Below are 57,671 nucleotides of genomic sequence, written 5' to 3'. Positions count from 1 at the left end.
GTCCTCGGCGATCCACACGGGGTCGTCGGTGGTGATCAGTGTCGTGGCGATGGACAGGATCAGCTTCTCGGTGCGGGCGGCGACACAGCCGAGCGTCGTGGTCGGGGACGACGGTACGAACGGCGGGTTGTTGTGCTCGCCGGTCGCGAAGACGTCCAGGCCCACCTCCTCCGCCTTGAGCGCGATGGCGACCATCGCCTTGATGCGCTCGTGCTCCGACTGCGTGCGGCCTGGGGTCGGATCGGGCGTCACGTCCCCGACCGTGAAGATGCCGAACTGCATGGGTCTCTCTTCCTTCCGGCAATCGTGTGAGGAGGAGAACGCCAGGCGTCGGCCGCACGAGCGTCATGACTGTGCGCGCACGGGGTCGAGTCCTCCAGCGCCCGTCTCGGGCGAGTCTGCGTCATGCGCTGCCGTGCGTGACGGATGGTTACCGTCGGGGCCGGCTTCGGATCCGATGCCCCGTTGCAGAAAAGGGAGTTCATCCATGGTGCATGAGCAGATCCTGGTGCTTGCCGCGACGGGCGGGCAGGGCGGTGCCGTGACCGACGCGCTGCTCGTCCGCGGGGCCCGGATCAGGGCGCTGGTCCGCGACCCCGGCCGGAGTGCCGCGCGGCAACTGGCCGACCGGGGTGTCGAGGTGGTTGCGGGTTCCCTGAGCGATCCCGGGTCGCTCGCCGCGGCCATGAAGGGGGTGGCCGGTGTCTTCGCGTTCACCACCCCCTTCGAGGCCGGTGTCGAGGCGGAGGTGGACCAGGGGCGGGCGATTCTCGCCGCAGCGGCGCAGGAGCGCGTTCCACATCTCGTGTTCAGCTCGGTCGCCGGGGCCGACCAGGACAGCGGGGTACCGCATTTCGAGAGCAAGGCGCGCATCGAGGCGGAACTGGCCGCGGGCGATGTGCCGTACACGATCCTGGGGCCGACGTACTTCTTCGACAACGCGCTCGGCGGAGCGCGGCGCATCCTCGACGGCGTGCTCGATCTGCCGCTGCCGCCCGATCGGCCGTTGCAGCAACTCGCCCGGCCCGACCTCGGCGCGTTTGCCGCGGACGTGCTGCTCGACCCCGCTCGGTACGTCGGGCAGCGCATCGAACTGGCCGGCGACGCACCCACTCCCACACAGATGGCGGCCGCGCTCGGCACGGCGCTGGGACGGGAGGTCCGCCACGAGTACGTCCCGCTGACGGCCATCGGCAATCCGGACATGCACGCGATGTGGACGTTCCTGAACGGACCCGGCTACCGTGTCGACATCCCCGCCCTTCATGCCGCCCACCCGGAGATCCACTGGACCGGCTTCGCCGACTGGGCGCGCCGCACCTGGGCCACCGGGGGCTGAACCGGCCGGCCGGCTCGCCGGGCCGCGCGCACGAGCACGCCCGGCGAGCCCCGCCGCCCCCGGATCTCACGCATTCACGCGATGTGGCGAAAACGCCCCACCGGCACGGTGTGTCCGGAAAACGCACTGGCCCAAGGGTGGAGATCACGTCGCCGGATTCACCGCTGCCGGAACCCCTCGGGCACCCCCTACACCACGGACGCGGCGCCCGCCCACCGACGCCGGTCGTACTGGCGCGAGGCCTTGTCCCGGACGTTCGGCGCGGTGGACATGGGCGTTCCCGACGAAGTCGGCCGCGGCCCGATCCGTACGTCACTGCTGGGTCCGATGCAGGTCGTCATGGTGGACGGCGACCCGCTGCGGGCCCTGCGCACACGGCGGCTCATCGCGGGGAGCGACAACGACGACTACGTGGTGGTGAAGCTGCTGAGCAGAGGTGTCGCGGAACGTCCGACTGAAGTGGGAGGGGTTGGTGAAACCCCAGCGTGCGGCCACCGCCGCGATCGACCGGTGGGCCGCGCCGGCCTGGGCGAGTTCCTCGCGTACCACCTCCAACCGGCGCGTCCGTACCCAGGCGTTGACGGTGGTGCCCTGCATCTGGAAGAGCCGGTGCAGATAGCGCAGGGAGATGCCGTGCTGGTCGGCGATGTCCTGGGGGGGTGAGTCCGGGCTCCTGCAACCGGTCCTGGACGGATGCCGTGATCCGCTCCTACAGCGCCGGCGCGGGCCGACTGCCGGCCTGTTCCAAGGCCAGCGTGCCCAGGATCTCCGCGGCAAGTCGGGCGAGTTCGCCGCGTCGGGTCGCACAGGCCCGGACGGCCTCGTCGACGAGCCCGCACAGCAGCGGCAGCAGCAGGGCCGCCGCGCCCTCCCCGGCGTCGTCCACCGCGGTGGCTGTCAGGGCGGCCAGCTGCCCTTCCTCCAGCCGGAGCAGGGCCCGGGGCATCATGAGGATCCGGGCCCGCTGCCGCCTCGGCAGCACGATCCGGTACGGGCACCGCGCGTCGTGCAACGCCAGGCTGCCGGGCCGGAGTTCGGCGGTGCGGCCGTCCTGCAACAGCAGTGCGGTGCCCTCCAGCCGGGATCTCCCACCGCATGCGCTGCCACCAGAGCCTCGGCCAGACGGCGTGAGCGCTCCCGCCGCTGCGGGCTGAGCCGGGCCGCCTGCTCCAGAGCGCGCGGTGCCCACGACGTCCCCGTGCCGCCACGCGGAGTCCTCGAGCAGGGCGGCCACGGACTCGTCAGTCCGCAGGGTGGCGGTGGCCAGGTGGTGAGCCCTGCTCTCCGGTCGCGCGACGGTCTCGGCGAGGTCCTGCTGGACCTGCTGCTGCCGCTCGCCCGCGGGATGCCGCGAGAACGCGGCCGCCCGCGCCAGCGGACGCCGGAAGACGAGACGGTCCTCGACCAGCGAGACCAGACCGGCCGCCTCCGCCGGGGCCCACACGGCGAGGTCGTCGGTGTCCAGAGCGGCCATGAGGGTGGCGACGCTCTCCCCCGGTCGCGCGGCAGCGGCGTACAGCAGGGCCCGTCCTGTCGCGGGGGCAGCGCGTCGAGTCGTGCCGCGAAGGCGTGTGCCGTCAGCGGGCGCCCCGCCGGTGCGCCGCCGACGCCTCCGGCTCGGAAGGCCGTGGGCACCCGGCGGCTCAGTTCCACCAGGGCCGCGGGATTGCCTTCGGCTTCCTCCAGGATCTCCAGCCTGCGCCGGCCGGTGGGCGCCGCCGGCTGGCGGTCCAGCAGCGCCGCGGCCGAGGGGGCGCTCAGCGGGCCCAGATGCAGGCTCTCCATGACGGGGGGCAGGCCGGGCGGGGCGCCTCACCGCGCGCGGAGAGCAGAACCCTGAGCGGGCGGCCGGTCAGAAGCCGGATCCCCGCGCAGAGCGCGTCGAGGAAGGCACGGTCACAGGCGTGAATGTCGTCGACGCACACCCCGCCCCAGTGGACGCGACGACGCCGAGCCGCAGGACGATCGACGGGCGGCTTCGTCGCCGACCACCGACCGGGATGGAGGGACCTTCATGCGTGTACTCCGGACCTGCTCGGCTGCCCACGGCTGTGGACCTGTTCCCTGGCCGAGTCCATCGTCGGGAGAACGAGATCACGGCGCTTCTGTCATATGACCAGTCGTCCGCCGCCTCCGGTGCCGGCCGGCACCGGGGCCGCGGGCGGCGGCCGTACGGTGGGCCACGGGCGGTCGGCCGTACCGCGGCTCGCGCACGTCCGGAGGTTCCCGGCTGGCAGGATGACCGGGGCATGATCACCGGCTGGAGGAGAACGACCGTGGTGCACATTGGTCCCGATTACCCCGCCGATCCGGGCATCCTCGGCAGGACCGCCGAGCTGTCCCGCATCGAGGTGCTGCTCGGGGCGGTGGACGGCACCGGCCCGCAGGTGCTGGCGCTGGTCGGGGAGCCGGGGGCGGGCAAGAGCACCCTCGTCGACTGGGCGGCCGAGCAGGGCCGGGCCCGGGGTCTGCGGCCCCTGCGGGTGCGCGGCAGCGAGGGCGAGGCCGGGCTGGGGCTCTAGGGTGTCCACCAGCTCCTGCATCCGCTGCTTCCGGGTGGCACACTGCCCGCCCAGCAGCGGGAGGCTCTCGACCGCGCCTTCGGGATGACGGCGGCTCACCACGAGGCGGCTCTCGACCAGATGTCGCTGTGCGTCGGCGTGCTCGCCCTCATCGGCGACGCCGCCACGCACCAACCACTGCTCCTGCTCGTGGACGACGTCCAGTGGCTCGACCTCGGCTCGGTGGACGTGCTGGGCTTCCTCGCCCGGCGCCTGGAGGGCAAACCGGTGGTGATGCTGCTCGCCGCCCGCGAGGAGGGCGTGCCGGCCCGCTTCGACCGGTACTTCCCCCAGGTGACTGTGGGCCCGCTGAGCAGGGCGGCGGCGGGTCTGCTGCTGGACGCCCAGCCGAACCCGCCCCGCGGCAGGGCCCGCACCCAGATCCTCCAGCAGGCCGCCGGCAACCCGCTGGCCCTGATCGAGCTGCCGCGGGCCCTCGCCCGGGGCCGGACCGGCACGGGCCAGGACGGCGGTGCCGCCCTGCCGCTCACCGCACGCCTGGAGAACCTGTTTGCCGCCGGCCTCCCCGGCCTGCCCGAGCCCACGCGTCAGGCGCTGCTCCTGGTCGCGGCCGCCGGCACCGGGCAACTCGCCGATCTCCTGCGCGCCGCCCCGTCGTTGGACGCCGTCGAGCCACTGGACCCCGCGGAGCGCGTCGGACTGGTGCGGATCGAGGACGGCCAGGTGCTGCTGCGCCATCCGCTGGTGCGTTCGGCCGTCTACCAGGCGGCTTCCTTCGCCGAGCGCCGGCAAGCCCATCTCGCGCTGGCCGCCGCTCTCGCCAAGGAACCGGACCGCCGGGCGTGGCACCTGGCCGCCGCCGCGACGGGCCAGGACGCAGACGTCGCCGACGCCGACGCCCTGGCGGAGAGTGCCGAACGGGCGCGTGCCCGGGGCGGGTACGCGGCGGCCGCGGCGGCGCTGGAACGCGCCGCCGATCTGACCCCGGCGCCGCACCTGCGCGCCCGGCGCCTGCTGATGGCCGCGCAGGCGGCCATGTTCGCCGGCCATCCACAGTGGGTCGGCGAGATCAGCGGCCGGGTCGGCGACCTGACCGAGGACGCGCGGCTGCGCGCCGAGGCCTCGCTCCTGGGCGGGCGGGCCCTGGGCGTCACGCTCCGCCACGAGGAGGCGCTGGCGCTGCTGCTGGGCGGCGCCGAAGCCACCGCCGCCTCGATCCCGGACCTGGCGCTCGGGACCCTGGGCACCGCCGCGACGTCCGTGTACAACTCCGGGACGCCGTTCCACCGGGCCCGAACTGCGGCGGATCGGCGCCCTCCTCGACGACGCCGGCAATCCGGCCGCGCTCGCCTGGTCCCAGGCGGTCATCGACCCGCACCGCCAACGGGCCCGGCTCCTGGGCCTTTTGAAGGACGCGCTGGCCGCCATGTCACAGGACTCCCTGGCGGACCTCACGGCGCTCGGCGGCACCACCTGGATCCTGGACGAGACCGAGCAGGCCGTACACATTCTCGGGCGGACCATGGACGTCATACGGCGGGCCGGCAGCGCGGGCACGAACGCGACCGTCACGCAGGCGCTCGCCCTCGCCCTGTTCGAAAGCGGTTCGTGGACGGCAGCCCAGGACGCGGCGGACGAGGCGTTCTGGACGGCGACCGAGGCGGGAGCCGACAACGTGACCCTGGGCTCCTGCGTCCTCCAGGCCACCCTGCGCGCGCTGCGGGGCGACCACGCGACCGCGCGGACGCAGGCCCTGGAAGCCGTACGAGGCGTCGACCTGCGCAGATCCCTGAGCCTCCAGGTCCGGCACCGGCACGCACTGGGCATGGCCGCGTTCGTCGCCGGGGACCACGCCGACGCCTACGAACAGTTGCGCGCCACCTTCACCCGCGACTTCCGCCCGGCGCCCGTCCACTACCATGCCTCCGTCTACTATCTGGGCGACCTGGCCGCCGCGGCGGTCCGTGCCGGGCGGCGGGAGGACGCGCGCACGGTGGTCGAGGCCGTCGAGCACAGCCTGGAACCCGACAGGTCGCCCCGAATGGCCGCCGTCCTCCACAGGGCCGCAGCCCTGCTGAGCGACACCGAGGACGCCGAGCGGCACTTTCGCGCCGCCCTGGCCGCCCTCGCCACCGACTGCTGGCCCTTCGAAAAGGCACTCACGCACCTCGACTTCGGCGAGTGGCTGTGTCGACGGCGACGCAGCGCCGAGGCACGCCCGCACCTCGGCGCGGCACTGGAGTGCTTCCAGCGGCTCGATGCCCGGCCCTGGACCGCCCGCACCGCCGCGGAGCTGCGGGCGGCGGGAGCCCCGACGGCGGCGGCGACGACCACGCGTGCCGCGGGCGGACTCACCGCGCAGGAACGGCAGATAGCCGAACTGGGGGCGCAGGGCCTCACCAACCGCGACATCGCGGCCCGGCTATACCTGTCACCCCGCACCGTCGGCTACCACCTGCACAAGATCTTCCCCAAGCTGGGAATCCGCGCAAGGGCACAACTCCGCGACGCCCTTGAGCAGAATCCGCCGCAGTGACCGGATGCCGGGCGGAAGTGGATCACCGCGACAACGCGACGAGGGCCTGGTCATGGCCCATGTCGTGACCGTGGCTGCGGCCTGCGGACCGTACAACCGGCACGTACGCTGCTGGACGCGTCACCCCGCAGAGTGTGAGGCTCAGCAATCCGAGCGTTCCATCTGCGCATCCACCTGGAGTCCCACCAAACCGGCCGAGCACCTGATCAAGCAGAACGTGGTCCCGACGGTCAGCCGCGAGACGCTGCGGCGGAAGCTGCGCGAGGGCAACTGATCTCCTATCCGAATGAGTCTGCGTCAAGGGGCAGAAGCTGGACCAGGCCCACCGAGGTGTCGTCGTTCGGGGAAGCGTGGACGGCGCGGACTGTCCAGCGGCCTGGTCGTATCGGGACGGGGGCCTGCTCCGGCAGTCCTCCGCCGTTTGGGTACTCGACGTCCAATTCGGCTCCGACGGTGACAGAGTCCATGAGCACCGCCGGGCCATCCGTCTCCCAGGCACCGCACTTCTCCCACTGGGTGGTGGGGTCGGTGAGTACAGCCTTGGCTGCGGCGATCAGGCCGGCCTCGGAGTCGGCGCCGAGCCAGCGGACGAAGGCTTGCTGTTCCGGCAGGTAGCAGGTGGTTGCGGGTTGGTCCGCCAGGACAAGTCCCTTCGCGCCCTCCTCGTCGACAGCAATCACGCCGGCCAGTTCGTCCACCTCGCAAGCGCGGTCGTAGTCGTCCGGGACGTCCCCGTCGCCAATGACCATCCCCGACTCCGTGCAGCCACGCCATTTATCCAATACGGAAACTGGTACGGCGATCAGAGGGCCGCCCATCGACTCGACCCAGGTGAGGGAAGGTTCGGCTGAACTGGCTGCGGTCGAGGAAAACGTCTTCATCGCGCCAGTATCACCCCGGCCGCTGACAATGCTTTCCTCCGGCTGCGGAGCAGCCTTACTGACACCTTGCCGCAGACCGGCCCACCCTCGATGACATCGGAGCGGAGCGAGTGAGGCTGGGCACCTGCCCCTCCCCCACCACGACCGGTGGATTGACATCGAGACGTCTCCGTAGGCAAGGAGGTTGTCGGGGTCGTGGGCAGTTCAAGCAGCTCGTCAGCCGGCTGCGGTTGCCGGAGACCTCACAAGAGCGTGACGCCATCCGGACGAATAGTCGTACCGGGCAGGGAGGTCAACTGTCCGCGCACGAGGATCTCACCCGCACGGAACTCTCACAGCCCTGAAGCGTGTCAGGGGCCAAGAAGGGGTGCAGGAAGCACCCACCTCTCGACCCTTCCCGCACCGGGGATTCCGTACTCCCCTACCCCGGCATCATGGCGGGTTCGCTCGCTACCAGCCGGCCTTCACCCCGTTGTAGGACTGGCGGCAGGTGGCGTTGGACGCCTCGACGGAGAGCTTCTGCATGGCGTTCTTCCAGACCTTCTTGGCCACGCTCTCCAGACCCCGGGTCTCGGCGGGGACGTTCGGCGCGTACTTCTTGATCGTCCCGATGGCCGCGGTTGCGAACTGGCTGCACACCGGTCCGGTGGTGTTCTGGTACCGGGTGTCCAGGTCCCTGGCTACGGCTTTGCCGTTCGTGGTGGCCCAGCCGTTCCACGCCGCGCACGCAGTCTGCGTGAACGCCGCCTGGTCGGCCTCGCTCAGCTTCGCGACCTCGTTCAGCAGGGCTTCCTGGACCTTGTCGGGCACCGTGAAGTACACGACGGGGAACTTGTCGAAGGTCTGGAGAAGAGACTCCTGGCACGCAGGGGGCAGCGGGGCCGCTTGCGCGAACGAGGGTGCGGTCAGGACGGAGGCGGACAGGACAGCCGCGGTGAGAACGGTCCGCTGGACGGTACGGCAGAGAGTCATGACGGCTGGTACTCCTTGAAAGAGAGGGTGTTCCGATCAGGGCGCGAAACAGCGGCCCAGCTACAGAACGATCACTGGTCGGTGCAGGACACGGTCGAAACCGAGCCCTTCGGAAGCGGCGGTGATCGGCCCAGCACGCGACGGTCGGGCAAGTCATGTGGGTCGTACGGGCTTCGAGGGTGTGCCGGGCTCCCCCGCGTGTGCGCCCGCGTTCATGTCCGGCTCGGACCGGTCGGGCATCGCTCTCGTTCAGATGGGAGCGCGTTGCGGGTGCGTCTGCGGAAGACGAGGAAGCCGGCGAACGCTGCCACGGTGAGCCAGAGAAGCTGGATGGCGAGGCCCTGGGACACCGATGTGGTTGAGAATGCTGCGGACATACTGGCCTGCACCGCCCCGTACGACGGCAGGAAGCGCATGACGGCGCTGTCCGATCCCGAGTTCGAGAGGGGGTTCTGCAGGGCCACGTCGATGATGCTGATCATCAGGATGGCGAACATGCCCTCCACCTCGCGGCCCAGCACTGACCCGAAGACCACTCCGAGCGCGCCGTAGGTCATGGCTGCGCAGAACAGCGCGGCGGCGAGCATGAGGGGTTGCCTGGGGGACCAGGCAACGCCGGTGACGGCCGTGGCGTATGCGGCGATGGCGGCACAGACCAGGGTGAGCGCGGAGAGCTTGGCGAGTACCAGGTGGAAGCGTGGGTAGCCCGCCATTGCCAGGCGCCGGTCGAAGGCACCGCCCGTAAACGTGGCGGCGAACATCATGAATCCGGCGATCAGCGTGACGGCGTTCAACGCACCGGTGATCTGAGTGAGGTGGTTGCCGGCCGGGGACAAGACCTGACCCGTGGCCCGCAGCCGGAACGGCGCCGGACGTTCGGGAATGGTCACGTAGGCCAGGGCGATCCAGATCGGGATGTACAGGACCACCAGCAGCATGGCGAACCGGTTGCGGGCGTGCCCGATCAGTGCGTACCGGGAGGCGGTGACGAACAGGGACCAGTGCTTTCTCATGTCGTCGCCTCCGTCCGGGAGTCCTGGCGGTGGAGGCGGCCGCAGTCCAGGCGCCACAGCTCGTCCAGCCGCCCGATGTCGTACGCCAGGTGCGAGACCACCAACACCGAGCGCCCGGCGTCGCGCAGCCTCATCGCCAGCTCCCAGAAGCGCAGGTAGGTCTCCCAGTCGAAGCCTTGGTACGGCTCGTCCAGCAGGAGAACCTCCGGATCGTGCATGAGCGCCAACGTCAGGTTCAGCTTCTGCCGGGAGCCGCCGCTCAGCAGGCCCGCGCGTTGGTCGAGGTACTCGGTGAAGGCCAGCGTCTCCATCACCTCCTCGGCTCGCCGCAGGTCCGCGAGCCCGAAGGCGCTCTTGAAGAAGTCCAGGTGCTGGCGGACCGTGAAGGAGTCGTCGAGGACCACGGCCTGCGGGCAGTAGCCGAACCTGCCACTGTGGCGGACCGATCCGCGGTCGGGCCGGAGCTCGCCGGAGAAGGTCTTCAGCAACGTCGTCTTACCGGCACCGTTCTCCCCCACGATCCCGGCAAGGACCCCGGGACGCAGAGTGAGGTCGACGCCTCGCAGGACGGCGTGGTGCCGATAGGAATGGTGCACATCTCTGACTTCCATCGCGCTGCTCCGTCGTGCCAGGTCTTCCGGATAGCGGCGAACCCGATCCGCCCGTGCCCAACGATCCGACGGCTCAACGGAAACGGCGCCAGGGCCAGTACTGATCCTCGACGTCAACCTGGTCACGCAGTGTCATACGTACGGCGGAATCCGCGCGGAAGGACCGGTCCCAGGGGCAGCAGGGGCGGCTAGGGTGGCGCGTGCCGGCGAGCTCCTCAGCACCTCCGAGCCCTGGCGGCTTGTCGGTGCTTCGTGTCCGGGCACCCCGGACGGGGCTGGAGTCATGACGCCGGCGGAAGCCCTCGCCCCTTCGACCCCGATCACGTACGTACGAGTGAAAGTCAGTCATGCGGAGAACGTGCGTGATCGGAGCTGGCCCGTCAGGGCTGGCCGCGTCCAAGGTCCTTGCGTCGCGGAACATTCCGTTCGACTGCTACGAAGCCGGATCGGGCCTCGGCGGACTGTGGCGATTCGCCAACGACAACGGCTTGTCCGGCATCTACGCGTCGCTGCACGCGAACATCTCGAAGGAGAGCATGTCCTTCGCTTCCATGGCCATGCCGGAGAACTACCCGGTCTTTCCGCATCACAGCCAGGTCCTGTCCTACCTGGAGGACTACGCCACGTCGTTCGATCTGCACCGTCACATCGACGTCGGCGCGGAAGTGACGGCGGCTCGGCCGCAGCGTGACGGCAGCTGGGAGGTCGCGTATCGGCGCCGTGGCGATCCGGCCGAGAAGTCGCGGCGCTACTCGGAGGTACTGGTTGCCAACGGACACCACTGGGACCCGCGCTTCCCGGACCCTGCCGTTCCGGGGGCCGAACACTTCGAGGGAACCACAATCCACTCGCACGAGTACCGCGCTCCCCACGCGTACGCCGGTCAGCGTGTACTGGTGATCGGCATGGGCAACTCCGCGTGCGAGATCGCCGCTGAGATCTCCCGCACGGCGGCGCGGACCGTTCTCTCCACGCGCAGCGGTGCACATGTGTTCCCCAAGATGCTCCTCGGCCGCCCGGCCGACCATCTGGTGTCGAGCCCGCTGTCCGATTTCCCGCTGTTCCTGAAGCGTCCCGCCCTGCGGCTCCTCCTGTGGCTCGCCCGCGGCAGTCCGGCTCGCTACGGGCTTCCCGAACCGGACCGTGAACTCCTCACCACCCACCCCTCCACCTCGGACGAACTCCTTGTGCAGCTGGCCCGGGGGGCGGTTACCGCGAGGCCCGGCGTCAGCGGCTTCGGTCCCGACACCGCGGTCTTCACTGACGGGACCTGTGAGCGGGTGGATGCCGTGGTGTACGCAACGGGCTACAAGATCTCCTTCCCCTTTCTGGAACCCTCCGTGTTCGCTGCCCAGGACGGCCGCACGGAGCTCTACCTGCGCACCGTTCCTCCTGGACTCTCCGGGCTCTACTTCATGGGTCTCGCGCAACCATCCGGTGCGGCCTTCCCTCTGCTCGAGTCACAAGCGGAATGGATCGCCGACCTGATCGACGGCTCGGCCGCTCTGCCGTCGGCGTCGGACATGACGCGAGCGATCCGGCGCGAGTGGCGCCGGCACCGGAAGACCTACGCCCCCACCTACCGCCACGGGATCGAAATTGACTTCCGCTCCTACCGAAGGGCCCTCGGCCGTGAACGTCGAGCAGGCCGGCGTCGAGCACGGAGCACAGCCCCGAACCTCCCCACCATGGTTGACCTCGCTCCGAGGGCCGACGCGCTGTGACCCGCTCAGCCAGGTATTCCACCGGATGGCCGGCGAGCACCAACTGGCCGTGGGATGGGCCGTACGGTTCCGCGGAGAGCCCCCCACACCGGACGAACTGCGCCGTCACCTGTGGGAGAGGCTGGCCGAACTACCGACGCTGACCCACTGCATCCAGGACTTCCCGGGGCCGCGGTTCGTGCCCGCGTCGGACCTCGACCCCCGAAGGCATGTGCGAGGTCTGACCGCGACAGCTCCCCTGAAGCGGTGGCAGGACTGTGTTCAGGAGGTGCTCGGACGGCCGCTGCCGACCGCTCCCCATCCCCCCTGGGACCTCTGGCTGATCCACGGATACACCGAAACGCCCGAGTACGTTCTCGTGTTCCGCATTCACCACGCGATGGAGGACGGCGCGGGGCACCACTACGTATTGCAGACGTTGTTCACCCCGCGAAGGCCGGCCGGATCCGGGGACGGGCATCCGCCGCGCCATGCCGCGGGACGCGTCTCCCTTCGGGGCGTGCTCGGCATCGTGAACGACATCGCGCACAGTTTCCGGGGCGCCGGCACCTGGTGCGTGCTGCGCAGGCCCCCGACGGGGAAGCTCTCCGCGGCCTTCTGCACGGTCGAGACACGACGGCTGCTCACCGTTTCCAGAGCTCTCGACACCGACGTCAGCGCGGTCTTCCTGACCGCCCTGACCGGAGCCATGCGCGCCGTCGCCCTGGCCGAGGGGGAGCCTTTGGCACCGCTTCCGCTCTCTTGGCCCCTCTCGACCCGGACGGGCAGCGAGAGGGGAGCCGTGGGCAACTTCCTCACCATGCTGCGCGTCGAGTTGCCATGTGACGAACCCTGCCCCCTTCGCCGCCTCTCCCGTATCACCCGCCAGCTGTCACCCGGGAACACCGAGCGGAGAATCCGGACCTCCCTCGCCCTCATGCGGCGCGCACCGCGTCCCGTGACCCATTGGACGCTTCGGCGGCTCATGAGCCCACGCCACGTCCCTGTCGTCGGAACCTACTTCCCCACGGCCATGCCGCAGCCGTCCTTCGGGGACGCCCGGCTGGACGGTGCGCTCGGGCTGGGTGCCCCTCTGCCGGGTCAGCTCTGCCACCTGACGCTGCTCAGACGCCGAACCGAGTGTGAGCTGTCCGTCGTCCACGACGGAGCTCTCCCCCAGGGCCGCGACATCCCGCAGCTGTGGCTGGCCGCTCTCCAGGAGCTCGAAGCACGGATCTGACCGAGCGGCCGGCCCGCTCATGCCGTCACTCGGTTCGCACCGGCGCCGAGGCCTCCTCCAACTCGCCCACGGCCTGCTCCCACAGGCTCGGCAGCAGTTCCGCCAGCGGAAGGCCGCGGTCGGTCACGAAGGACACCTCGGCCCAGGTGCCGAAGAACGACAGACCCACCCCGAAGAGGTGGCCGGGGAGGAGCAGGGGGAGCAGGGCGGTACCAGTCACCTGGGTGGCGCCCAGACTGCCCTCGTTGGCCAGCGGCATGGACGTGGCCAAGATGTCGGTCACGCGGGGCGAGAACACGCCCCGCATATACCACTCGGTTGGACGGTCAGGCATAAATCTGACCAAATCCTGGATGGCCTGCCGCCACGGCTCGCTCCTCAGCCTCGCGGTCGTCGCCATGACGCACCCCAGCCGCCGCAGGGGCAAGTCGTCGTCCGAAGAACCCCCAGGGCGCCCAGGGGCGGGGTTCACGGGCAGTTCCATCGGCAGGGCGAAGCAGCGGTTGCCCCACGTCTGTTCTTCGTCCCGGCGCCGGGCGTCGACGGGCACCAGCGCCGAGATCCGCGGCAGCGATACGCCGGACCGTGCCGACCAGGCGGACAACGCCCCGGCAAGAGCGGCGAGATGGGCGTCGTGAGCCGATCCGCCCTGCGCCGTGCCGATCCGCCGGAGACTGTCCAGCGGTACGCGGCCCCGCCACAGCCGCCTGTCGCCCGTCGGCGCGAAGGGCGCAGCCGGTCCGCGGCTGCGGGTGGCGAGGGCGGCGAGGGCGGCAAACCCGAACTTCACGGCCAGGCCGAGCGCCAGTCCCGCCCTCCGCGGCAGGTCGGCGCGGCGGCCTGCCCGGAGCACGGGTCGGGCGGAAGGCTCCCCTTCGCCCAGAATGGCGCGAAAGGTCTGTGCTGCGGCCGAGCCGTCCTGGCAGGCGTGGTGAAACCGGTAGCACACGGCGTACTCGTCGGGCACGTGGCCGTGGACGAGCCAGATCCCCCAGCGTGCGCCGGGCGGAAACGGCGCGTTGAGCGCCGTGTCCATGGCGGACTCCCACTCCGCCGGACCGTCCGCGACCGCCTCGTGGACATGCCGCTCAACGGTGAAGTCCGCGTCCGGTCGCCACCTGGAGCGTCGTGTCTCGCCGTCCACGCGGGTCGTGAACATGGGGAGCCGGGCCAGGCGCATGCCCACGTACGTGCGAAGGTCGGCCAGGCTCGGAGGCGGACCGCTCAGATAGGCGACGCCGCCGGCGTCCCAACGGACGTTGGGATGAATCCTTTCCAGATTGAGGAACGCGCGGTCCACGGAGTGAGTGCGGTGGTGGGCGGACTGAACGGACACGGTCATGAGGGCTCCAGTTCTCGTCGGCCGACGGGCGCGCAGACGGACGGGCGGACAGCCGATCGGGCGGACCCGCGCGGCACCGATTCGTCGCCCCGCTCGTATGACCACGGTTTATATCGCGCAGCCGCACGCCCGGAACCCGGTCTCGCGCGCTGCCCGCGCGGATTTGTCGGTCGCGTCGCGCAGAGCTACGTGCCGTGCTCCGCCTGCCGGCCGCGCCACCGAGCCGCCTGGACCGGCTCCCGGAAGCCGGCCGCGAAGTCACCCGAAATGATGACAAGGTCGCGGACTGCCCGGGCGGGTGACAGCGTGTCCCATCGAGCCTGCGCAACGGGGCTGTTGGCGTACCGCAGGGGGCACAGGATGTCTCCCGTCCCCGCGCCCTGATACTCCGTTCGGGTGAGCTGGCAGACCGGGGGCCCCGCTGCCGCTCACCATCTGTCACTGTTCCTCTTGCATCGGTGGTCGCCGAGTTGGAGGAGGCCCGGAGACCGAGGGTCGGCGAGCTCGCGCCGCACGGGCGGGACGAGCCGGGACGGACCCCGTCAGCCGCCGGTCGTCCGCACCACCGCGTGCATTCCTGTCCCTTTCGAAGCTCTTGGAGTCATGGTCGTGCACGTCGCCCTCACCGGCGCCACCGGATTCCTCGGGCTCCGCCTCTTACGCCGACTGCTCACCACGCACGCGTCGTTGACGGTATTGATCCATGCGAGGTCGGGTGACGCGTTGCACCGCATCACCCGGTTCTTCGAGCTGTCCGGCGCTCCGGACACGCTGATCGCGGCACTCCCCAGCCGGCTGCGAGTGGTGGAGACCGAGCTGGAGCGGCCGCGGCTGGGGCTTTCCGGAAACGACTTCCAGAAGCTGGCCGACGGACTCGACGCGATCTGGCACAGCGCGGGAAGCATCAACCTCGAGGACGACCTCGCACGGCTGCGCCGCATCAACGTCGAAGGCACGCGGCACGTACTTGAGTTGGCCGCCGCCGGACGCAGGAACCCCGTGGTCCACCACGTGAGCACCGCCTTCGTGGCCGGGGCACGGCGCGAAGGTGTGGCGTACGAGGACGAGCTGGACGACACGTACGGCTTCGAGAACGCCTACGAGCGCTCCAAGTACGAGGCGGAGGTCCTGGTCCGTGCGTGGTCTCGGGCACACGACCGCCCAGTCCTGGTGCTGCGGCCGAGCATCCTGGTCACGGACCTGCCGCCGCACCCGGACCTGCCCTCGCACCCCCTTCAGGTCATCGAACGGATCCTGCAGGACTCGCTGCGCACCGCCGGTCTCGACGTCCCCGGAACCCCCGGGCCCCGCCGTCCGGAGATACGGCTGGTGGGCCACCCGCACGGCCATCTGAACCTGATGCCGGTGGAGGACGCGGCCGAGGTCATGGTGCGGTTGGCCGGCCGGCCGTCCTCGGGGGGAGTCGACACGTACAACGTCGTCCACGGCCACGACGTCCCCATCCCCACCATCGTCGCGCTCCTGGAACGGCTCGTGCACCTGAACCTCGACGTTGTCGCCAGGAAGCCCGACGACACGTCCGCGCTGGAATCCCTGCTGGACTTCTACCCGGGCTTCACGGCCTATCTCAGTCACCGTCGCCGCTTCGACGACACCCGCGTCCGGACCCTGTTCGGGCCGTCGACAACCAGGTTCCGGGTGGACCTGGACTACCTGTGGTCCGGTCTGGGTCCGAGGCGGGCGACGGCGGGCTGACCGTCGCCCGCACCCGACCACGCACCCTCTCCCCCGATCGCGACCACGACTGCGTTCCCGACCCCCCGGGTACGCCTGACCCGCACACGCCCATCCCCGCTGGAGCCCGCCCTTGTCCGTCCTCGCTGGTCCCGACCTCGCCGCCGCGTCCCCGCCGGTCCTCTCCGCCGAAGGGATCGCCGCCCGAGCCCGGCGGATCCGGGAACACGTGCACATCGTCACCGACCCGACCGGCCGTGAGCTGGGCCTTGCCACCGGCCCCCGGCCCAGCGGCCCGGTGCTCGGTACGCTGCCCCCGCTGTATCCCGAGTGGCTCGGCGGGCGCACCTTCTGCGAGGCGCACGACGTCCGTTTCCCCTACGTGGCGGGCGAGATGGCGAACGGCATCGCCACCACCCGGATGGTGACCGCGATGGCCCGGGCGGAGATGCTCGGGTTCTTCGGCGCGGGCGGCCTCGGATACGCCGACGTCGAGCGGGCCGTGCGCACGTTGGCCGACGAGCTGCCGGACAGCCCGAACTGGGGCGTGAACCTCATCCATTCACCGGCCGAGCCCGCGCTGGAGTTCCGCGTGGCCAAGCTGTTGCTGCGACACGGCGTACCCCGGATCTCGGCCTCGGCGTTCATGGAACTGACCCCTGCCGTCGTGCTGTGCTCGGCCCTGGGACTGCGCCGGGGTGCCGACGGCCGGATCATCCGGCGTTCCCGGATGCTCGCCAAGGTCTCCCGCCCCGAGGTGGCCCGGCAGTTCCTTTCGCCCGCACCGTCCGGGCTGCTGCGCCGGCTCGTCGCCCAGGGAGAACTGACCTCCGAGGAAGCCGACCTGGCCGCACGGGTGCCGGTGGCCGAGGACATCACCGTGGAGGCCGACAGCGGCGGGCACACCGACAACCGCCCACTGGCGGCACTGCTGCCGCGAATCGTCCTCCTGCGTGACGAACTCACCCGGCGGTTCGGCTACCACCAACCGGTCAGGATCGGCGCGGCCGGCGGGCTGGGCACGCCGAGCGCGGTGGCCGCCGCGTTCGCGCTCGGCGCCTCCTACGTGGTCATCGGATCGGTGAACCAGACCGCCACGGAGGCGGGTCTGTCCGACGAGGCCAAGAAGATGCTCTCCGAGGCGGACATCGCGGACGTGACCATGGCACCGGCGGCCGACATGTTCGAGTTGGGCGTCAAGCTGCAAGTACTCGCCCGCGGGACCATGTTCGCCCGGCGAGCCGCCCGGCTCCACGCGGCGTACCAGGAGCACGGCTCGCTGGAGGAACTCCCGCAGCCGTTGCGCGCCACCATCGAACGGGACGTGCTGCGCGCCCCCATCGACGAGGTCTGGCAGCGCACACGCGAGTTCTGGCACCAGCGCGACCCGTCGGAGATCACTCGCGCGGAGGCCGACCCCAAACACCGTATGGCGTTGGTCTTCCGCTGGTACCTCGGGAACTCCAGCCGATGGGCGATCACCGGGGAACCGGCACGGCGTACCGACTACCAGATCTGGTGCGGGCCCGCGATGGGCGCGTTCAACCGGTGGGCAGCGGGCACCTTCCTGGCCGAACCGGGGAACCGGTCCGTGGTGCAGATCGCGCTCAACCTCCTCGAAGGCGCGGCCGTGCTTACCCGCGCTCACCAACTGCGCACCTACGGCGTCCCGCTGCCGGCATCGGCGTTCGCCTACACACCGTGCAGGCTCGCATGACCGGCCCCGGTGCCCCGGAGACATCAGCAGCATTCGTTCCACACCAGGGAGAGCCAGTGTCCGGCACCCACCGCCAGGTACCCGTCGCCGTGGTCGGCATCGGCGCGCTGGTTCCCGGCGCGACGGACGCGGCAGGCTATTGGCGGATCGTGGTCGGCGGCCAGGACCTGATCACCGAAGTCCCCGCCTCCCGCTGGCTCGTGGAGGACCACTACGATCCCGATCCGGCCGCCCCCGACAAGACGTACGCCCGCAGGGGCGCGTTCCTGCCGGAGGTGGACTTCGATCCGCTGGCCTACGGCGTGCCGCCCGCCAACCTGCCGGCGACGGACACCGCCCAGTTGCTCGCCCTGATGGTCGCCGACCAGGTGCTCGCCGACGCCGGCGGTCTGGCGCGCATGGACCGGGACCGGGTCGGCGTCGTCCTCGGCGCGGCCGCCCTGCAACTGCTTCCGCACATGTACGGGCGCGCCCACCGCCCGGTATGGCTCAAGGCGTTGCGGGAGAGCGGCCTTGCGGAGGCCGAAGCGCAGGCCGCGTGCGACCGCATCACGGGGCACTTCACACCCTGGCAGGAATCGACCTTCCCCGGACTGCTCGGCAATGTCGTGGCGGGCCGGATCGCCAACCGGTTCGACCTGCACGGCACCAACCACACCACCGACGCGGCCTGCGCCAGCTCCTTGGCGGCACTGTCCACGGCGGTCGGTGAGCTGGCGCTGGGCCGGTCCGACCTGGTGATCAGCGGAGGCGTCGACACCGGGAACGACATCGGCATGTTCCTGTGCTTCTCCAAGACGCCCGCGCTGTCCCCCACCGGTGACTGCCGGCCGTTCTCCGAAGCGGCGGACGGCACGATGCTCGGCGAGGCCGTCGTCATGTACGCCCTCAAGCGGCTGTCCGACGCGGAACGGGACGGCGACCGGATCCATGCGGTGATCCGCGGTATCGGCACCTCGTCCGACGGCAGGAGCACCGCGATCTACGCGCCCCTGCCCGACGGACAGGCGCGGGCTCTGCGGCGCGCCTACGAGGAGGCAGGCTACGGCCCGGACACCGTCGAGCTGGTCGAGGCGCACGGCACCGGAACCAAGGCCGGAGACACTGCCGAACTGACCTCGCTGCGCACTGTGTTCGGGGCATCGAGGCGCACGGACCAGCAGTGGTGCGCGATCGGCTCTGTCAAGTCGCAGATCGGCCACACGAAATGCGCGGCGGGCGCGGCAGGGCTGCTCAAGGCGGTCATGTCCCTGCACCACAAGGTGCTGCCTCCGACCATCAAGGTCGACCGGCCCAGCCCTGTGACCACTGCCTCGGACAGCCCGTTCTACGTCAACACCGAGGCGCGCCCGTGGGTGCGCTCACCCGACCACCCCCGCCGGGCGTCGGTGTCGAGCTTCGGCTTCGGGGGCAGCAACTTCCACGTCACGCTGGAGGAGTACGTGCCGTCGGATGCATCGGGCGGTACGGCGTGGCGCCACCGCTCCGCTCCGACCGAACTCGTCCTGTTCAGCGCCTCTTCGCCGTCCGCTCTGCAGGCATCGGCTTTCGACGGCGACCGTCCGCTGGCCGCGATCGCACGGGAGAGCCACAGCACGTTCTCGCCCACCGACCCGGTGCGGCTGGCCGTCGTCGCCACCGACACCGAGGACCTGGCCGAGAAGTTCGCCGCTGCGACCGCGCTGATCCGGCAGCGGCCGGACACCGCGTTCTCCACGCCGACCGGTATCCAGTACGCCACCGGGGCCCCCTCGCCCGGCCGGATCGGTTTCCTCTTCCCCGGACAGGGCGCCCAGTACGTGGGCATGGGCGCCGATCTGGCCATGCTTTCACCGGACGCCCAGGCGGTCTGGGACCGGCTGGGCAGTGCCGGGTTCGACGGCTGCCCCCTGCACCGGGTGGTGTTCCCCCCGCCAGCCTTCACCGACGAGGAACGGGCGGCCCGGCGTTCGCGGCTGGCCGCCACCGAGTGGGCGCAGCCCGCGCTCGCGGTGCACAGTCTCGCCCTGCTCGAAGTGGCTCGTGGGCTCGGTCTGCGGCCGGACTGCGCGGCGGGCCACAGCTTCGGCGAACTGGTGGCCCTGCACTGCGCCGGCGTCCTGGACGCCGAGTCCCTGGTCGCTCTGGCCCGCAAGCGCGGCACATTGATGCGGGACGCGGCCGTCGCTCCGGGCGCGATGCTGGCCGTCGGTGCGGACCGCGAGCGGGTGGCGGCGGTCCTTGCCGGCAGCGGGCTCGACGACGTCTGGCCGGCGAACCACAACGCCCCCCGGCAGGTGGTGCTCTCCGGCACGGCCGAGGCGATCGCGGCCGTGGAGAAGGCCTTCGCAGCCGAGGACGTCGGCACCCGGCGGTTGAACACCTCGACCGCGTTCCACAGCCCGCTGGTCGCCCCGGCGGGTGAACGGCTCTTCGCGTTCCTGAGCGGGATCCCTCTCACGGAGCCCCGGATCGAGGTCTACGGCAACGCGGACGCGGCACCGTACCCCTCACCGCCCGACGAGGTGCGCCGCAGGCTCGCCCGCCAACTTGCCTCACCCGTGCTCTTCCACGACCAGATCGAGGCGATGTACGCCGCCGGGGTCCGGACCTTCGTCGAGGTCGGCGCGGGCACCACGCTGACCGGTCTGGTCGGGCAGATCCTCGGCGACCGCGAGCACGCGGCAGTCCCCCTGGACCAGCCGGGCCGGTCCGGAGTCAGCAGCCTGCACACCGCGCTCGGCCGACTCGCCGTACGCGGCATCCCACTCGATTACGACCACCTCTGGGCGCCTTACGGGCCGCCCGGAGCACCAGCGAAGGAGCGCAAGCCCCGAATGACCGTGAAGATCAGCGGAGCCAACTACGGTCAGCCCTACCCGCCCGCCGGTGGGGCCGCCGTACTGCCCGCGCCGAATGACCCGGCCCGGCCCGACTCGCCCAACCCGCCCAGGCAGCAAGCGGAATCCGTACCCGTACCGGAGGCCCCGGTAGCCCCGGCGCCCGCATACGAGCCGGTGTCCGCGTACGAACCGGTGCTCGCTTCTGCACCCCTGTCCGTGCCCGCGTCCTCTGCGGGTTCCGACTGGTACGCCATGGTCGAGAGTGTCCAGCGGCAGACGGCGGAAGCCCACGCGGCCTGTCAGCGCATGCTGATCGACAGTCATATGACGTTCCTGAGGATGACCGAGACGACCCTTTGCGCGATGCTGGGAGCGCAGGGCGTCAACGGCGTGCTCGGTGAAACAGCTTCCTCGTCACCACCGCTGCTCCCCCAGCCATCACCGTCACTGCTCCCGGAGCAGTCGCCGGACGCGCGGACACAGGCCGTGCCGCAGCCCCCGGCGCCCGTGCTGTTCGAGGCCCCGACGCCTGTGGTGCTCGCCGGGCCGCCCACCCGACTGCCTTCCCCCGGACCGTCGACCGCCGAGGACCGGGCCCCGGACACCCACCCGGACATCACGCCGGCGGCGGCCCTGTCGGCGCAGGCACTCCAAGAACTGCTGCTCTCGGTGGTGGCCCGGCTCACCGGCTATCCGACGGACATGCTCAACGTGGACATGGATCTGGAAACGGATCTGGGAATCGACTCGATCAAGCGCGTCGAGATCCTGTCCGCCGTACGTCAGCGGGTGGGCGACGCACCGGCGGAGAGCATCGCCCAGCTCGGCAGACTCCGCACCCTGCGCGAAATCGTCGACGCGCTCACCGCCAGCACCGGCGCGGTATCTCCCGGGGCTGCAGCACCGGACTGCCGGGCCGCGGCTGCCGCCCCGGGCATCACGGAGGTTGCCGCAGTCCCGAAGATCCCGGCCATGCGCACCGAGCCGCCGCAGTGCGCGGCATTGACCAGGCTGGTCCCGCGTGCGGCGGAATCACCCGCGTCCGGCCTGGCCGTGGCGGCCCTCGGGGACGGGCCGCTCGTGGTGACCGGAGGGGACTTTGACTGCATCGACGACGCCAGAATCGCCGGTCTCGTGGCGCGGAAGCTGACCGCACACGGCATCGACGCCACCGCTGTGACGGACGTTCCGGAGAACGCGCACGGCGTTGTCCACCTCGGCGGGCTGACCGGGACCGGCTCGCCGGACGAGGCGCGGGAAATCCACCGTTCGGCGTTCCGCGCGGCTCGTTCGGTCGCAGCGCGGATGGCCTCACGGGGCGGGCTGTTCGTGACCGTGCAGGACACCGGTGGTGACTTCGGGCTCGACGGCCGCCGGCCCGAGCGCGCGTGGCTCGGCGGGATCGCCGGTCTGGCCAGGACCGCGGCGAAGGAGTGGCCGGGAGCTTCGGTCAAGGCGATCGACTGCGAGGCCGGCGGGCGCGACCTCGACACGGTCGCCGAGGCGATCGTGCGTGAACTCCTCGAAGGCGGCCCCGAGACGGAGGTCGGCCTTCGCGCGGACGGTACCCGCACCATCCCGCGGGCGGTCCCCGCACCACTGACGCCCGGCGGGGCGACGAGGATCACTTCGGAGTCGGTGATCGTGGCCACCGGAGGGGCACGCGGGGTGACCGCCGCCGCGCTGCTGGACCTGGCCAGGACACACCGGCCCCGGATCGTGCTGCTCGGCCGGACCGAACCGGCCACCGAGCCGCCCGGGCTGGAGTCGGCCGCCGACGAACCCGCACTCACCCGTCTGCTCGCCGCACGCTCCGCCGGGGACGCGGATGGATCCTCCCCGGCCGAGATCACCGTCCGGGCCCGGGAGATCCTGGCGGCTCGCGAGGTACGGGCGACGCTGGCGGCGCTGACTGCGGCGGGCTCCGCCGCCCGCTACGTCCCGGTCGACGCGAGGGACGGCGAGTCGCTCGCCGCCGCGCTGCGCGACGTACGCGAATCGTGGGGTCCGATCACCGGCATCGTGCACGGCGCCGGGGTACTGGCCGACAAGCGGATCGCCGACAAGAGCGACGAGCAGTTCGACCAGGTGATGTCCACCAAGGTGGACGGCCTGCGCGCGCTGCTGGCCGCGACGGCGGACGATCCACTCGACGTGATCTGCCTGTTCTCCTCGGTGGCCGCCGTGTTCGGCAACGAGGGACAGAGCGACTACGCCATGGCCAATGAGGTGCTCAACCACGTGGCGTCCGCCGAGCGGTCCCGCCGCCCCGACTGCCTGGTGCGCTCCGTGGCCTGGGGCCCGTGGCACGGCGGAATGGTCACCCCCGCCCTGGCCGGGCACTTCGGCCGGGCCGGCGTCGCCCTCATCCCCCTGGAGCAGGGCGCCGCCGCCTTCTCGGCCGAGTTGGACGGTACGGTCGGCGAACCGCGCGTCGTCATCGCGGCCGGCGACGATCCAGCAGCCATGACGCCTGTTGGCGATCCTCGCCCGGCCCAGGTGCTGATCCGGGAGAGCAGCCATCCGCAGCTGTCCGACCACCAGCTCGCCGGAGTTCCCGTACTGCCCGTGGCGATGGTCCTGAACTGGTTCACCGGCGCGGCCGCCGCCTGGCGGCCCGCCACCGGCCGGATGGTCCTGCGCGATGTCCGGGTGTACAAGAAGCTCGTCCTGCCGCGACTCGCCGGCGACGGTCACCGGATCACCGTGCACGGCCGCCGTGGCGCGGTCGGTGCGCCCTCGAACCTGGAGGCGGAACTGCGCGGCGAGGACGGCGTTGCGCACTTCCGGGCCGTGCTGGAGTTCGAGGCCGTCGAACCCGATCCGGCCGTGTGGGGCACCCCGGATGGGCTGGAGCCGCCGACCCGCCCGGAGGTCTACGACGGACGGACCCTGTTCCACGGCCCCCGGTTCCAGTCCATCCGCACCCTGCACGGTGTCTCCGGCCGCGGAGCCGAGGCGACCGTTGTGGGCCTGCACGCGCTGGACTGGGCGGGTGACCACTGGCCGCTCGACCCGGCCGCCGTGGACGGCGCGCTCCAACTCGCCCTGATCTGGGCGGAGAACGTACTCGGTGAGGCGACGCTGCCCATGGCAGTCGCGGAGTGCAGGGTGCACCGGCGCGGCCCGGCACCCGAGACCATGCGGTGCGTGGTTCGGGCGCGGAAGACGCACGAGACGGGAGCACGGTGCGACGTCGCGCTGATCGACCCCGACGCGTCCGTGCGCATCGAACTGCTCGGCGTGGAACTCGTCCGCCGTCCCTCCTGAGCTCTGCCGGCAACTGCCGTCGCCCCGGCACACAGCCGTCCGTACCGCACGCGGCCGCACCGCGTCCGTGTCATGAAGTGAGACCTGTATGGGATTCGAACCGATCGCCATCGTCGGCCGGGGCTGTGTGCTGCCCGACGCACTCGATCCGGACACGTTCTGGAACAACATCGCCGCGGGCCGGAACAGTCTGTCGGCCGTTCCGGACGGCCGGTGGCGGTTGCCGCACCGCTGGGCCATGGGCTCGGTGGACGAGCACCTGGACCGCACCTGGACCGATGTCGGCGGGTACGTACGGGGGTTCGAGTCCGCCTTCGACCCGAGCGGCTTCCGCATCGCCCCGGAGCGGATCCTGGCACTGGACCCGCTCTTCCAGTGGGTCATGTACGGCGCCCGGCAAGCACTCACGGAGGCCGGACGTGAGGGTCCGCTGCCGCGCGCGGGCCTGGTGCTGGGCAACCTGTCCTTTCCCACGGCCGCGGGATCGGCCTTCGCCGAACACGTATGGCTGTCCGCCCAGCCCCCCTCCCTCCGCGACGCCCTGCTGACGGGCGTACGCCGGAGGCGGCCCGACGCGCGCAACCGTTTCTCGTCCGGGCTCCCGGCCCGTCTCGCGGCCCGGGCGCTCGGGCTCGGCGCGGGCGCCTGGGCGCTCGACGCCGCCTGTGCCTCGTCGCTGTACGCGATCAAGCTGGCGTGTGACCGCCTGCACGATGGCACGGCGGACCTGATGGTGGCCGGCGCGGTCAACCGGGTCGACAACCTCTATCTGCACGTGGGGTTCTGCGGCCTGTCCGCGGTGAGCCGGAGCGGCCGCAGCCGCCCCTTCCACCAGGACGCCGACGGGCTGATGCACGGCGAAGGCGCCGGATTCGTCGCTCTGATGCGACTCTCGGAGGCGCTCACCGCCGACCTGCCCGTTCTCGGGGTGATCCGCGGTATCGGGCTGTCCAACGACGGGCGCGGCGGCGGGCTGCTCAGCCCGGCGGAGGAGGGCCAGGTACGTGCCATGCGCCTGGCCTACGCCATGGCGGACATCGCGCCGGAGACCGTCTCGCTCGTCGAGTGCCACGCGACGGGAACTCCGCTCGGGGATGCCGTGGAAGCGCGAAGCATGGCCCGGATCTACGCTGCGGGAGACGATGTGCCCATCGGTTCGGCGAAGTCCAACGTCGGGCACCTGCTGGCTTCGGCGGGCGTGGCCGGGCTGCTGAAGGTGCTTGGCGCCATGCGCACGGGGATCCGTCCGGCGACGCTCGGCGCGGAGCGTCCGATCGCCGGACTGCGCGGCACACCGCTACGGGTGCTGACCGCACCGGAGCCATGGCCGGGGCCGCGCAGGGCATCCGTCAGCGCCTTCGGTTTCGGTGGCACCAACGCCCACCTGATCGTGGACTTCCCGGACGGCGACCCGGTCTTCGCCGTGCCCGCGTCGGCCCGCGCGGTCCCGGACGCCCTGGTTCCGGACTCCGCAACGCTCACGTCCTCCGGCTGCCTCGCCCCGGAATCCTCCGCCCGCACGGCACCCGGCGTCCCGGTGCCGGAATCGCAGGGGGGCCGCACGCCGGTGGCCATCGTCGCCCTCGGCGCCCGGGTCGGCGACGGAACCAGCGCCGAGGACTTCCGCCGCGCGGTGCTCGGCGGCGAACGGCGAGGTCCCGCCGCGGAGATCGCCGTGGAACTGACGGACCTGTCCTTCCCGCCGCTGGCGCTGGAGCAGACCTTGCCCCAGCAGCTCCTGGTGTTCGAGGCTGCCCGCGAGGCCGTACGGGCCGTCTCGCTGCCCCGCGAGCGGACCATGGTGGTCATCGGGATGGGCGTCGACCCCGAGGTGGCCCGCTCCGGTGCCCGCTGGCGGCTTCCCCACTGGCTGGAGCAGGCCGGACCGACCGCCGTCGCGGAGTCACCGGCCCACGCCCAGGACGCCTTCGCACCGCCCATGACCGCGGAGCGGGTGGTCGGCAGCCTGCCCAACCTCATGGCGAACCGGATCAGCACCCAGCTCGATCTGGCGGGGCCGGGTTTCGCAGTGTCGGCGGAAGAGGCATCCGGCCTGGTGGCGCTGGACCTTGCGGCACGGGCCGTCCGGGCGGGCGAGGCGGACGCCGCGCTCGTCGGTGCCGCCGACCTGTCCTGCGAGCCGGTCCATCGGGCCGCCCTGCGTGAACTCGGTCATGAGGCCGATCCGGGTGACGCCGCCGTGGTCCTGGTCCTCAAGCCTCTGGACGCCGCCCGCAGGGACGGCGACACCGTGATCGCCCTGCTCGACGAGGAGTCCACCGGCGAACCCGACATGGTCATCGGTGACGGTTCCGACGCCGCGTTCGACCCCGCGTCGGCCTTCGGCCGTGCCCATGCCGCCCAGGGGTTGGTCTCCGTCGCGGTCGCGGCGACCGCCCTTCAGCACCGCGCGGTGCCGCGCCCGGACGAGCCCGCGGACACCGGCGCTTCTCCGCGGACCGCGGCTGCCGTCGTGTCACCGCTGGAGGGACCCCCCGCCCGGGCCCGGCTGCGCGCGGGTGACGTCCGGCCCTGGCTGCGGGGGCCGGCCCCGCGTCTGCACCTCTTCTCCGGGGGCGACCGCCGAGAAGTGCTGGCCGCGCTGGAGTCCGGTGTGGAGTCCTCCGACGGCCCGGCCCGGCTGGCACTCGTGGTTCAGGACGACGTCGAGCTGCCGGGCCGTAAGGAGGCCGCCCGGCACTGGCTGACGGAGGGCGGGATCCGACCGGCCGACGTGCTGTACCGGGACGAGCCGGTGAAGGGGCAGACCGCCTTCGTGTACACCAACGGCTCGGCCTCCTACCGGGGCATGGGCCACGCGCTGATGCTCGCGCTGCCCTCGCTCGGCGAGACCGTCAGGGCAGAGCACGGGCCCGTCGGCGCCCGGGCGCGGTCCCGATCGGCAGCGGGGGTGCTCGACCAGATCTGGGGCGCCGCCGAGCTCGCCGCCGTCCACACCGTACTCACCCGGCAGTTGCTCGGTCTGCGGCCGGACGCCGCCATCGGATACTCCTCCGGCGAGTCGGCTGCCCTGATCGCTCTGGGTGCCTGGCAGGACGCTGCGGGGCTGTACGAAGCCACCAGGGACAGCGGTCTGTTCACGACGGAACTCACCGGTGAACTCCGGGCGGTCCGGCGTGCATGGGAACGTGTGGGCATCCGGGGATCCCGCTGGTCGAGCTACCTGGTCAGCGCGCCCCTCAACACGGTCCGTACGGAACTCGCGGCCGAACCCGCAGTCCACCTGATGGCGGTGAACGCACCCGGCGTATGCGTCATCGGCGGCGAGTCGCGAGCGTGCGCGGCCGTCGTGGCCCGGCTCGGCGTCGGCCGCGCGATCGCGATCGACTACGACATGGCAGCCCACGCACCGGAGTTGGCCGACGTTCGCGACAAGTGGCGCCAAGTCCACCACCGTCCCACCGCCGAAGTGCCCGGAGTACGGTTCTACAGCGGAGCCACCGGGCAGTCGTACTCCCCGACGCCCGAGCGAGTCGCCGAAGCGCTGACCGCGCAGGGCCTCGACACCATCGACTTCGCGGGTACCGTCGAACAGGCGTGGGCCGATGGGGTCCGGATCTTCGTCGAGCACGGGCCGCGCAGCCTGTGCACCGGCTGGATCAAGCGCGTGCTCGGCGACCGGGACCATGTGGCCGTCGCTCTGGACGCCCCGCACGACCAGGGGCTGCGGCAGCTGTGTCTCACGGTGGCCGAACTCGTCGTCGCCGGGGCGCCGGTGCGTGCCCACGAACTCTTCGCACAGCTCGGGAGGGCTGCCGTGGACCTCACCACCCCCGGTCCCACCGTCACGGTGGCCGTGCCCGGGACTCCGCGCCTGACGTCCGCGGAGGCGTCCGCGGTGACCATGCCCAGGGCCCCCGAACTGGCACCGGTGCCGGACCTGGAGACCGACCGGTCCGGCACACCGGCAGTCACCGCGTCCTCCCCCGGTGTCGTGCGGCAACCGCTGCCGGAGGGGCAGCCGGCCAGTCGGCCCTCGGAGCCACAGCCGGCGAGTGTCCGTGCCCTGGTCGCCCGGCAGAGCCGCCGGGCGATCGCGCTCCACCAGGAGATCACTGCCAGGCACACCGAGGCCCATCAGCGATTCCTGCGGATGTCGGCCCAGGCGGTCACCTTGCTGACACGCGCCGGGGCAGAGGGCGGTACGCCCGCGTTCCCCGTACGGATGCCCGGTCCCGCGACGCCGCACCCGGTCGCTCCCACCGTTGCCGGGCCGCTGCCGTCCCCACGACCCGAGTCCGTTCCTGCCACTCGGTCGAAAGGTGTACCGGGGTCTCCACACGGACCGCTGCCGGGACCGAAGTTCGACCGCACCCAGCTCGAACATCTCGCCTCCCGGCAGATCTCCGCGTTCTTCGGCGCACGGTTCGCAGCACAGGACGCGTACGCGGTACAGACCCGGATGCCCGCACCGCCCATGCTGCTCGCCGACCGCGTCACCGGCATCGACGCGGTACCGGCGGCACTCGTCGAACCCGGACCGGTACGCGCCGACGGAACGATCTGGACCGAGACCGACGTCCGCCCCGACAGCTGGTATCTCGACGGCACGGGCCGCATGCCGACCGGTCTGATGGTCGAGGCCGGCCAGGCGGACTTGCTTCTCCTCAGTTGGCTCGGCGTCGACCTCCTCAACCGGGGCGAACGCGCCTACCGGCTGCTCGGCTGCGAGTTGACGTTCCACGGCAGCCCGCCCGAAGCGGGGGACACGCTGCGCTACGAGATCCACATCGACGGCCACGCCGAACACGACGGCGTCCGGATCTTCTTCTTCCGCTACGACTGCCACGTGGACGGCGAACTCCGGCTCAGCGTCCGCAAGGGCCGGGCCGGGTTCTTCACCCCGGCCGAACTCGGCGGCAGCGGTGGTGTGCGGTGGGACCCTGCCGACTGCCGGCCCGGCGACGCACTGCCGCTCGACCCGCCTGCGGTGCGCTGCGAGCTGACCGGCTTCACCGCGGAGCGGGTACGGGCCCTGGCGGAGGGGCGACCCGCGGACTGTTTCGGTCCCGGCTGGGAGGCGACCGCGGCCCACGTCCGCTCCCCCGGGATCGACGGCGGTCGGCTGCGTCTGCTGCACGAGGTCACCGCGTTCGACCCGGCCGGAGGACCGTGGGGCCGTGGCTACCTGCGCGCCGAGACGCCCGTCTCGCCGGACGACTGGTTCTTCGCGGGGCACTTCAAGAACGATCCCTGCATGCCTGGCACCCTGATGCTCCAGGGCGGCCTGCAGGCGATGGCGTTCTACCTGGCGGCCATGGGCTTCACCGTGGGCAGGGACGGATGGCGCTTCGAGCCCGTCGACAACGCCCCCTGCTCGGCCAGTTGCCGTGGCCAGGTGACCCCGGACAGCAGCCGGGTCGTGTACGAGGTGTTCGTGCGCGGTGTCTCGTCCGGGCCGCTGCCGACGCTGTACGCGGATGTCCTGGGAACCGTGGACGGGGTCAAGGCGTTCCATGGCAGTGACGTGACGTTGCAGCTGGTGCCCGACTGGCCGCTGTCGCACTGGCGGCGGTCGGGCCCGTCCACGGTACAGACCGGAGGTGCGCCGGTGCCGCTCGCCGCGCTCGGCGGACTGGCCGGCCACCGGGAGAGCGGACCGGTGGCCACGGTGGACGGATTCTCCTTCGGCTACGCCTCCTTACTGGCGTGCGCGTGGGGCAGGCCGAGTGAGGCGTTCGGCGCCGCGTACGAGCCCTTTGACGGCACCCGCAAGGTCGCACGCCTGCCCGGTCCCCCGTACCACTTCATGAGCCGTATCGTCGGGGTGGACGGCCCGCAGGGCGGCATGCGGGAGGGCAGCAGCGTCGTCGCCGAATACGACGTGCCCGCCCTGGCCTGGTATTTTGAGCAGAGCGGCGGCCATACGATGCCGTTCGCCGTCCTCCTGGAGACCGCGCTCCAACCGTGCGGGTGGCTGGCCTCGTACGTGGGCAGCGCGCTGACCACCGGTACGGACCTGCTGTTCCGCAACCTCGACGGCTCGGGAACCGTCACCGGCGAGGTCACCCCCGCGACCCGGACGGTACGCACCCACGCCGAACTGACCCGTATCTCCCGCAGCGGTGACATGATCATCGAGTCGTTCGAGGTCCGGTGCACGGCCGACGGCAAACCGCTCTTCGAGCTGTCCACGGTGTTCGGATACTTCCCGCCCTCGTCCTTCGACAACCAGGCCGGCCTCGCGGTGTCGGCGCAGGACCGGGCCCGTCTCGACGAACCCTGCAGTCACACCGTCGACCTCACCGCCCGGCCCGCCCGCTACTGCGCCGGCCCGGTGCGCCTGCCCGGCCCCATGCTGCTGATGCTCGACCGCATCACCGGTTACTGGCCGGACGCGGGCAGCGCGGGGCTCGGCCGGCTGCGGTCGGAGAAGGACGTGGATGCGGGCGAGTGGTTCTTCAGGGCTCATTTCTTCCAGGACCCGGTGCAGCCGGGCTCATTGGGCATCGAGGCCATGTGCCAGCTGCTCCAGTACTACCTGCTCGAATGCGGCATGACCGCGGGTTTCCCGCATGCCCGGTTCGAGCCGGTGCTACCCGACCGCGAGATGACCTGGACGTACCGCGGTCAGATCACCCCGGCCAACCGGCTGATCAGGGTGGAGATGGAGATCCTGGAGGCCGGCAGGGACGCACGAGGCCCCTATGCGACCGCGGAGGCGTCGTTGTGGGGCGATGACACGTGCATCTATCGCGTACGCGGGCTGGGCATGCGCGTGGTGCCCGGAGACGGTCCAGCGGCATTCCGGGCGGGGGACCTGCCAGCCCTTCAGTTGTAGATCGTGATCTTGATGTCTGGGCGGTGCCCCGTCGGCAGAAGTCACCGTCTGCAAGAAGTTCCGCGGTGGCGTCCGCAAGGCCGCTTCGGCGGCTTGTCACAGCGTACGGTTGACTCCCTCCGAGCCGATGGGCATCGGCGGGCTGCGGCAGACTGATGCACCCCTACGGAAAGGTGCCGAGGTCGCGGGCCGCGGCCCGGCACCGGCCGGGGTCGGAGATCCAGGGGTGATCAGCAGGCCGAGCATGAACGGGAGCCGCCACGCCCAGTCGTTCACCGCTGGCTCGGGGAGCACGGTGGTGATGGTGACCCCCGCGACTGCGGCGATGAGGTTGCACACCCCCATGGACTCCTGCAGCCACGCCGCGTACCGGGCCCGCCGGTCCGACGGGGCATGCTCGACGAGGAAGGCCGCGGCGCCCCCGGTCTCCCCGCCCGCGGAGAACCCCCTGCAGGAGACGGGCGACAAGGAGCAGGACCGGTGCCGCGATCCCGATGTACACGGCGGACGGGGCGCGAGCACCGGTGTCCTGGCACCCATGGTGCCGATGGAGAGCGTCAGCGCGGCTTGAAGTTGCGGGCGATGCAGCCGGCGAAGAACCGCATCCGCGAAGCCTGCGCGAACGGCTGGCTCGGCGAGCGTTGCCGGGTCAGTGCCAGTCGCTGATCTTGACGTCGCGCGGCTCGGGGGCTCCTTCCCCGGTCTCAAGGAGCTGCTTGAGGCTCATCAGGAAGGTGCCCCACTTGGTGCTGCAGTGGTGCATGAACTCGACCGGCTCCCGCCAGCCTTCGTGCTTGAACAACACGATCGTGTAGTCGCCGTCCTGGCGGAGGTCCCACTGCACGCTGGTGCCGATCCACTCCTGCGGTCCGTCCACGACGTCCCAGCGGACGAGCCGGCCCGGATCGAGCTCGGCGACCTTCATGTCGAACCCGCCCGGCCCGAACCGGAACTCGATCACGCCGCCGAGGCCGGTCTCCCCCGACGTCTTCTCGGTCCACCAGCCGGACAAGCCGTCCAGGGTGGTGAGCGCGTCGTACACCTGCTCCGGCGAGGACTGCTCGACTCCGATGCGGTGAAGGATGTCTGCCATCTCCGTGTTCCTCTCTACTGCTTCTTCTCGGTCTCGTTGTTCGTGTCCTTGCCGCGCTGGATCGTCTCGGCGATGCGCTTGATGCGCTGGAGACGGGAGCCCCAGGCAGTTCCCACGTCGGCGAGTTGGGCGACGGCGCGGGCGAGCTGGGCCTGATCGACGCGGAACTGCTTCTCGCGGCCGGCGGTGGTGGCGTGCACCAGGCCGACCCGGTCGAGGACGACGAGGTGCTTCGCCACCGCCTGACGGGTCACCGGCAGGTGCTCGCTCAGGCTGGTCGCCGTCCCGCTGCCCTCGCTCAGCAACAGGTCGAGCATCCGGCGCCGGGTCGGGTCACCGACCGCCGACCAGAGGTCGTCGTCCACCATCACGCTTATGCGCCCGCTCCGACCTTCGCGGCGTAGGCCGGCAGCCGCGGCAGGTAGAAGTCCCAGCCGGTGACGTGCTCGGCGTACTTGGCGGCGGCCTTCGCCTCGTCCCAGCCGCGCTCCCGGAAGCCGCTCTCGGTCATCCGCAGGAGCGTCCCTGCCCCGGCGGGCTCGAGTTCGAAGACGACCAGGTTCGAGTTGCCCGGGGCGGCCGACTCCCCCTCGTCGTGCGTCCACCGGAAAGAGAAGAGCCGCGGCGGCACGGCGTCGACGACCGTGAACTGCACCCAGGTGCCGCCCTGCGAGAGGTTCCCGAAGCCGATCCGCCCCGCTCCCCCGGGCACGGCCGGGAACTCCGCCTCGTCCGGCCACCACCCGCGTAGGTGCTCGGGACTGCTCACCACGTCGAAGACGACCTCGGGTGAGGCGTCGATGTGGATCTCCCGCTCGATCGTTCCGAGTTCCATGCCTGCCACCTTCTGCAACGTTTGGTTGCACATCAATCTAGCCCACCCCCTCAGGCATGTGCAACCGTTAGTTGCGCAATGGCGACCCGGTTCCTGCCCATGGTTTCCGAGTGAGCCCGCGCCAAGCCGAACCGGGTCGCCACTCGCAAGACCCACCCGCCGAGCAGGGCGCCCGGCCGCCGGGCGGGCCCGATGTACGGCCCGGTTGCCGGTCGCGAGTGACAAAGAAGCGGAGCTGACGGCGGGCAAGCACAAGACCGGCCCGGCGGGACCGCGGGGGGATGCACCGGGGGCGGCCGATGTGCCAGTGCCGGGGCCCTGGTTGCGCGGACAGCGGTAGGCGGCGCGTTCGTGCCGCCAGAGCTCGCTCCGCAGCATCTCAGCGGCGGCGTGCTGGGCGTCGGCGGCGGCGATTCCCTCGAAGAGATGATGCCCAGCGTGCTCGAGCTCGAAGGAGCCGCGGATCGGCGACAGCATCTCGTAGAAACGGCCCTTGCCGGTGGCGTGGGCGAGGGTCCCGACCGGGGGCCCGTATGTCAGCACCAGCGGGTGTGCCGGCAGACGCTCCAGCCGCCGCCGGAACCACCTGAACCGTTCGGGCGTCCGTCCGGGAACAGCCTCGTGCGATTCCGGTCGCCCGGGTACGGGTCGAGGTAGTCCGGGTCCCCGTCGCCGTCACGGTCCGGCAGGTAGGCGTCCCTACCCCGGTCCGGGGCTGGGCAGCCGTTTCCAGGCGAGGACAGGAGGAGCGTCACCAACCGGACCTCGTCCGTGACGGGTTCACCCTTCGCAGGGTCCTGCCCGCACACCCGCCAGCTGTCGTACTCGCCATCGGCGGGCAGCACGTCGTTGCTGTACGCCGCCTCGGCGTGCACCCGGTTCTCCGGCATGCCCACGCCCACCACCTTTGGGACGGCCGTGCGCCAGGTCATCCACACCACCTCGGGCATCACCTGCCACGGCACCGGCTTTCCCTCGCCCCGGGGGCACGGTTCCGCACGGCGTACGACGGCGAAGTCGACCGTCGGCTCCTCGGGGCTGCCGCCCGGCTCCTGGAAACACACCTTCCACAGCGAACGCGCCGTCACCTCCCGCTTCTGGTCCGAGGCGTCATGGTAGGTGACCGTGAAGCCCCTCTTCCGCGACCGGGGGAAGGCCACGTCCAGCGAGTCGCCCGTGAACTCGGGCACCGTGGGCATCGTCGCCTCGGGCGTCGTCCGCGAGGGGCTCGGAATGAGGCTCGGGGGCGTGGCCGGCTTCGCGTCAGCGGCGCCCGCCGCCGGTACCGGGGCGCCGGCCGGCTGCTCCGGGAGCACCGCCCCGAACAGCGCCGTCGCCACGACCGTGGCCACGACCCGGCCCGCCTTGGGCCATGGATTGCGCCGCCACAACAGCACCAGGGTGACCAGCAGCATCAGCCCGCCCAGCCGGTCGTTCAGCAGCCCCACCAGAGGCACCGCGGCGACCGCCCCCACGCGTGCGCGGCCCGTCTGCCACCAGCGATGCGATGCGGGGGAAGCTGACGAGATCGGCTCGTGACTCTGGGGGCCGGACATGGTGGTGCGAGCACCCTTTCCGTTCATTTGTACGATGATGGTCCGAGCGCATCGTACTCGGAGCGCGGAAGCCGTCCCTCCGGCCGGTCGCCCGGGGCTGGGCCCTGTACCTCAGCTGTCGCTGACGGACTTGATGGCGCCGTTCTCGGTGAACGTGGCCTCCCACCCGATCATTCGCTGGGGGGGCGGGGACGAGGCGTCGACCCCCGGTTCGGCCGGCCACTCGAAAGAGTCGTAGACCGAGGGGCCGTTTCGGTGGGCGGTTTCCAGCGGTCGTTGCAACCCGAAGCCCCTCGATCGGATTCGGGGACCTGAACACCCCGATCGAGGGTTCTCTCATGAACCCCCATGTGAGCCAGGCCCGGAGGCGCTCGGCGCAGGCGCGGATGCGTGGAGTTTCCACGTACTCGCCTTGGGTGTGGGCGAGGTTGGCGTCGCCCGGGCCGTAGTTGACGGCGGGTATCCCAAGGGCGCTGAACCTGGCCACGTCTGTCCAGCCGAATTTGGCGCGGACCGCGCCGCCGGTCGATCGTACGAATGAGGGGACCAGCGGGGAGGCCGGACCGGGGCGCGCGCCGGGTGAGTTGTCGGTGACGGTGACGCGGAATCCGGTGAACAGGGCGCGCAGCAGGGCCTCCGCCTCGGCTTCGGTGTTGTCCGGGGCGTATCGGTAGTTGATCGTGACGACGCACTCGTCGGGCAGGACGTTTCCAGCGACGCCGCCGCTGATCCCGACCGCGTTGAGGCCCTCGCGGTACTCCAGGCCGCCCACCAAGGGGCGGGCCGGTACGTAGACGCGCAGGACGTCCAGGATCGGGCCCGCCTCGTGGATCGCGTTCACGCCCATCCAGGCGCGGGCGGTGTGTGCGCGTTCGCCGGTGGTGGCGACCTCGATCCGACGTGAACCCCCGGCGCCAGGACACTGCATGAGCGGCACGGTCACCGTCCCTTGTATACCGAGCACACCCCTCCGTTGCGCGACCTGCTGAGGTTCGGCTCGGTCACCACGATGCACCACACCCTTGACGTACCAGAAAGGCCCACCACTTCGTGACCGAGACCGATTCGCTCCACACGCCGACAGCACCCGTCCAGGTCCCCACCCGAATGTTCGTCGAGGCGCTGATCCGTACCGACCACACCATCGACGCCGACGAGCTCCACGGCGGCGCCCCCCTACTCGGCATGACCGACCAGCAGGCGCGTCCGTGTATCAAGCGGCTGGTAGCCGAGGGCGCTTCATCCAGGAAGGCAGAGGGCGCAAAGCACTGCTGCGGGCGACCAGCGCCACCGAGCAGGCTCTGGGGCCCGACGTCGAGTTCGTCACGCACGCCTTCCGGCAGGACGCGGGCCTCGCCCCCCTGGGACGGCATCTGGCACCTCGTCGCATTCGCTGTACCCGAAGACACTCGCACAGCACGCGACGCACTGCGCACCGCTCTCACCCGGCTCGGCGGCGCCCCTGTCGAAGGCGGCCTCTACGTCAGCGCCAACGCATGGGAACCCTACGTCGAGGACGAGGCCCTTCGGCTCGTCGCACGGTGCTGGAAGCTCCTGGACCGGCTCAGCAAGGTCGGCGCAGCGGAGGAGCAGCATGTCCGCCTCTTTCGCCTCTACGGCGAAGCGGTCAGGCGCATCGCCGACGCTTGAGTGCGTATCGGCGAGCGGCAGAACTGGCGCCAGGACTCCTCTCCCACGCTCGGCAGCGGCCTCGGGCCGGCGCGCCGACCGGATTCGACGACGCCGTTCAGCAGGCCCAGCGGTGGACGCCTTGCCTTACCCCTCAAACGAACACTCCCAGCCCAAGAAAAAAGATCCCGCTGGAGTATTAAACGCTGCTGCGGCAAGAGCGGGCTGTGTGGACAGTGGTGGCCGTGAGATAGAAGGCGTCAGGGCGGCCGAGGATCCCCGTGCACGTGTCGCTGTCCACGAGACGCTCCAGCGTTGCGCGGTCCTCCGGATCCAGCCGGTCACCGATCTGATCGCGCAGCCGGCTCAGATGCATGTGCAGATACACCCGCGCCGACATCCCGAGGGGAGACGGGAGATCGGTGAAGAAGCTGCGTGTCCCGCTGGGGATGAGCCCGGCCCGGGCAAGCATGGCCGGCCAGTCCTCCACTGTCCCGGCCGATCCGGGCAGTTGGTCGCGCATCTCGCCGAAGGCGTCCTCGGCGGCGGCGTCCAGGCGGGCTTGCAAGCCCGGACGCCCCATGCCGATGTCGCGAGGCAGGAAACGCGGGGGCAGCCCGCTTTCGGCGACGGCAAGGAGTCCGCCGGGGCGCAAGGAGGCGGCAAGGGAGTGCAATGCCGCTTCCTGGTCCCCAATATGGTGGACGCCATTACGGCTCCAGATCAGATCCGCGGAACACAGCGAGTCGAACTCACTTGGGAGGACCCTCAGTTGAGTGACGACGCGGTCGGCCATTCCCTGCGCCACCGCGCGTGAACGGACCCGTTCCAGGATGTCGGGCGACCGGTCGACAGCGACGACCTCAGCGTCCGGGAAGGTACGCGCCAACAGGCACGTGACCACTCCCGGCCCGCTGCCGATGTCCAGTACGCGGTGGACGGGAGTATGTCCGCCGCCGCTGATCCGCAACAGATCCCGCAACCAGTCCATGGTCTGCGTGAGGGCGGGGGCATGCAGGCCGGCTTCGCGTTCCCGGTGCGCGCCCGAGGCGTCCCACTCGATGTCCTGATGGTGATGTGAGTTCATGAGTCCTCCAGTTCCAGAAGCACGAACGGCGGGCACCCCGACTCGGCCCGGCCCCGCCGCATCGAGTGCGTGGTGCCCACCGGAGCTCAGCGAAGGAAGGGGCCGAGGTTGCGTTCCAGGAGGGGCTTCGGGGCGGCGCCCGTCCATGCCTTTGCGAGGGTGCCGCCGGCGTAGACCACGAAAGTGGGGATCGAGGAGACGCCATGCCGGTCCGCCAGTCCGGGCTCCTCATCAACGTTGATCTTGACGACGTCCAGGACGCCCGCATGCTCGGCGGCCACCTCCTCCACGATGGGAGTGACCCTGATGCACGGCCCGCACCACGCGGCCCAGAACTGGACCAGGACGGGCCGCTTTGCCTGCAGTACGCGGACGGGAAATGTCTGCTCGGTGACACTGTCCACGGGACCGGTGGACTTTCCTGCCATGGTGAGACTCTCCTTGTTGGTGTGTTCGTGTATGCACGCCGCTCCCGGTGGGCCCGGACGGCACGTACCGGGAGACGGCTGGCGAAACGGCCGGGGGTCAGTCGGACAAGGCGGCCTGCGGGGCCGGCTGCGGGAAGTGCTGGGGCGCCCGGGACGAGGGGCTGCTGTTCTCCACGACACGCTCGATGTCCTCCGCGACGAGGTCGTGGTTGAGCGCGAACGCGGCCGCGGCACCCTGCCCTGCTGCGGTGATCACAAGCGCCTTCGCGTCGGATACATTGCCGACCGCCCACACCCCGAACACGCTGGTTCGGCCCGCAGTGTCGGTGGTCACCCAACCGTTCTGGTCCCGCTCGCACCCCAGGCCGGTGAGCAGGGTGTCGTGGGGCACCATGTGCGGGAAGAGGAAGACCGCGCAACGGGGGAAGACACGGCCCTCGGCCAGCTCGACGCCGCGCAGCCGGTCGCCTTCCGTCACCAGGCGCTTGACGGCCCCGTCGGCGACGGTGATGCCGCGGGCGGCCAGCTGTGCGCGCTCCTCCGCGCCGAGGTCCAGGGTGTGCGCGAAGAAGACAACGTCGTGCGACCACTGCCGCAACAGCAGCGCGTGCTGCACCGCGCCCGCGTGGGTACCCAGCACTCCGATGGGCTGGTCGCGTACTTCATACGCGTGGCAGTAGGGGCAGAACAGCACGTCCTTGCCCCACCGCTCTCGTGCGCCCGGGATCGCGGGGAGCTCGTCCCGCAGTCCGGTGGCCACCACCACCCGGCGGGCCCTGAGTACCGCACCGCCGTCCAGCCGGACGAAGAAGCCAAAGTCAATCTGATCCACACGGCTCTCAAACAGGTCCACCCCGTAACCGGTGACCTCGGCCCGACCCACCGCCAGCAGGTCGGCCGCAGGCATCCCGTCCCGGGACAGGAAGCCGTGCATATGCGTGGCGGGAGCGTTGCGCGGCTCCCCCACATCCACCACCGCAACCCGGCGACGGGCCCGGGCCAGGACCAGGGCGGTACTCAGCCCTGCCGCGCCCGCACCCACAACCACCACGTCGTACACGCCATCGTCAGCAGGGGCGTTCTGCAAATCGTTCGTCGTATCGCTCATGGCGATCACCTCCGCCCCGAGCGTGCACCCCCAATCCGGGTATCAGCAAATAAACTTGCCACTTTCGCAAGTACCGCCATCTCGGGGCACCGTCCGCAGCGATCCGAGGAGAACCCGGGGCGAGCAGCGGCCGCATCCGTACCGCGCGACCGGGAAGCCATGGCCTTCATAGCCACAGCACGCACGCGCGAGCCAACCTCGCTTGGCGCACCCCGGTTCCGGAGATCAGCACGTCCACCGGATGCCCGGCGTAGGCATCTCCGGCCTTGCCTGCGTCGGTGGGCGCGGCGAACACCGCGTCCGGCGCGATGCGATCCAGGGCGGCGTGTGCTGAAAGTCGGTCACCTGCCGGGCCGCGCGCTGCCAATGAGGGACGAACCGGATGGCGCTCGCCCCGGTCCCGATCACTCCCACTCGCTTGGCCCCCAGGTCCAAGTCGTGCCCCCACCGGGCGGAGTGGAACGTCTCGCCGGTGAAGTCGCCCAAGCCGGGCAACGAGGGAACGGACGGTTGCGACAGCGGGCCTTGAGCCAGCACCAGCAGCTTCGCGCTGAGCGGTCCCGTACTGGTTCGCAGGTCCCAGCATTGCCGCTCCGGATCCCAGGCTGCGCGTTGCAGTTCGCAGCCGAGCCGCAGACGCGGCATCAGGTCGTACGCGCCGACACAGCGCCGCAGACACTGCTCGATTTCCTCCTGCGAGGCGAAGCGCCGGCTCCACGCCGGGTTGAGCGCGAACGAGAACGAGTACAGGCGCGAGGGCACGCCGCAGGCACACCCGGGATAGGTGTTGTCCCGCCAGGTTCCACCGACCTCGTCGGCCCGTTCCGGTATCAGCACATCCCGGTGACCCTCCTGCAGCAGCCGGACGGCCGTACCAAGCCCCGAGAATCCCGCGCCGACGATGACGACGGATACGTGGCGTCCGCGCAGGGGGTCACCCTGCACGGTGCCATGAGCCTGCGGCACCACCCCTGGCGCATGCGGAGCCGAGTCCGTGAGCTGCAGTTCGGTCGTGATCCTCCTTCATCAAGGATCGCTCACTTTCTAATCGATCACATCATATCCGATCGTAACGAATGAGAGAGGAGTGGGTTGATGAGGATGCCTGCGCTCGGCGGACCCACCACGTGCCCAACCTGTCCGGTGAACCTTCCCCCTGATCGCTGATCCAGAAGCAGCCCGCCCCGCCCAACGCAGAGAGCGGGAGTCCTCCCCGAGGCAACCGCCGAGCACGAGTGGGACGACGTGAACGAGTACGCCGACACCAAGAGCGATCCGATCGATCGCCGAGATCACCAACCGGGCACAGGAGTAGGTCTGTTCGAATGGCTGGACGCCCTGACCCTGCGCAGGGCTCTTCGAGCGCCCAAGCCGACATCGCTCCTGCCCTGAAGGGTGGTCACGTCAGGGCAACCACGGCGCGGTGCTGTGCGACGGCATGTTCCACGTCCTCGTGGAGCAGGTCGGCGTTGATGGCGAACGCGGCGCTTGAGCCCATGCCGGCGGCGGCGATCACCTGGGCGCGGGGATCGACGACGTTGCCGGCTGCCCATACCCCGGGCACGCTGGTGCGACCGGTGCGGTCCGTCACGACCCAGCCGTTGTCATCCTTGGCACAGCCGAGCAGGGTCAACAGGTCGTCGCGCGAGGCCGGGTAGGGAAAGAGGAAGGCCGCGGTGCGGGGGATCACTCGGCCGTCGGTGAGCTCGACGCCGCGCAGTCGGTCGTCGTCGACGACGAGCCGCACCGCCCTGCCTTCCACGATGTTCACGCCGAACGCCTCCAGTTGTTCCCGCTCCTGCGGGGAGAGTTCGAGAGCGTGCGTGAGGAAGACGATGTCCTTGCTCCACTGGTGCAGCAGCAGGGCCTGGTGCACAGCACCCGGGTGTGTGCCGAGGACGGCGAGGGGCTGGTCACGGACCTCGTAGGCATGACAGTAGGGGCAGTGGAGAAGGTCCTTGCCCCAGCGCTCCCGGACGCCGGGGAGGTCGGGCAGCTCGTCGCGCAGCCCGGTGGCGACCAGGAGGCGACGGGCCTTGAGTACGGGGCCTCCCTCGAGACGCACGTCGTAACCGGGCTCGACGTGCTCCACCCGGCCCCGGATGACGTCGACTCCGTAGTGGGCGATCTCGGCACGGCCCAGGTCGAGCAGGGTCGCGGGCGGCAGGCCGTCACGGGACAGGTAGCCGTGCATGTGCGCGGCGGGGGCGTTGCGCGGCTCTCCCGCATCCACCACCGCAACCCGGCGACGGGCCCGGGCCAGAAGGAGCGCTGCGCTCAGGCCGGCTGCTCCGGCGCCGATCACCACCACGTCATAGACCTCGTCGCCGGCCGGCACCACGCCGCCGTTCTGCATGTTCACCGTCGCCTTCATCATGGCGATCACCTCCGGTCCCCAAAGTGCTCCAGCTTTGCGCTGCGGGCAAATCCTTTTGCCATTTCCGGGAAGGATTGGATTGAATGGGACTCATGGACGAGCAATCCCCCATCGCCACCACGCTGGCACAGGTCGGCGCGCGGCTCCGACGCATCCGTACGCAGCGTGGCGTGACCCTGTCCGCACTGGCCGAGGCCACGGGGATCTCCACGAGCACACTTTCGAGGCTGGAATCCGGCCAGCGCCGCGCGAGCCTCGAAATGCTGCTGCCGATCGCGCAGGCCCACCAGCTGCCGCTGGACGAGCTGGTCGGGGCGCCCGAGGTCGGCGACCCCCGGATCCACAGCAGACCACGCGTGCGCAACGGCCGGACCCTGATTCCGCTGACCAACCGGCCGGGCCCCTTGCAAGCATGGAAGTCGGTCATCCCGGCCACCCAGAACCGGCCCGAGCCGTGCACGCATGAGGGGTACGAGTGGCTGTACGTCCTGTCCGGACGTGTACGGCTCATCCTGGGCGACCAAGACCTGGTGCTGGAGCCGGGCGAGGCCGCCGAGTTCGACACCCGCCTGCCACACTGGTTCGGCCCCGTCGGCGACTCGGCCGTCGAGGTCCTCAACCTCTTCGGCGGCCAGGGCGAGCGCGTACACGTCCGCGCCGAACCCCGCTCCCGCTGAACGCCATGTCCCGCCGGACGGCCATACGGCATGCTCAGGTCGGGGTTCGGAGCTCCGGTCAGGGCGTCGGCCAAAGGCCCCGCTTCCCGCGGACCGCGTGTTGTCCGGAACAACTCCGGACAACACGCGGTGGGGGGCCACCTCGGACCGTATGCGGTTCGTGGGGGCCGCGACCCGGCGCATCTCACGCGGCATCGTCCTCGGCCTCTGCCATGCCGCCGTGCCCACCTCCTCGGGCGCCGATCCTCGTCTGCCTCCGCGACCCACTGCCCATGGGCGACGAGCGGCCCGTGTCACGTCCATCCTGCGGCTGCGCCGGAAGGACGGTTTGCCGTTGATTGCCGACGGTGGCCCCCCGGTGGCCGAGCTGTGCGAGGTGCGTTCCAGCAATGCGCTGGCGGAGGTACTGCGCGGCGTGCGGCCCGTCTTCGCCGACTCCGGGACCGCGCGCGCAGCCCTGCCCGAGCTGCTGGGCGACATCCGCAGCGTTCCGAACGGTCACCAAGCGATTCCGGCACCGCTGCGCGGCCGCCGCCACGTTGTCGGAGCGCCTGTGTTCCCGCGCAGTCCGGACCGGCCGGCCTTTCGGCTGGACGACCTCCTGGTCGCCGCCCAGCTCTCCACATACACCGCGCTGGGCACCGGCAAGGCCGTGCTGCACGGCCGAGAGACGTATCTCGCCGATGAGCTCCAGCGCACGATGCTGCCCGCCTCGCTCCCCCGGCCGACGGACATCTGCCAAGCCAGTCGACTCTGTTCTCCCAATGCTGCCGCGATGCGATGAAGAGCGCAGATGCTCCCGGGAACTCGCCTCCTGGCAAGGTCGTTCAACCGGCATGCCGCACAACCAGAACGCCCCTGCCGTACGCTCCATCACCGGCGTCGACATCCCCGCCGCTGTCGAGACCCTCGCCCGGGCCTTCGCCGACTACCCCTATACCCGGCACGTGGTCGCCGCAGACGACCACGAGGACCGGATCTGGCGCTTCCAAGAGCTCTGCTTGACCCGCGTCGGAATGGTGTACGGGCGCGTGTGGGTTGCTGACGAGGGCCGCGCTGTCGCTGTCTGGGCCACTCCTGACCAGGACCCTTCGCCCGCTTTTGCCGAGGTCGGCCCGCTGCTCGGCGACCTCGCCGGTGACCGGGCGGCTGCATATGAGTCTGCAGAGCAGGCCGTCGCTCCGTACCGGCCGCAAGAGCCGGCGTGGTTCCTCAACACGGTGGGAGTCGCCCCTGAAGCCCAGGGGCAGGGCCTTGGCAGTGCGGTGCTCGTCCCCGGCATCAAGGCGGCTGCACGCGCCGGGTACCCGGCGTTCCTGGAGACCTCCAGCGAGCGGAACGTGAAATTCTACGAGCGCCTCGGCTTCAAGATCACAGCCGAGATCTTGCTCCCCGACAACGGCCCTCGCACGTGGTGCATGCGCAAGGACCCCCGCTAGTGCTGTGAACGAATGAGCTCGCCAGGTCGGATCAAGCAGCGGCCTTGGGAGGGCGCCCGCCCCAGCGGATGCCTTTCTCACTGCGGGTGCGGGCGCGTTCCTTGCGTTCGGCGGCCAGGACATCGTGCTGGCGGGCGCCACCGCAGGTAGACGTGCAGGGCCCAGGTCTGCACGGTGTGGTTGGGATGGTGGGAGTTGGCGATGGTGTACTGCCTCAGCGGACCGAACTGCGCCTCGATCGGGTTCGCCCACGAGGCGTAGGTCGCTCGCGTCGCGGAGTGCCTGCGCCGGTGGTTGCAGAAACCGAGCCGGCGAAAGACCGCGAGCCGGACGCCCTGCTCGGCGGGCCGGCCGCGGCGTCGGATCAGGCGACCGTTCCACCGGGTCTGGGTGGTTCGCTGTCCAGGCAGCAACGGACGAAGTCTTGGACGATGAGGTTGGTGTCGTCGGCGGGCGCCCAGGCGATGCCGACCTGGCTGGGGCTGACGCCGCTGACGGGCCGGTACGTGATGCCGGGGCGGGCGTAGAAACGGGCGGAGGATTCGGGCGTGAGAGCGATGCCGTAGCCATTGGCGATCGCGCTGAGCCACTTGTCGGGCTGGTCGGTAACGGCGCCGATACGGACCGGGTGGCCCTCGCGTTCATCGGTAGCCAGCCAGTACTCCCGCCACCAGCCTGTTTCCGGTGGGGCTGCCACAAACGGCTCCTCCCACAGATCCCGGAAAGGGATCTGGTCGCGCGTGGCGAACGGGTGGGCTGTGGGGAGCGCGACCCAGCGAGGCTCGGCGAACAGCACCTCCACTCGCAGAGTGTCCTGGCCCGGGAAGGGCAGCCTCAGCAGAGCGGCGTCGACATCTCCGTCGGCGAGTCCGGCGGTCGGGTTCGACCACGCTGCCTGCCGCATGTCGACCCTCCAGCCCGGCCGACGGCGGGCGAACATCGCGATGATCTGCTGGGTGGTTTCGTTGGCGGCGCTGGCCACGAATCCGACCCGCAGCACACGGGCCACTTGGCCGGCCGTGCTCTTCGTCTCCCGCAGTGCCCGGTCCCAGTCGGCCAGCAGAGCGGGCACCCGCGCTACCAGGGCCTGGCCCGCTCCCGACGCTCGCCACGCTGAAAGCTGCTGGGGCCGTCGGGCTCGCTGTCGGACTCCTGGATATTCGGGCCATCGGCGCCGCCGCCGCAATCGGCCTCGTTCTGTTCTTCGCCGGTGCCATGGCCGCCCACTTCCGTGCCCGCGTGTTTCACAACATTGCCTTTCCCGGTGCCTACCTCGCGATGGCCATCGCTTCTCTCGGGCTCGTCATCACTCAGTGATGACGTTCCTCGTGGTCGGCAAGCCTTCCCTTGCCGCCGTCCGCTGGTCGGGCCGGTTCTCGTGAACGCCCCCGGGCAAACCGACCGTCCCACGAACGCCAGTGGGACGGACAGACAAAGGGCCACCCCCAGGACCCGTCAGTACGCCCAGCAGTCCCGAAGTGGGTGCTTAATCAGTTTCTTGCGCAGCTCTCAGTCGATACGTTCGGATCAGTAACGAGCGAATTCTGAACAGACTGCGTGTGGTTGAGGCAGTGACCGCACAGCGCAGTTCCCTGCAGTCGGCGCCGAGAAGGGATCCCCCGTGAGCGGGACAGCACATCACAGCCCCGAACTCCGCGCACTGCGCGACCGGGTGACCGCTCCGTCGACCATCGCGCTGCCCACGGTCGGCGTCCGGTCCGGGTCGGCCAGGCCCTGCACGACCAGCGCGTCGATGCCCGACAGGATGTCCTGCGCGTCGGCGCCGCCCATGTCCCCGACGACGGCGCCGGCGAACTTCTGTCCGCGTCCGCCGCTGCCTCGCGTGTTGGGGTGGAACACCGCGTAGCCGCGCGAGACCAGGAGCGGCACGTAGGGAGCGTGCATGGACCACGTGTCACGGAACGCCCACACCGGCCCGCCGTGCACTCGCCGCACTGGCCCACAATCTGACCCGGGCCACCGGCACCCTGGCCGGAGCGTTCCACGCGAGAGCCGTCACCGCCACGATCCGCGCCCATCTGATCAACGTGCCCGCCCGTCTGGCCCGCTCCGCCCGCCGCCTCACCAGCAAGAGCCCGCGGACCAGCCAGTAGACGAGGAAAACTCTTGCGTAATCAGGAGCAGTTACCTCACGCGGCTGGCAGACGTTGAACCAGTCGCGGCGACGCCTCATCTCTGGGCAACTGCTCCCCCGAGTCGAGTACATCAGGGATCATGAAGCATGCGCCCGGATGACTGGCACCTCACCGAAGACATCGACGACTTTCTCACCCGAGCCGGAGACTTCCTGCGCTCGCGCCCCGCCCTGCACAACACGCCGCTGACAATGATCGAGAAACTGCGAACACGCGGGGCGGACGCATACGGCGCCGAAGCCACCCTCTTCGGCCGACTGGAGTCGGGGGGCGAGGTCCGCGCCATCTTTTACCGCCCTCCATCCCACCGCCTGACCCTCACCCCCCTCTCCCCCGAGCAGGCCGACACCCTCGCCGCCCACCTGGCCGACCTCGGCCACCCCCTCTCCGGCGTCCTCGCGGACCACGACACCGCCACCGCTTTCACCGAGACATGGCAGCGGCACACAGGCGCAACGCCGGACCACAGCTGGCGGGGCCGCCTCTACCGTCTCGGCACACTCACCCCACCGCAGCCGCGCCCAGAGGGCCAGGGCCGAGTCGCAGACGCACAGGACCACGAGCACCTCATCCGCTGGTGCACTGAGTTCGCAGCTGCCGTCGGAGAGACCCCCTCCCTGGACGCCGACTCCTGGGCCGACTCGCGCTTCGCCGACAAACACTTCACGTTCTGGGAGACCCCTGACGGCACTCCCGTCTCCATGGCAGGCTCGACGGCGATGGTCGGCGGCATGATCCGGGTGGACCCCGTCTACACCCCGGCCCACCTCCGGGGCCACGGCTACGCGGGTGCCGTGACGGTCGAAGTGAGCAGAGCCGCACTGGCCGCAGGCGCCACGGACGTCGTCCTGTTCACAAGCCCGGCCAACCCCACCAGCAACGCCGTCTACCAGCGCATCGGATACGTACCGGTTACCGACTTCGCCGGGTACAACTTCTCCGACGACGCACCAGAAGCCGGTTGAGAACACGACCGACACAAAAACGCGCCTGCCACCAGGAAGCTGATCCGCCGACACCGCGCGACCGGTTACAGCAGGGAAGAAGAAAACACCTACTCAGGTATATCCCTGTGGTGAGCGCGTGTGCCCTTCGCACGACACATCAGTCACACCGGCGAAGGCGGTGCGAACCGGCGGGTGAGGCGTCCGGTCACGGCGAGGGGCGGCCCGGGGCCGGCAGGACCGCGATGTCCTCCCCAGAGTGCAGCAGCCGTTCGAAGAGACGGGCGTTGTGGGCCTCCAGCTCGGCATTGTGCAAGGTCAGGACCTGGATCTGGTTGGCGTAGGCGGCCAGAGTGTCCTTGAGTTCACAGACCTCGGAGGCGTGTTCCCTGCGAAGCTCGCGCTCCGCCTTCTTCAGCCGGGATACTTCCGCCCGCAGTTCCTCCGGTTCCGGGCGCCGGGTCTGCGGCGCCTCCAGGCCACCGGACCAACTTCGGCCTGGAGCTGGCCGCATAGAAGATCTCCACAGTCCGAGGGGATTGACAGAGCCCGCCGAGGTCCTGGGCCGGGCCCTGCGAGACGTCCCGCGCCTGCCGGGGTACACGGCCGCGCTCGCCCTCTCCTCGGCCCGGCCCTGACGGCTGGTCCCGACATCGCAGCAGGTGGAGATGGCCCTCTTCGTCTTGTGGGAGGGGAGCACCCTGGACCAGCGGCCCCTGGAGGCATTCCTCGACTCCCTCCGCACTCTGGTGACCAGTTGGCTCGCCGACCCCGAGGGGGATCTGAGCGGCCTCTCGCTCTCTCCCACCGCCGCTGACCGCCTGCTCTCCTTTGTGCACGGCACGCCCGTGGTCCGGATGAGCCGCGATCTCGCGGCGCCGGGCGCGACGCCCTCCCTCCCCGAGGTGACCCACGGCAGCCTCGGCCACTTCTGCCGTGAGATCAACGATGCGTACGCGATCACCGGCGCGGACCGGGTGCTCGCCTTCACCCGCCCGGTGTTCGACGTCTCCGCGTTCGAGATGTTCGCGACCCTCGCGGCCGGCGCCCAGGTGGTGGTTCCCGACGCGGGCGGGATCACGCGACGGGAGATCGCCGAGAAGGTCCTCGCCGACGGGGTGGCGCTCATCGGCATCGTCACCGTCCTCGCCGTCACGCCGGACCATCCCGAACGCGGGCGACAAGGCCGCGAAGCGGACCGGCAGCATGGCCTCCATCGGAGCTCACGGCCCGAGCGGCGGCTTCTTCGACCAGGCCGGCCCAGTCGTCTGGTAAGTCGGACTACGTGGAAGCGGTCCGCGCGTACGTCCTCGGTGGCCACCCGCTGCAGCAAGCGCCGTTACACATGCGCGGACCCCTGTGACGACCTGGAAACCAAAGGTGTCTGGAACGAGCAGGAGTTCCAGCCGCGGCGGAATCCAGGGCGCGCCGGACCAGGGCGAGTACGTAACACGAGTCTAAGTAGCCATCGCCGATGCGAGGCCGCGCTCCGCGATGGGAGCTTCGGTCGGCGAGGGCCGATCGGCCCCTCGGGGAACCAGCGATACCGGAGACTCATACATGGCAGCCAACGGCGTCACCTACACCGGCCTGGACGCACTGCTCGCTCCCGAAAGGTCGGTCCTCCTGCTGATCGACCACCAGGGCGCGCAGTTCGCCGGGATGCACAGCATGGATCCCAACCTCGTGGTCAACAACGTGACCGCTCTGGCGAAGGGCGCCAAGCTGTTCGACGTACCGACGATCCTCAGCACGGTCGTCGAGGACCGCGGCGGCCGGATCATCCGGCAGATCCAGGACGTGTTCCCCGACCAAAGGCCGATCGACCGCACCACGATCAACACCTGGGAGGACCAGCGGGTGGTCGACGCCGTCGCCGCCACCGGCCGCAAGGATCTCGTCATAGCCGGCCTGTGGACGGACATCTGCCTCGCGTTCCCGGCGATCCACGCCATGGCCGACGGCTACCGGGTCTACGCGGTGACGGACGCGTCCGGCGCGACGACGGTCGAGGCGCACGAGCGCGGAGTCCAGCGCATGATCCAGGCGGGCGTCATCCCGATGACTGCCGGGACCGTCATCTCGGAATGGCAGCGCGACTGGGCGCGCGAGGCGACCGTCCCCGGCATGAGCCAGATCATGTTCGACCACGGCGGCAGCTTCGGCACCAGCCTGGCCTGGGAGCTTCAGCTCCTCGGTCAGGACTGACAATCCGCACGTGGGCGGGTGGGTGGCAGCTCGACCCCGCCCACCGAGCCCACCCCTCCCGCAGCGGTCACGCGGTCAGGTCGTCAGCGGCAGATCGCGCAGTTGGCGGCGCGAGGTGATGCCGAGCTTGCGGAAGATGTTCCGCAGGTGGGCGTCGATGGTGCGCGGACTCAGGAACAGTTGTGTGCCCACCTCCTTCGACGTCGCGCCCGTGGCGACCAGCCGGGCGATCTGGAACTCCTGCGCGGTGAGACGGGCAGGCGCGTCGCCGACCCGTTTCCGCGCGCGGGCGCCGGTCGCGGCGAGCTCTCGGGCGGCCCGTCCCGCGAACGCCGCCGCCCCGAGCATGGACAACTGCTCGTACGCCGCCTGCAACTCCACCCGCGCCTCGGACCGCCGGCCCTCGCGGCGCAGCCATTCGCCGTACACCAGTCGGGCGCGCGCGACGTGGGGGGCGCCGTCGCTTCGGGCGAGACGCTCGATCCCCTCCCGGTACAGCTTCTCGGCGGCCGGCCCCTCGGCGAGCAGGGCCCGCGAGCGCAGCTCGGTCCCGAGCGCCCACTCGGAGCCACTCGCGGCAGCGCGCTCGGACAGGAGCTTCATGACGGGCTCCGCGAGATCGGGACGTCCGGCGCGCGTCGCCGCCTCGATGAACTCCACGGGTATCCAGGCGTGGAAGCTGATCTCGTCGAGATCACCGGCCTCCAGGCACGCCGAGAGGGCGGCGTCGTAGCGGCCCAGGCCGTTGAGCAGTACGGTCCGGGCGTACTCCGTGGCGCTGAGGAGCCGTCCCTCGCCGCGCGCGTTGGCGTCGCGGGTGGCGATGTGGGCGAGCCGGGTGGTGCGTTCCTCGTCGCCGCGCCACGCGGCCACGGTGACGTCGACGTGGAGCATGGCCGGGGTGCCGACTTCCGCCGCGATCGCGTGCGCCTCGTCGACCAGCGCGGCGGCGTCGGCGAACTCGCCCGCGTGGACGTGTGCGAGGGCGCGGTAGCTCAAGGCCACGGGCAGTTCGGCGAGCATGCCCGCGCCACGCACAAGCTCGAGCTGGCGGGCGGCCAGCTCCCGCCATGCCGCGTCGTCCCACAGGTCCATCGCGGGACCGCAGGCCACCCATAACTGGCCCACCTCGTACGCGTCGCGTCCCGCACCGCCCCGGTAGACGTCCACGGCCTGCCGTAGTTCCGGCACCGCCGCCGTGTACCCGTGCCTGACCTGGGTGGTCAATCCATCGAGCAGCTGGTCGAGCGGGCGCGGCTCCGGCGGTGTGGGGCTCATGGCATGGGAGGTCTCGGCGATGTCGAGCATGCGGCCGGCGGTGGTGAAACGGCCGACGAACACCGCTGCGGCGAAGGCCTCGAGGAATGTCTCGCGGGCCGAAAAGGTGTCGAGCGGTGCAATGAGCCGGGCTGCCCGCAACAGCTTCTCGACCGCAGCATCGTCCCGGTTCCTGTCGAACGCCATCCGTGCGCGCAGCATGGCCACCGTGGCACGCTGGAGGTCTTCGAGCGGTCCGGCTTCCGCCATGGACAGCAGGGACAATGCGGAGTCCGCGGCGCCGCTGTCGCGCTTGGCGCGCGCGGCGACGACGGCTCGTACGGCGCGGCGAGCGGGATCCGGCGTCAGATTCGCGGCCTTCTCCAGGAAGGCCGCTGCGGCGGCGACGCCGCCGCGGGCCCGGGCCCGGCCGGCCGAACGTTCCAGCGCCGCAGCGAGGTCCTCGTCCGGCTTGCATGCAGCCTGTGAGTGGTGCCACGCCTTGCGGTCGGGCTCCGTGTCCGCAACAGCCTCGGCCAATGCGCGGTGGACCGCGCGGCGCTCGTCGAGGGCAGCGGACCGGTAGACGGTCGAACGCACCAGCGGGTGGCGGAACCGTACCCGGCCGCCGATGGCCACCAGGCCGGACTCCTCTGCGCGCGTCACCGCGTCGTCGGGGACGCCGAGTTGCTCCGCCGCCGCGCCCAGGAGGATCGGGCAGCCGGTCGGCTCGGCTGCCGCGATCAACAGCAGGGTCCGTGTCTCGACGGGGAGTTCGGCCAGTCTCGCCCGGTAGCTCGCCTCGACCTTCCCTGAGGTGGGCGACGCCGCGGGCAGAGCGAACCCGCCCGCGAGGTCCGCACTGTGTGGCAGTTCGAGGAGGGCGAGCGGATTGCCGCGCGCCTCGGCGATGATGCGGTCGCGTACGGCACCGTCGAGAGGCGCGTGGATCTGCGACGCGAGGAGCCGGCGGGCGTCCTCGTCGGCCAGGCCGCGAAGCTTCAGTTCAGGCAGGCACGCCAGTTCGTGGCGTTCGCTCGCATCGCGCTCGGCGAAAAGCAGCGCCACGGGTTCGGCCTGGAGCCGGCGCGCGACGAAGGCCAAGGCCTGCGCGGATGCCTGGTCGAGCCAATGCGCGTCGTCGATGACGCACAGCACAGGCTGCTCGGCCGCGGCCTCGGAGAGGAGGTTGAGGACCGCCAAGCCCACGTGGAAGCGGTTGGGCACGCCGTCCGCGGACCGCCCGAACGCCCCGTCGAGTGCCTCGCGTTGCGGCGCGGGCAGCCGTTCCTGCCAGCGCAGAGTCGGCTTGCAGAGCTGGTGGAGTGCGGCGAACGCGAGTTCCGACTCGAATTCGGCGCCGACGGCGCGCAGCACCTTCAGGCCTGGTGCCGCCGGGGCATGCTCGATGAGCGCGGTCTTCCCGATGCCCGGCTCTCCCCGCACCACCAAGGCGCCGCCACGCCGGGACCGGATGCCGTCGAGCAGCCGATCCAACACGTCCGACTCGCTTCGCCGGCCGAGGAGGCCGGGATGTTCGATTCCCGGGCGGGATCCCCGCATCAGAGGGCCCGTTCGGTGCACACGTCGATGTCGACCGGCGTCGCCACCGGCGGTGTGCACGTCCTCTCGCCCCAGGTGCCGGCACTCGCCGGTGTGCCGCGGTGTCGGCCGTCTAGGTGGGTTCTGCCGACGCGAACACGGGCTCCGCCTGCGAGTTTGGTCATGGGACTCCCTCTCGTCTCCCGAATGCGACGCGAGCCGGCGCGTTTTGAGAGTCCCACCGGCCTTGTTGACATGTCAACAAGTAATGGTGATCTCGTTCGCGTGTCGTCGCACGCACACAGAAAGACCTCGCAGACATCCGAGAAAGCCCTGTCTCTCGGTCGTACGCCCGTTTGGAGCAGGTAGCTGTCGAAGAACACCCCAAGCCCGTATACGTGGCCGACAGCGGCCGGACGGCCAGCTGAATGTGCCGCGACGTACCCGCGCCCGCACGCTCCGGCATCCCGTGCCCCCGCGCCGAAACACCCAAGCCCCGGCCACCGGGCCAGGGCCGCCCAGCGCATGTCCAGGAGAACCGATGACGACACTCGCACCTCGCGAACCCCGGACCACGAACCCCGGCCCGCCGCCGCCCTTCGACCCCGAGCTCGCCCCGGCGCTCGCGCCACTGGCGGAAGTCCTGCCGCCGGCGATCCTGCCGTCCATGATCTCCTCCGTGCGTCATTCCATCGCCGGCCAGCGGCCGTCGGACGAAGACCTGGCGCGCGGCGGGGCGATCGAGCTGCAGGAGCGCCGGATCCCGGGGCCGCCCGGCGCACCCGACGTCTCACTGCTGATCTGCCGCCCGCGTACCGTCGTCACCCCCGGACCGGCCGTGTACTTCACCCACGGCGGTGGCATGGTCCTCGGCGACAACCGCAACCTCATCGGGGAGATGCTCGACTGGGTGCAGGAGCTCGAAGTCGTCCTCGTCTCGGTCGAATACCGCCTCGCCCCGGAGCACCCCTACCCGGCCGCGATCGAAGACGTGTACGCGGGACTGGTCTGGGTCGCGGACCACGCGGCCGACATCGACGTCGATCCCGATCGCCTCGTGGTCGCCGGGGCCAGCGCGGGCGGTGGCCTGACCGCGGCCGCCACGCTCCTGGCCCGCGACCGCAACGGCCCACGCCTCGCCGGACAACTCCTCGCCTGCCCGATGCTCGACGACCGCAACGACACACCGTCCGGGGTCCAGATGGCCGGACGCGGCGTCTGGGACCGCACGTCGAACGACACCGGCTGGACCGCGCTGCTCGGGGAGGCGCGCGGCGGCCCCGACGTCTCCCCGTACGCGGCCCCAGCACGTGCGTCGAGCCTGGCCGGTCTGCCGCCGCTGTTCATCGACGTCGGCTCCGCCGAGACGTTCCGCGACGAGGTCGTCGCGTACGCGTCCCGCTTCTGGCTCGCCGGCGGCGACGCTGAGCTGCACGTGTGGCCGGGCGGATTCCATGGCTTCGACGCCATGGTGCCGGGCGCGGCACTGTCCCAAGCCGCCCGCGCGGCCCGGCTGCGCTGGCTGCGCCGGGTTCTGCAGACGTGCTCCGGTCCGGCCGGCTGCCGCTGCCGTCGGGCACCACGCGAAGCCGCTTGAGGGCCTCCGGCTACGATTTCCGAACCAGTGGACACACCCAGAAGATTGGCCTCATGAACGAACCGCGCTGGCTCGACGTGCGTGAGGCGGCTGTCTGGAAGAAGTACCGGGGCCTGCAGCGCCAGCTGCAAAGCGCCCTGGACCGGCAGCTCGCCCGCGACTCCGTGTTGTCCGGAGCCGACTATGCGGTGCTCGTCCCCCTGTCCGAGTCGCCGGGCGACGTCCTACGGGCCCGGGAGCTCCAGGTCGAGCTGGGCTGGGAACGGAGTCGGCTGTCGCATCAGATCAGCCGCATGGAGACGCGCGGCATGGTCGCCCGCGAGCCGTGCGAGGACGACGCACGCGGCTCGATGGTGCGCATGACCGCCCAGGGCCGGGCCGCGATCGAGGCCGCCGCGCCGCAGCACGTCGAGACCGTCCGCCGCTACTTCTTCGACCCGCTCTCCCACGACGAAGTCGAAACGCTGGACGTACTCTTCGACCGGCTCCTCGCCTCACTCTCACGCGACACGGACTGACCGTTCCTCCGTCCGTTCCCTCACATAGCTGATCACGGGCGCAGTGCCCGCACGCGCCGCGCAGCGCCGCACTGGATCGCGCCGTCGGCAGACCCTGCGTAACCCCGCCGCATAGGCGACCGTCACCGACGCGAGTCGGCCGACGCGCTGCGAGTGTCGGCTGTGGCAGACCTACGTGAGGAGTCGGGATGAAGATCACCGTTGTGGGGCGAGGACGTGTCGGAGGCGGCCTGGCCAGTCTGTGGGAAAAGGCCGGCCACGAGGTGACCGGTCTTGGCCGCGACGGCGGTGACGCGGCCGGTGCCGACGTCCTGGTGGTCGCGGTGCCGGGCTCGGCGATCGCCGAAGCGCTGGCGCGGGTGTCCGGGCTGGCCGGACAGGTGACCATCGACGCCTGCAACCTCTACGGACCGCGGGACGACTCCTTCCCCTCGCTGTCCCACCAGGTGAAGTCGATCGTCGGCGGACCGACCGCGAAGTCGTTCTCGACGAACTTCGCCGCGGTGTACGACCAGATCGAGGCCCAGCGCGTTCGCCCGAGCAACCTCTTCGCCGCCGAAGCGGCCGCGCGGGAGACGACCGAACAGTTGATCCGGGACGCCGGCTACGACCCCGTCTTCGTCGGCGACCTCGACCCCGGCGCCCGCCTGCTCGAAGACTGCTCAGCACTCACCCGTGCGCTGGCCGGACAGCTGGGCCCCTTCTTCTACCGCTACGGACGTCCCGGCGAGCTGTGAACCGCCACTGTCCGCCACATATGTCCAAGGAGCAAGCCGCCCCATGACCATCACCGCCGCGATCATCGGCAGCACCGGCTTCGGCCGAAACGGCCCAGAGGCCATTGCCCTGCCCGACCGAGTCGCCGCGTCGAGCAGCGCACTGGTGGCCCCGTGTAGTGCCGCATCGGAGGCGTGATGAGCGACATCCTGGCAGGCAAGGTCGTCGTGGTCACCGGCGCCGCGAGCGGGATCGGCAGGGCCATCGCGGTCGCGGCAGCGCGGCACGGAGCGAAGGGCGTGATCGTCGCCGACCTCACCGAGACCCCGCGCGAGGGCGGCGAGCCCACCGTTGGCGCGATCGAAACGCGGGGCGTCCCGGCGCGGTTCGTCGCCACCGACGTCACCCGCCGCGCCGATGCCGACGCTCTGGTGGACGCCGCGAGCGAGTTCGGCGGAGTCGACGTCATGGTGTGCAACGCCGGAATCACGCTCGGGGCGGACGGAGCGGACGTCGCCGAGGCCGACTACCACCGCTTGATGGCGGTCAACCTCGACGGTGTCCTGTTCGGCGCCCAAGCCGCGGCACGGCAGATGAAGGACCGGGCCACGCCCGGCAGCATCGTGCCGATGGCCAGCATGGGCGGACTGGTCGGCGCCGGATTCACCGTCGCCTACTCGACCAGCAAGGGCGGGGTCATCCTGATGGCCAAGTCCCTCGCCGACGCCCTGGGGCCCGACAGCATCCGGGTCAACGCCGTGTGCCCCGGCACCATCGACACCCATCTCCTGCGGTCCACGCCCGACATCGCGCAAGCCGCGGACGGGTTCCGGCAGCGGACTCCGCTACGGCGCCAGGGGCAGCCGTCCGAGATCGGTGCCGCCGTGGCGTACCTCGGATCGGATCTGTCGAGCTATGTGACCGGAACCGCCCTCGTCGTCGACGGCGGCCTGACCTCGGTGATCTGATACCTGCTCAAGACCTGTGCGAGCCGAACCGGGCGACAGCACCTTCCACGAAGGAATCCCATGAGCGAGAACAATCCGAGCGAGGCCGCCAAGGCGATCGTCCGTCGCAACACCGAGGAGGTACAGAGCAGCGGGGACTTCGCCCTCTTCGACGAACTGTTCGCCGACGACTTCCTCGACCACACACCGCAGCCGGGGCGTACGGCCGACAAGGCGGGCGCACGCCAGCTGTACCAGGTGCTCCGCGAGGCCTTCCCCGACTTCCACGCCGTCATCCACTGGCAGTCCGCCGACGGCGACCTCGTCACCACGTACAAGACGTATCACGGCACCCACAAGGGCGAGTTCTTCGGCATCGCGCCCACCGGCAAGCAGATCAGCTTCGAAACCGTCGACGCCATGAGGGTACGCGACGGGAAGATCACCGAGCACTGGGGCGTCGCGAACCTGTTCTCGCTGATGCAGCAGCTCGGCGCGCTGCCTGCTGCCGTATAGGTGCTCGACCTCCCTGTACGAGAATTCGGCCCGGCAGACCCCCACGGTGGCCGCCGATCGGCGGCCTGCTGTGCGGCCGGGCCGACAACTCAAGCCTGGCCGCGCACCTGACACGAGACAGACCGGTCCCGCCGGCGCGCCCCAGGAAGAACACCCCGACGAGCGAGCAAGCGACCACACCCGTGGCCGACACACGCCCTGGTTGTGGCCACACGCCCTCAAGCACGTGAGATGGAGCGCACGAATGCCCCCCAATGCGCGGATGACCACCACGACGCCATGACCACCATGAACGTCCCCACCAGATTCGACGTCACCCACTGGCCGATCAACGTCGAGCAATACCTCGCACGGACAGAGAAGCCGCTCCACCGAGCCATCCTGAAGAACTACCTCCGGCACCTGCTCCTCGAAGTCTCCGGATACTGGGACCAGATCCTGGGCCCCGAACTCACCGTCGACGCAAGGTGCCGGACAGCACCGCGGTGCGGGTCGCCCTCTGGCGGGCGATGCACGTGCAGGTCGACCCGCCGCCCCACGTGATCGAGGACCAGATCGGACTGCAGCTGGCGGCCCCTGATGAGGGATGGCGGCGCCGCCCGGACATGGACCCGCGCAGCACCAGCGGGTTCCGGGCGGCCATTGTGGCCCGTGCTCGTTTCGTCGAGGACCTGGTTGCCGAGCAGGTCTGCCACAGCGTCGCCCAGTACGTCGTCCTGGGGGCCGGGCTGGACACCTTTGCCCAGCGTAGGCCGGAGATCGCCTCCCGCCTACGGGTGTTCGAGATCGACCAGCCGGGTACCCAAGCCTGGAAGCGCCAACGCCTGATCGATCTCGGCTACAGGATCCCCGACTGGCTGCGACTGGTGCCGGTCGACTTCGAGGCGGGCGGAGACTGGTGGGAGCAGCTGTCCGACGCCGGCTTCGATCCCGGTCGGCAGGCGGTCGTCGTCTGCACCGGCGTCACCATGTACCTCACCAAAGACGCCACCGCAGCGACCCTGCGTTGGCTCGCCGGGCTCGCCCCCGGCTCGACGCTCGCCATGACGTTCATGCTGCCGACCGAACTCATCGATGACGCCGATCGCCCCGCACTCGAGGCGGCCAAGCCACAGGCGCAAGCAGCCGGAACGCCGTTCATCAGCTTCTACACCCCGCAGGAGATGCTGGAACTGGCCCGCAAGGCCGGCTTCAAGGACGCCCAACACGTGTCGGGAACTGTGCTCGCCGAAAGCTACTTCGCCGATCGGACCGACGGCCTTCGCCCGTCAAGCGGAGAGGATCTACTGGTGGCCACTACCTGACGCTCTCCGGCCACCACATGTTCCGAAAATGAAGGTCGGGGACATGGCCGCCAGCACAGGGAGATGGTCGGTCAGTCGGCTCGGAGCCACTACCTGGAAGAGAGCGAACGTCGGCCGATGCGGCATTGGCTTTGCGGGTGAGGAGGCGCCGCGTGCCGCCCTGGTCCAGCTTGTACCGCTCGCGTCCGCTGGCGCGGGACTGTGGAGAACCAGCTCAACGATCGGTGAGCAGCCCGGCGTCGCGGGCGAGGACGGCGGCCTGTACGCGGTTGGCGCAGCCGGTGCGGGTGAGGATCCGGCTGATGTGCGCCTTGACCGTGCCGGCACTCAGATAGAGCTGATCGGCGATCTCCGCATTGGACAGGTCCGTGCCCAGCAGCCGCAGGACATCCTGTTCGGCCGGGGTCAGTTCTTCTGTCCGGCGTAGCGCGGCCTCGGTGTCCCGGCCGGACTTGACGTGCCGTTCCAGCAGCTGCCGGGTGATTCTGGGTGCCAGTACTGGTTCACCTCTGGCGGCGAGTCGCACGGCGGCAGGTCCCTGCCGCGCTGCGCCGAGTTCAAGCGCCCCGGCGTGCACCGAGATCAGGCTCAGCCGGTGGCCCAGGAGATCGTCCATCTCTCCCGCGATCCGGGTCCGTTCCTCCAGCCGGGCCGCCGCAGCGGTAAGCACACGGGCCTGCTCCAGATAGGCGTTGCGTTCCCGCAGCAAGCTGACCAGGGGCCGCCGTCGCCCCAGCAGGGTGCCGGCCAGAGCCGGAAGCAGAAGGAACAGCACCGCCGAGACCGCGTTCTCGGCCAGTTCCGACTGCAGAGCCACGGGCCGAACCAGGGCACGAGCGAAAGTCAGGATGCCGACAGCGGCGCAGGCCACCCCGACGAGTTGCCACACACGCCGCGGCGGTGCGATACGACGGGTGGCGGACAGCACGACCAGCGGCGCCACCGCCAGGGTCCACACGTTGTCATGCACGAACAGCGCAGCGCAACCCAGGACCGCGGCGACCGGCCGACCGCGCCGAGCGGGGACGAGCAGCGCCGCCCACAACGCCTCCACAACAGCGGACGCCGGCCGATGTGGGGGCGCCAGCAGCAACGGCATCAGGCCGACGGCTGCCACCAGGACACAGAGGAGCGTCTCGGTTACGACCGTACGGCGCTCAGCGGCACGCACCGCGAGCCAGCTCTCCATCGCCTCACGGTGCAACCATCGCGGCACACCGGCCGGCGTGTGCCTCAGCCGTACGGACGGGGCGCGACAGCTGCGTGTGTTC

Annotated in this window: 45 protein-coding genes and 5 pseudogenes (1 of these 50 only partly in view); 24 read left to right on the top strand and 26 right to left on the bottom strand. The window is 70.6% G+C overall.

All coding sequences use genetic code 11. From position 1 onward, the window contains the following. Positions 1–282, bottom strand: a pseudogene (locus tag ACIPEK_RS22950) (LLM class flavin-dependent oxidoreductase) (its annotated part extends 78 nt beyond the left edge of the window); the annotation flags it as partial. A gap of 205 nt (positions 283–487) precedes the next feature. Between ACIPEK_RS22950 and ACIPEK_RS22945 the strand changes: the two are divergent. Continuing rightward, positions 488–1,339 carry an NmrA/HSCARG family protein gene (locus ACIPEK_RS22945; RefSeq protein WP_401999006.1) on the top strand — a complete coding sequence of 284 codons (852 nt, stop codon included), beginning with the start codon at positions 488–490 and terminating at the stop codon, positions 1,337–1,339. 312 nt (positions 1,340–1,651) lie between these two features. On the opposite strand, the gene ACIPEK_RS22940 is transcribed toward ACIPEK_RS22945, so the two are convergent. The 3 genes from ACIPEK_RS22940 to ACIPEK_RS22930 all read right to left on the bottom strand — a co-directional run bounded on the left by ACIPEK_RS22940 (position 1,652) and on the right by ACIPEK_RS22930 (position 5,229). Then, complete coding sequence (locus ACIPEK_RS22940; protein ID WP_401999003.1) at positions 1,652–1,936, bottom strand: helix-turn-helix domain-containing protein; 285 nt, start codon at positions 1,934–1,936, stop codon at positions 1,652–1,654. A gap of 112 nt (positions 1,937–2,048) precedes the next feature. Next, positions 2,049–2,813, bottom strand: a complete 765-nt coding sequence (locus ACIPEK_RS22935) for a hypothetical protein (RefSeq protein ID WP_401999000.1) — start codon at positions 2,811–2,813, stop codon at positions 2,049–2,051. A gap of 634 nt (positions 2,814–3,447) precedes the next feature. After that, the gene (locus ACIPEK_RS22930; protein WP_401998997.1) at positions 3,448–5,229 is read right to left on the bottom strand and encodes a hypothetical protein; all 1,782 of its coding nucleotides are present in this window, start codon (positions 5,227–5,229) and stop codon (positions 3,448–3,450) included. A 58-nt stretch (positions 5,230–5,287) separates the two neighbouring features. On the opposite strand from ACIPEK_RS22930, the gene ACIPEK_RS22925 reads away from it, so the two are divergent. Both ACIPEK_RS22925 and ACIPEK_RS22920 read left to right on the top strand, forming a co-directional pair. Next, entirely contained in the window at positions 5,288–6,397 is a 1,110-nt protein-coding gene (locus ACIPEK_RS22925; protein ID WP_401998994.1) for a LuxR C-terminal-related transcriptional regulator, read from the top strand. Positions 6,398–6,449: 52 nt separating this feature from the next. Beyond that, complete coding sequence (locus ACIPEK_RS22920; protein ID WP_401998991.1) at positions 6,450–6,671, top strand: hypothetical protein; 222 nt, start codon at positions 6,450–6,452, stop codon at positions 6,669–6,671. A 4-nt stretch (positions 6,672–6,675) separates the two neighbouring features. Here the strand turns inward: ACIPEK_RS22920 and ACIPEK_RS22915 are convergent, their stop codons facing one another. From ACIPEK_RS22915 to ACIPEK_RS22900, 4 genes are all read right to left on the bottom strand, one after another. Next, positions 6,676–7,278, bottom strand: a complete 603-nt coding sequence (locus ACIPEK_RS22915; protein WP_401998988.1) for an Imm21 family immunity protein — start codon at positions 7,276–7,278, stop codon at positions 6,676–6,678. A gap of 450 nt (positions 7,279–7,728) precedes the next feature. Further along, a complete protein-coding gene (locus ACIPEK_RS22910) occupies positions 7,729–8,250 on the bottom strand; it encodes a hypothetical protein (RefSeq protein ID WP_383071707.1) in 522 nt (173 codons plus the stop codon). Positions 8,251–8,462: 212 nt separating this feature from the next. Beyond that, positions 8,463–9,263: an ABC transporter permease gene (locus ACIPEK_RS22905; RefSeq protein WP_401998984.1), complete on the bottom strand. Its 801-nt coding sequence runs from the start codon at positions 9,261–9,263 to the stop codon at positions 8,463–8,465. Then, a complete protein-coding gene (locus ACIPEK_RS22900; protein ID WP_327271328.1) occupies positions 9,260–9,874 on the bottom strand; it encodes an ABC transporter ATP-binding protein in 615 nt (204 codons plus the stop codon). Before ACIPEK_RS22900 ends, ACIPEK_RS22905 begins: the two co-directional genes overlap by 4 nt. A gap of 362 nt (positions 9,875–10,236) precedes the next feature. Between ACIPEK_RS22900 and ACIPEK_RS22895 the strand changes: the two genes are divergently transcribed. Next, a complete protein-coding gene (locus tag ACIPEK_RS22895; protein WP_401998981.1) occupies positions 10,237–11,598 on the top strand; it encodes a flavin-containing monooxygenase in 1,362 nt (453 codons plus the stop codon). Between the two features lie 25 nt (positions 11,599–11,623). Then, a complete protein-coding gene (locus tag ACIPEK_RS22890) occupies positions 11,624–12,817 on the top strand; it encodes a wax ester/triacylglycerol synthase domain-containing protein (protein ID WP_401998978.1) in 1,194 nt (397 codons plus the stop codon). Positions 12,818–12,842: 25 nt separating this feature from the next. Here the strand turns inward: ACIPEK_RS22890 and ACIPEK_RS22885 are convergent, their stop codons facing one another. Beyond that, positions 12,843–14,159 (bottom strand): wax ester/triacylglycerol synthase domain-containing protein, encoded by a 1,317-nt coding sequence (locus ACIPEK_RS22885; RefSeq protein ID WP_401998975.1) that lies wholly within the window; start codon positions 14,157–14,159, stop codon positions 12,843–12,845. Between the two features lie 603 nt (positions 14,160–14,762). On the opposite strand from ACIPEK_RS22885, the gene ACIPEK_RS22880 reads away from it, so the two are divergent. The 5 genes from ACIPEK_RS22880 to ACIPEK_RS22860 all read left to right on the top strand — a co-directional run bounded on the left by ACIPEK_RS22880 (position 14,763) and on the right by ACIPEK_RS22860 (position 31,036). Continuing rightward, positions 14,763–15,875, top strand: coding sequence for an SDR family oxidoreductase (locus ACIPEK_RS22880; RefSeq protein WP_401998973.1), 1,113 nt, complete (start codon positions 14,763–14,765; stop codon positions 15,873–15,875). A 112-nt stretch (positions 15,876–15,987) separates the two neighbouring features. Beyond that, positions 15,988–17,571, top strand: coding sequence for a PfaD family polyunsaturated fatty acid/polyketide biosynthesis protein (locus tag ACIPEK_RS22875; protein WP_401998970.1), 1,584 nt, complete (start codon positions 15,988–15,990; stop codon positions 17,569–17,571). Positions 17,572–17,627: 56 nt separating this feature from the next. After that, positions 17,628–23,663 carry an SDR family oxidoreductase gene (locus ACIPEK_RS22870; RefSeq protein WP_401998967.1) on the top strand — a complete coding sequence of 2,012 codons (6,036 nt, stop codon included), beginning with the start codon at positions 17,628–17,630 and terminating at the stop codon, positions 23,661–23,663. Between the two features lie 88 nt (positions 23,664–23,751). Further along, positions 23,752–30,465, top strand: a complete 6,714-nt coding sequence (locus ACIPEK_RS22865) for a beta-ketoacyl synthase N-terminal-like domain-containing protein (protein WP_401998964.1) — start codon at positions 23,752–23,754, stop codon at positions 30,463–30,465. A gap of 244 nt (positions 30,466–30,709) precedes the next feature. Continuing rightward, a complete protein-coding gene (locus tag ACIPEK_RS22860; protein ID WP_401998961.1) occupies positions 30,710–31,036 on the top strand; it encodes a hypothetical protein in 327 nt (108 codons plus the stop codon). Positions 31,037–31,114: 78 nt separating this feature from the next. Here ACIPEK_RS22860 and ACIPEK_RS22855 read toward each other — a convergent pair whose 3' ends face one another. From ACIPEK_RS22855 to ACIPEK_RS22830, 6 genes and pseudogenes are all read right to left on the bottom strand, one after another. Beyond that, a complete protein-coding gene (locus ACIPEK_RS22855; protein WP_401998959.1) occupies positions 31,115–31,558 on the bottom strand; it encodes an SRPBCC domain-containing protein in 444 nt (147 codons plus the stop codon). Positions 31,559–31,572: 14 nt separating this feature from the next. After that, the gene (locus tag ACIPEK_RS22850) at positions 31,573–31,929 is read right to left on the bottom strand and encodes an ArsR/SmtB family transcription factor (RefSeq protein ID WP_401998956.1); all 357 of its coding nucleotides are present in this window, start codon (positions 31,927–31,929) and stop codon (positions 31,573–31,575) included. A gap of 2 nt (positions 31,930–31,931) precedes the next feature. Further along, entirely contained in the window at positions 31,932–32,393 is a 462-nt protein-coding gene (locus ACIPEK_RS22845) for an SRPBCC domain-containing protein (RefSeq protein ID WP_401998953.1), read from the bottom strand. A 536-nt stretch (positions 32,394–32,929) separates the two neighbouring features. After that, positions 32,930–33,976, bottom strand: a complete 1,047-nt coding sequence (locus tag ACIPEK_RS22840; RefSeq protein WP_401999107.1) for a hypothetical protein — start codon at positions 33,974–33,976, stop codon at positions 32,930–32,932. An 84-nt stretch (positions 33,977–34,060) separates the two neighbouring features. Next, positions 34,061–34,231: a hypothetical protein gene (locus ACIPEK_RS22835; RefSeq protein ID WP_401999104.1), complete on the bottom strand. Its 171-nt coding sequence runs from the start codon at positions 34,229–34,231 to the stop codon at positions 34,061–34,063. A 67-nt stretch (positions 34,232–34,298) separates the two neighbouring features. Beyond that, positions 34,299–34,865, bottom strand: a pseudogene (locus ACIPEK_RS22830) (peptidase dimerization domain-containing protein); the annotation flags it as partial. 134 nt (positions 34,866–34,999) lie between these two features. Here ACIPEK_RS22830 and ACIPEK_RS22825 point away from each other — a divergent pair. Then, the gene (locus ACIPEK_RS22825) at positions 35,000–35,599 is read left to right on the top strand and encodes a hypothetical protein (protein WP_401998950.1); all 600 of its coding nucleotides are present in this window, start codon (positions 35,000–35,002) and stop codon (positions 35,597–35,599) included. A gap of 178 nt (positions 35,600–35,777) precedes the next feature. Here ACIPEK_RS22825 and ACIPEK_RS22820 read toward each other — a convergent pair whose 3' ends face one another. From ACIPEK_RS22820 to ACIPEK_RS22800, 5 genes are all read right to left on the bottom strand, one after another. Next, positions 35,778–36,665: a class I SAM-dependent methyltransferase gene (locus ACIPEK_RS22820; RefSeq protein ID WP_401998947.1), complete on the bottom strand. Its 888-nt coding sequence runs from the start codon at positions 36,663–36,665 to the stop codon at positions 35,778–35,780. An 86-nt stretch (positions 36,666–36,751) separates the two neighbouring features. Then, positions 36,752–37,093: a thioredoxin family protein gene (locus ACIPEK_RS22815; protein WP_401998944.1), complete on the bottom strand. Its 342-nt coding sequence runs from the start codon at positions 37,091–37,093 to the stop codon at positions 36,752–36,754. Positions 37,094–37,190: 97 nt separating this feature from the next. Further along, positions 37,191–38,201 carry an NAD(P)/FAD-dependent oxidoreductase gene (locus ACIPEK_RS22810; protein ID WP_401998941.1) on the bottom strand — a complete coding sequence of 337 codons (1,011 nt, stop codon included), beginning with the start codon at positions 38,199–38,201 and terminating at the stop codon, positions 37,191–37,193. Between the two features lie 225 nt (positions 38,202–38,426). Next, the gene (locus tag ACIPEK_RS22805) at positions 38,427–39,146 is read right to left on the bottom strand and encodes a flavin-containing monooxygenase (protein ID WP_401998938.1); all 720 of its coding nucleotides are present in this window, start codon (positions 39,144–39,146) and stop codon (positions 38,427–38,429) included. Positions 39,147–39,600: 454 nt separating this feature from the next. Beyond that, complete coding sequence (locus tag ACIPEK_RS22800; protein WP_401998935.1) at positions 39,601–40,578, bottom strand: NAD(P)/FAD-dependent oxidoreductase; 978 nt, start codon at positions 40,576–40,578, stop codon at positions 39,601–39,603. Positions 40,579–40,670: 92 nt separating this feature from the next. Between ACIPEK_RS22800 and ACIPEK_RS22795 the strand changes: the two genes are divergently transcribed. The 3 genes and pseudogenes from ACIPEK_RS22795 to ACIPEK_RS22785 all read left to right on the top strand — a co-directional run bounded on the left by ACIPEK_RS22795 (position 40,671) and on the right by ACIPEK_RS22785 (position 42,694). Beyond that, positions 40,671–41,255, top strand: coding sequence for a helix-turn-helix domain-containing protein (locus ACIPEK_RS22795; protein ID WP_401998932.1), 585 nt, complete (start codon positions 40,671–40,673; stop codon positions 41,253–41,255). Continuing rightward, positions 41,143–42,006 (top strand): annotated as a pseudogene (locus tag ACIPEK_RS22790) (serine/threonine protein phosphatase); the annotation flags it as partial. The gene ACIPEK_RS22795 and the pseudogene ACIPEK_RS22790, both read left to right, overlap by 113 nt. Positions 42,007–42,091: 85 nt before the next feature. Next, the gene (locus ACIPEK_RS22785) at positions 42,092–42,694 is read left to right on the top strand and encodes a GNAT family N-acetyltransferase (protein ID WP_401998929.1); all 603 of its coding nucleotides are present in this window, start codon (positions 42,092–42,094) and stop codon (positions 42,692–42,694) included. Between the two features lie 31 nt (positions 42,695–42,725). Here ACIPEK_RS22785 and ACIPEK_RS22780 read toward each other — a convergent pair. Together ACIPEK_RS22780 and ACIPEK_RS22775 are read right to left on the bottom strand one after the other, a co-directional pair. Next, positions 42,726–42,957: pseudogene (locus ACIPEK_RS22780) on the bottom strand (IS630 family transposase); the annotation flags it as partial. Positions 42,958–43,058: 101 nt separating this feature from the next. Continuing rightward, positions 43,059–43,787, bottom strand: a pseudogene (locus ACIPEK_RS22775) (LysR family substrate-binding domain-containing protein); the annotation flags it as partial. On the opposite strand from ACIPEK_RS22775, the gene ACIPEK_RS22770 reads away from it, so the two are divergent. Continuing rightward, a complete protein-coding gene (locus ACIPEK_RS22770) occupies positions 43,733–44,011 on the top strand; it encodes a DoxX family protein (RefSeq protein ID WP_401998927.1) in 279 nt (92 codons plus the stop codon). The pseudogene ACIPEK_RS22775 and the gene ACIPEK_RS22770 sit on opposite strands and share 55 nt — an antisense overlap. A 321-nt stretch (positions 44,012–44,332) precedes the next feature. On the opposite strand, the gene ACIPEK_RS22765 is transcribed toward ACIPEK_RS22770, so the two are convergent. Next, a complete protein-coding gene (locus ACIPEK_RS22765; RefSeq protein WP_401998924.1) occupies positions 44,333–44,599 on the bottom strand; it encodes a prolyl oligopeptidase family serine peptidase in 267 nt (88 codons plus the stop codon). A gap of 337 nt (positions 44,600–44,936) precedes the next feature. Between ACIPEK_RS22765 and ACIPEK_RS22760 the strand changes: the two genes are divergently transcribed. After that, entirely contained in the window at positions 44,937–45,815 is an 879-nt protein-coding gene (locus ACIPEK_RS22760) for a GNAT family N-acetyltransferase (RefSeq protein ID WP_401998921.1), read from the top strand. A 187-nt stretch (positions 45,816–46,002) separates the two neighbouring features. On the opposite strand, the gene ACIPEK_RS22755 is transcribed toward ACIPEK_RS22760, so the two are convergent. Further along, positions 46,003–46,308: a hypothetical protein gene (locus tag ACIPEK_RS22755; RefSeq protein WP_401998918.1), complete on the bottom strand. Its 306-nt coding sequence runs from the start codon at positions 46,306–46,308 to the stop codon at positions 46,003–46,005. 1,046 nt (positions 46,309–47,354) lie between these two features. On the opposite strand from ACIPEK_RS22755, the gene ACIPEK_RS22750 reads away from it, so the two are divergent. After that, positions 47,355–48,002, top strand: a complete 648-nt coding sequence (locus ACIPEK_RS22750; RefSeq protein ID WP_401998915.1) for a hydrolase — start codon at positions 47,355–47,357, stop codon at positions 48,000–48,002. Positions 48,003–48,077: 75 nt separating this feature from the next. On the opposite strand, the gene ACIPEK_RS22745 is transcribed toward ACIPEK_RS22750, so the two are convergent. Beyond that, positions 48,078–50,822 (bottom strand): AAA family ATPase, encoded by a 2,745-nt coding sequence (locus tag ACIPEK_RS22745; protein WP_401998912.1) that lies wholly within the window; start codon positions 50,820–50,822, stop codon positions 48,078–48,080. A 520-nt stretch (positions 50,823–51,342) separates the two neighbouring features. Here ACIPEK_RS22745 and ACIPEK_RS22740 point away from each other — a divergent pair. From ACIPEK_RS22740 to ACIPEK_RS22710, 7 genes are all read left to right on the top strand, one after another. Further along, entirely contained in the window at positions 51,343–52,398 is a 1,056-nt protein-coding gene (locus tag ACIPEK_RS22740; RefSeq protein WP_401998910.1) for an alpha/beta hydrolase, read from the top strand. A 53-nt stretch (positions 52,399–52,451) separates the two neighbouring features. After that, positions 52,452–52,916, top strand: coding sequence for a MarR family winged helix-turn-helix transcriptional regulator (locus ACIPEK_RS22735; RefSeq protein ID WP_383071658.1), 465 nt, complete (start codon positions 52,452–52,454; stop codon positions 52,914–52,916). Positions 52,917–53,104: 188 nt separating this feature from the next. Next, the gene (locus ACIPEK_RS22730; protein WP_401998907.1) at positions 53,105–53,653 is read left to right on the top strand and encodes a dinucleotide-binding protein; all 549 of its coding nucleotides are present in this window, start codon (positions 53,105–53,107) and stop codon (positions 53,651–53,653) included. A gap of 43 nt (positions 53,654–53,696) precedes the next feature. Then, positions 53,697–53,831: a hypothetical protein gene (locus tag ACIPEK_RS22725; protein WP_401998904.1), complete on the top strand. Its 135-nt coding sequence runs from the start codon at positions 53,697–53,699 to the stop codon at positions 53,829–53,831. Next, positions 53,831–54,601 carry an SDR family oxidoreductase gene (locus ACIPEK_RS22720; RefSeq protein ID WP_401998901.1) on the top strand — a complete coding sequence of 257 codons (771 nt, stop codon included), beginning with the start codon at positions 53,831–53,833 and terminating at the stop codon, positions 54,599–54,601. Before ACIPEK_RS22725 ends, ACIPEK_RS22720 begins: the two co-directional genes overlap by 1 nt. Before the next feature lie 60 nt (positions 54,602–54,661). Next, positions 54,662–55,096 carry an ester cyclase gene (locus ACIPEK_RS22715; RefSeq protein WP_401998898.1) on the top strand — a complete coding sequence of 145 codons (435 nt, stop codon included), beginning with the start codon at positions 54,662–54,664 and terminating at the stop codon, positions 55,094–55,096. Positions 55,097–55,563: 467 nt separating this feature from the next. Next, positions 55,564–56,400, top strand: a complete 837-nt coding sequence (locus ACIPEK_RS22710) for a class I SAM-dependent methyltransferase (protein ID WP_401998895.1) — start codon at positions 55,564–55,566, stop codon at positions 56,398–56,400. Positions 56,401–56,614: 214 nt separating this feature from the next. Here the strand turns inward: ACIPEK_RS22710 and ACIPEK_RS22705 are convergent, their stop codons facing one another. Continuing rightward, on the bottom strand, positions 56,615–57,589 hold the full coding sequence (locus ACIPEK_RS22705) for a LuxR C-terminal-related transcriptional regulator (protein ID WP_401998892.1): 975 nt from the start codon (positions 57,587–57,589) through the stop codon (positions 56,615–56,617). Positions 57,590–57,671: the final 82 nt, after the last annotated feature.

The organism is Streptomyces sp. NPDC088246 (assembly GCF_044741025.1).
Lineage (GTDB): Bacteria > Actinomycetota > Actinomycetes > Streptomycetales > Streptomycetaceae > Streptomyces.
This window is presented reverse-complemented; position numbering and strand designations above follow the sequence as displayed.

Bases quoted from the DNA above. Each gene is read 5' to 3' on its own strand.
- ACIPEK_RS22945 (WP_401999006.1), top strand. From the start codon at position 488: ATGGTGCATGAGCAGATCCTGGTGCTTGCCGCGACGGGCGGGCAGGGC.
- ACIPEK_RS22940 (WP_401999003.1), bottom strand. From the start codon at position 1,936: ATGCAGGGCACCACCGTCAACGCCTGGGTACGGACGCGCCGGTTGGAG.
- ACIPEK_RS22935 (WP_401999000.1), bottom strand. From the start codon at position 2,813: ATGGCCGCTCTGGACACCGACGACCTCGCCGTGTGGGCCCCGGCGGAG.
- ACIPEK_RS22930 (WP_401998997.1), bottom strand. From the start codon at position 5,229: ATGACCGCCTGGGACCAGGCGAGCGCGGCCGGATTGCCGGCGTCGTCG.
- ACIPEK_RS22925 (WP_401998994.1), top strand. From the start codon at position 5,288: ATGTCACAGGACTCCCTGGCGGACCTCACGGCGCTCGGCGGCACCACC.
- ACIPEK_RS22920 (WP_401998991.1), top strand. From the start codon at position 6,450: ATGGCCCATGTCGTGACCGTGGCTGCGGCCTGCGGACCGTACAACCGG.
- ACIPEK_RS22915 (WP_401998988.1), bottom strand. From the start codon at position 7,278: ATGAAGACGTTTTCCTCGACCGCAGCCAGTTCAGCCGAACCTTCCCTC.
- ACIPEK_RS22910 (WP_383071707.1), bottom strand. From the start codon at position 8,250: ATGACTCTCTGCCGTACCGTCCAGCGGACCGTTCTCACCGCGGCTGTC.
- ACIPEK_RS22905 (WP_401998984.1), bottom strand. From the start codon at position 9,263: ATGAGAAAGCACTGGTCCCTGTTCGTCACCGCCTCCCGGTACGCACTG.
- ACIPEK_RS22900 (WP_327271328.1), bottom strand. From the start codon at position 9,874: ATGGAAGTCAGAGATGTGCACCATTCCTATCGGCACCACGCCGTCCTG.
- ACIPEK_RS22890 (WP_401998978.1), top strand. From the start codon at position 11,624: ATGGCCGGCGAGCACCAACTGGCCGTGGGATGGGCCGTACGGTTCCGC.
- ACIPEK_RS22885 (WP_401998975.1), bottom strand. From the start codon at position 14,159: ATGACCGTGTCCGTTCAGTCCGCCCACCACCGCACTCACTCCGTGGAC.
- ACIPEK_RS22880 (WP_401998973.1), top strand. From the start codon at position 14,763: ATGGTCGTGCACGTCGCCCTCACCGGCGCCACCGGATTCCTCGGGCTC.
- ACIPEK_RS22865 (WP_401998964.1), top strand. From the start codon at position 23,752: ATGGGATTCGAACCGATCGCCATCGTCGGCCGGGGCTGTGTGCTGCCC.
- ACIPEK_RS22860 (WP_401998961.1), top strand. From the start codon at position 30,710: ATGAACGGGAGCCGCCACGCCCAGTCGTTCACCGCTGGCTCGGGGAGC.
- ACIPEK_RS22855 (WP_401998959.1), bottom strand. From the start codon at position 31,558: ATGGCAGACATCCTTCACCGCATCGGAGTCGAGCAGTCCTCGCCGGAG.
- ACIPEK_RS22845 (WP_401998953.1), bottom strand. From the start codon at position 32,393: ATGGAACTCGGAACGATCGAGCGGGAGATCCACATCGACGCCTCACCC.
- ACIPEK_RS22840 (WP_401999107.1), bottom strand. From the start codon at position 33,976: ATGAACGGAAAGGGTGCTCGCACCACCATGTCCGGCCCCCAGAGTCAC.
- ACIPEK_RS22820 (WP_401998947.1), bottom strand. From the start codon at position 36,665: ATGAACTCACATCACCATCAGGACATCGAGTGGGACGCCTCGGGCGCG.
- ACIPEK_RS22815 (WP_401998944.1), bottom strand. From the start codon at position 37,093: ATGGCAGGAAAGTCCACCGGTCCCGTGGACAGTGTCACCGAGCAGACA.
- ACIPEK_RS22810 (WP_401998941.1), bottom strand. From the start codon at position 38,201: ATGAGCGATACGACGAACGATTTGCAGAACGCCCCTGCTGACGATGGC.
- ACIPEK_RS22800 (WP_401998935.1), bottom strand. From the start codon at position 40,578: ATGATGAAGGCGACGGTGAACATGCAGAACGGCGGCGTGGTGCCGGCC.
- ACIPEK_RS22795 (WP_401998932.1), top strand. From the start codon at position 40,671: ATGGACGAGCAATCCCCCATCGCCACCACGCTGGCACAGGTCGGCGCG.
- ACIPEK_RS22785 (WP_401998929.1), top strand. From the start codon at position 42,092: ATGCCGCACAACCAGAACGCCCCTGCCGTACGCTCCATCACCGGCGTC.
- ACIPEK_RS22765 (WP_401998924.1), bottom strand. From the start codon at position 44,599: ATGCACGCTCCCTACGTGCCGCTCCTGGTCTCGCGCGGCTACGCGGTG.
- ACIPEK_RS22760 (WP_401998921.1), top strand. From the start codon at position 44,937: ATGCGCCCGGATGACTGGCACCTCACCGAAGACATCGACGACTTTCTC.
- ACIPEK_RS22755 (WP_401998918.1), bottom strand. From the start codon at position 46,308: ATGCGGCCAGCTCCAGGCCGAAGTTGGTCCGGTGGCCTGGAGGCGCCG.
- ACIPEK_RS22750 (WP_401998915.1), top strand. From the start codon at position 47,355: ATGGCAGCCAACGGCGTCACCTACACCGGCCTGGACGCACTGCTCGCT.
- ACIPEK_RS22745 (WP_401998912.1), bottom strand. From the start codon at position 50,822: ATGCGGGGATCCCGCCCGGGAATCGAACATCCCGGCCTCCTCGGCCGG.
- ACIPEK_RS22740 (WP_401998910.1), top strand. From the start codon at position 51,343: ATGACGACACTCGCACCTCGCGAACCCCGGACCACGAACCCCGGCCCG.
- ACIPEK_RS22735 (WP_383071658.1), top strand. From the start codon at position 52,452: ATGAACGAACCGCGCTGGCTCGACGTGCGTGAGGCGGCTGTCTGGAAG.
- ACIPEK_RS22730 (WP_401998907.1), top strand. From the start codon at position 53,105: ATGAAGATCACCGTTGTGGGGCGAGGACGTGTCGGAGGCGGCCTGGCC.
- ACIPEK_RS22725 (WP_401998904.1), top strand. From the start codon at position 53,697: ATGACCATCACCGCCGCGATCATCGGCAGCACCGGCTTCGGCCGAAAC.
- ACIPEK_RS22720 (WP_401998901.1), top strand. From the start codon at position 53,831: ATGAGCGACATCCTGGCAGGCAAGGTCGTCGTGGTCACCGGCGCCGCG.
- ACIPEK_RS22715 (WP_401998898.1), top strand. From the start codon at position 54,662: ATGAGCGAGAACAATCCGAGCGAGGCCGCCAAGGCGATCGTCCGTCGC.
- ACIPEK_RS22705 (WP_401998892.1), bottom strand. From the start codon at position 57,589: ATGGAGAGCTGGCTCGCGGTGCGTGCCGCTGAGCGCCGTACGGTCGTA.